We start from the raw sequence: 52,696 nt of genomic DNA on the forward strand, positions 1-52,696 counted from the left end.
GGATACGGGTGCGAGTTACAGTTACTCGCACTGGGCGCCGGAAGGGACAGATTTTGCGGGGGATGCGAAGAAGGTGGCGGCGTATTGGGAGTCGCTGGGGATGGTGGTGCGGGTAGAGGATTCGATTCCGCGGCCGATGGTGTTCGGCTCAGGTGGGCCGGTGCTGAGGGCCGTGTTCGTGACCGGAGGGGTAGAGGACTCTTATCACGTCGATGCCGTGGCTCGTTGTGCCCCTGGGTACGCGGCGGGCATTCTCCGTGAGGACAATGCACAGCGGGAAGCGGGCGTAGTGCTTCCAGGAGATGAGGGCGTCGTGGAGAAGCCGAGTTCGCGGAAAAAGCCCGCGACACCCGCTCCGACTCCGGCGGAGTGATCGCCGTTCTCGGTCGTCGCCGTTGCTGCTTCGCGTTCTGATGTTGAATTTGGGACGTTTGTTGCTCTCGGGTCGGCGGGGTTGCCGGATAGCGTTGATTCTGTGAGTGATCTGCATGTCGAGGGGATGTATGCGGGGCAGGCGCGGGACAGGTTTCCGGCCGAGGAGGAGAGTGGCGATGAGGCGGCCTGGATCGGGCGTGAAAACAGCTTCGATCATCACATGAATCCTGTTGATCCCGGCTTCGGTGCGCAGGCGTTCGGTGTGGAGACCGGCGGGGATGCAGGGCGTGTCGTCACGAACCATGACGCTCTGAGGAGTGATGACGGTGATTCGGCGGGATACTTTGACATCGGCACGGAGTCGCTTGCGAATATTGGTCAAGCTCTTCGAGGCGAGGATAATGCCGTGACAGAAAATAAGCCGCTCGGCCCTACCGAGGGTATGAAGTTGAAGAAGGCGGTGATCGGTGGTGCGAAAGGCGTTTGGCCGTAGGCGTCGAGCTGGCTTGCGCGTCGGCGCGCTGGTGATGGTGATGATGATGATGACAGGTTTGATGTCCGCGTGTGCGGAGAAAGGAGCGAATCCCGTGAATACGATGAGCCCGCGGGAGGGACGCGACAAGGTGGTCGAGTTGGTGGTCGAGACAACGAAGCAGCTCGATATTCAAGGCTGGTGGCCGCGGGCCGGTGCTGCGAGTCCCGATGTGTGTTCTCTCGCTGATGGGGCGGAGGGTGCGAGTTATAGCTACTCGCGTGAGGCGCCGGAGGGCACGGATTTCTTGGAAGATGCGCGAACGGTTGCGAAGTATTGGGAGTCGTTGGGGATGTCGGCGCGGGTCGTGGACTCGACTCCGCGACCGGCGGTCTACGGGGAGGGTGGTCCCGTGTTGCGCGCCAGTTTCGATACGGGTGCGGCTGCCGGTACGTATCGGGTTGACGCGGTCGCGAGGTGCGCTCCCGGGTATGCGGCGGGAATCCTTCGTGAGGACAACGCCCAGCGGGAAGCTGGTGCGGTGCTCCCGGGCGATGAGGGCGTCGTGCGGAAGCCGAGTTCGCGGCAAAAGTTCGCGACGCCTTCTCCGAGTCCGTCGGAGTGATCGCAGCGGATCTGCTGACCGAGAAGACGTACGCGGTTCCGGGGATGGGGCAGACGACGGCGCCCCATGACCTCGTGGGCGAAGGCGTCGAAGAATGTGCAGTTACTGTCGGGGCGCGCAAGGCGGGAGCGGCGGGCCGGGCCGGCGACTCGATTGGCACGCTGGTCTGCTCGGAGTTCGAGTGCTCGGTGAACGTGCGTCAGCGCCCGCCGGTCGCGTACATCGGCTTCGATGTCGACGCGGCGCGGGCGGAGCGGATCGCGACGCTGTGGGAGCGCACGATCGGCTTCGTGCGCGAGGTGCTGGGCGTGGCGTGAGGAGCGTCAGCGGCGGGTGGAAGCACGCACGTGCATCCGCTCGCCCTGCCTGCCGAAAAGGCTGAGGAATTCGACCGGCTGCTCATCGGCGCGGCCGAACCAGTGCGGGACGCGAGTGTCGAACTCGGCGGCCTCGCCCGCGGGCAGGACGAGGTCGTGCTCACCCAGGAGCAGACGCAATCGGCCACTGAGGATGTAGAGCCACTCGAAGCCCTCGTGGGTGCGTTGCTGGTCCGGCTCGGGCACCGGGCCGCCCGGGAAGGTGTGCTTGAAAGCTTGCAGTGCGCCCGCGTCGCGGCTGAGCGGCTGGATGATCATCCCGTCCCGCCGTATCGGGCGCCCGTGCACACGCGGGTCCTCGGGGGCGGCGCCGACGAGTTCATCGAGCGGCACTTTCAGGGCGCGAGCGATCGGGAGCAGCAGCTCGAGCGTCGCCCGTCGCCCGCCGCTCTCGAGCCGGGAGAGGGTGCTCGCGGAGATACCGGTCTCGGTGGAGAGGGAGGCGAGAGTGCGGTCGCGGCGGGCGCGGAGTCGGCGCAATCGGGGCCCGACGGCGGCCAGCACCTCGTCGTCGGCGGGGGCGGGAGTGTCATCGTGCATGCGGGAAGCCTGGCACGGGCGGTCCGCGATCGTGCTGGAACGGCACGAGTCCTGGCGGCCACCGGAGCATCGGCGCACGATCGTCAGCATGACCTCCACCGCAACCCACGTCCCCGCCGATGTCCTCATCCTTGGCGCCTCCTTCGCCGGCCTCGCCGCCGCCACCGCGCTCGGCCGCAGCCTCCGCGACGTGCTCGTGGTCGACGGCGGCCCGCCCCGCAACGTGTCCTCGCCCGGGGCGCACAACGTCCTCACCCGCGACGGAACGCCGCCGACCGAGCTGCTGCGCCTCGCACGGACGGAGGCGGAGGGCTACGGTGCGCGGGTGGTCGCAGGCGAGGCGGTGTCCGCCTCCGCGACCGCCGACGGTGTCAGTGCGACGCTCGCCGACGGCACAGTGCTGCGGGCCCGCCGCCTCTTGCTCGCCACCGGCGTCCGCGACCTGCTGCCGTCCATCCCCGGTCTCGCCGAGCGCTGGGGCCGGGACGCGCTGCACTGCCCGTACTGCCACGGCTACGAAGTGCGCGGACAGCGGATTGGCGTGCTCGGCAGCTCGTTCGCCCCGCACCAGGCGCAGATGTTCCGGCAGCTCAGCGAGCGGACCTCGATCCTCCTGAACGGGATAGCGGAGCCGACCGGGGACGAGGCGGTGGCCCTCGCCGCCCGCGGAATTGCGCTCGTGCCGGGTTTGGTCGAGGGGCTTCTCGTCGAGGACGACCGCGTGGTGGGCGTCACGATTGACGGCAGGCCGCATCCGCTCGACGCGGTGGTCGTCGGTCCGCGCATCGAGGGGCGGCTGCCGGCGGGGCTCGGGCTTGAGCTGGTCGAGCACGCGTCAGGAGTCGCACACCACCTCGCCGTGGATCCGATGGGGCGCGCCGGAGTGGCCGGGGTCTACGCCGCGGGCTCGCTGGTCGACCCGATGGCGCAGGTGCTGGCATCCGCCGCCGATGGGGTCCGCGTGGGAGCAGCGATCAATGCCGACCTGATCCAGGAGGAGATCGCGCGGGCTGTGGCCTCCTCCTGACGCTGGGTAGCGCCGCGCAGACCGTGCGCTCCACGAAAGTCCGACGGTCGTTTGGCGCTCAGCGGCGGCGGTACTCCAGCTCGGGGCGACCGGGGGAGCCGTAGCGGGGCGCCCGGTCGGCGACTCCGGAGTCAGCGAGATGCTCGAGGTAGCGCCGCGCCGTCACGCGTGAGATGTCCAGGCGAGTCGCGAGTTCGGCGGCCGAGACTCCGACCGGGCCGAGCAGGGCGGTCACGGCGTCGAGAGTCTCGGCCGAGAGCCCCTTCGCCAGGCCGGGGGCGTTCGAGGTGCGCAGAGCGGCAAACGCGCCGTCCACTTCGTGCTGGCTAGCGACGACGGCTCCGTGCATCCGCTCGCGGAACGCCCGATAGCTGGCGAGCTTGTCGGCGAAGACGCTGAAGACGAATGGCTTGATGAGGTACTGCACGATCCCGGCGGCGACGGAAGCGCGCACAACGGCGGCATCGCGCACCGCGGTGATTGCGATCACGTCGATCTCGAGACCGGCCGCGCGCACGGCCCGGCAAAGGTCGAGCCCGTCCATGTCCGGCAGGTTCATGTCGAGCAGGATGAGCGCGATGCCCGGGTCTGCACGCAGAGCCCGGAATGCCTCCGCTCCGCTGCCGGCGACCGCGGCGACCTCGAAGCCCTCGACGCGACGCACGTAGTCGGCGTGCGCGCTCGCGGTCAACGGCTCGTCCTCGACGACGAGGACGCGGATCACGACGCCACCGGCGCCGGAAGCGGCAGCTGCACGGTGAACACCGCCCCGACGTGGCGCGAGATGTCGACCGTGCCCCCGAGTCGTTCCGCCACCTGCTGCACGAGCGCCAGGCCGATGCCCCGACCGAATGCGTCCGACTCCTTCGTTGAATAGCCGCGGGCGAACACGTCTGCCGCCTCCTCCACTCCGGGGCCACTGTCGGAGACCTGGACCACCAGCTCACCGTCGGCCAGCCCGAGATAGACCTCAACCCACGGCTCCCTTTCGGGGGCGGAGGAGGCGGCCGCGTCGAGAGCGTTGTCGATGAGGTTGCCGAGGACGGTCACCACGTCGCCCGGCTCGAGTCCCTGCGTGCCCGGCTCGAGGTGCGTCTCGAAATGCAACTGCACGCCGCGCTCCCTGGCCTGCGCGGCCTTGCCCAGCAGGAGCGCGGCGATCACCGGCTCCTGCACCGAGCCGAGCACGCGGTCGGCGAGCCGTTGGCTGAGGTTGAGCTCGCCTGCCGCGAAGGTGAGAGCCTCGTCTGGGCGGCCGAGCTCGATCAGTGACGCGATCGTGTGCAGGCGGTTCGAGAACTCGTGGGTTTGCGAGCGCAGGGCGTCCGACAGGGTACGCATCGACTCCAGCTCGCCGCTCACCCGTTGCAGCTCGGTGCGGTCGCGCAGCGTCGTCACCGTGCCCAGCGGGCGGGCGCCGGGGGAGGCGGCGGGCCGCTCGTTCACCACGAGGATCCGCTCGCGCGCCACGACCAGGCGATCGGCGACCGGCCCGTCAGCCTGCAGCAGCTCACGCAGAGCGGGCGGAATGTCGAGTTCGGCGACGGGCACGGGCGTTTGCAGGCCCTCGAGCCCGAGCAGTTCGAGCGCGTGGTCATTGGCCAGCACCAGCCTGCCCCGCTCATCAACGAGCAGCAGGCCCTCGCGGACCGAGTGCAGAACCGACTCGTAGTACGCGAACACTTGGCCCATCTGCTCCGGCCCGCGCCCACCCGTGACCCGGCGGAGGTACCGGGCGAGGAGCCACGAACCGAGCGCGCCGAGGGCCACGGCCGCCGCGGCACCCCAGGCCACGGCCCGCACGCGGGCGGCGAACGAGGCGTCGACCGCCGAGAGCGTGACTCCGGCCGACACCAGCGCGACGACCGAGCCGTCGGCGCTCTGGATCGGAGCGACCGCGCGCACCGAGGGGCCGAGAGTGCCCGTGTAGGTCTCGGTGAACGTCCGGCCGTTCAGCGCGGGCGCGATGGTGCCGCGGAACGGCAGGCCGATCTGGTCACGGTCGCGGTGTGTGTAGCGGGTGCGGTCGGGGGCCATGATCGTGAGGAAGTCGACGCCAGTGTCGGCCATGACCTCCTCGGCGTAGGGCTGGAGGGATGCCGACGGGTCCGCTCCGGTCGCGGCCTCGAGCACGAACGGGTTGTCCGCGACGGTCCGCGTGACGACGAGGCTGCGCTGGGCCGCCTCCTCACTCGCCCGACCGCGAGCATCGATCGTGAGGGCAGCAACAGCCGTGGCGCCGAGCAGCAGGATGCAGAGCAGCTGCACGACGAACAGGCGGGCGGCGATGCTGCCGCGCGGGCCGCGAGCGGTCGGGGTCCTTCGCATCGGCACTCCCTCGGGGACGAGCGCTGGCGGGCGCCTGGCCGTGAACAGTATGTACGCAACGGCGTCGAGCGACGGCGGCGGGGTCACCATCGTTCTACCCCCTCACCTCGACGAAGAGAAGGACACGCTTATGCCCACGACACCCGGTAGACCGGCCGACCGGATGATCCCCGCGGTTACGCCTCCCAAGACCCGCAGGCGGATTGACCGCAACCACTGGCTCTACATCGCCGTGATTATCGCCGTGGTCGCAGGAGTGATCGTCGGCCTCATCGCCCCCGGGTTCGCGGCGACTCTGGAGCCGGTCGGCAAGGCCTTCGTCGGACTGATCAAGATGATGATCGCGCCGATCATCTTCTGCACCATCGTGATCGGCATCGGCTCGATCGCGAAGGCGGCCACGGTCGGTAAGGTCGGCGGCCTGGCCCTCGGCTACTTCATCGTGATGTCGACCTTTGCCCTGGCGATCGGCCTCGTCGTCGGCAACATCCTGCACCCGGGCGAGGGGCTGGACATCTCCAGCGCCACCTACGACACGACCGATCTCAAGGCCGAGAGCACCTCCGACTTCATCCTCGGCATCATCCCCGTCTCGCTGTTCTCGTCATTGGTGGACGGCAGCATCCTGCAGACGCTCTTCGTCGCCCTGCTGGTCGGCTTCGCTCTGCAAAAGATGGGGGCCAAGGGCCAGCCGATCCTCGGCGCGATCAAGCAGCTTCAGGTGCTGATCTTCCGCATCCTCTCGATGGTGCTCTGGGTCGCTCCGATCGGTGCGTTCGGCGCGATCGCGGCGGTCGTCGGCAAGACCGGTTGGGGCGCGGTCGTCGCACTCGCCACTCTGATGGTCGGTTTCTACCTGACCTGCGCGATCTTCGTGGTGGTGATCCTGGGCCTGCTGCTGCGTCTGGTGACCGGCGTGAGCATCTTCTCGCTGATGAAGTACCTGGCGCGCGAATACCTGCTGATCATTGGCACGTCGTCTTCGGAGGCGGCGCTGCCCCGCCTGATCGCGAAGATGGAGCACCTGGGTGTGTCCCAGCCCGTCGTCGGCATTACGGTGCCGACCGGCTACTCCTTCAACCTCGACGGCACCGCGATCTACCTCACGATGGCCTCGCTGTTCATCGCCTCCGCGACCGGTGCGCCCATGTCGGTCCCGGAGCAGATTGGCCTGCTGGTGTTCATGATGATCGCCTCGAAGGGGGCGGCGGGCGTCACCGGTGCGGGCCTAGCCACCCTGGCCGGCGGTTTGCAGTCGTTCCGCCCCGATCTGGTCAACGGCGTCGGCGTGATCGTCGGCATCGACCGGTTCATGTCCGAGGCGCGCGCCGTCACGAACTTCACCGGCAACGCGGTCGCGACGCTGCTGGTCGGCACATGGACGAAGCAGGTTGACGTCGTGCAGCTGCGGGAGGTGCTCGCTGGGCGTCTGCCGTTCGATGAGAGCACCCTCGGCGCGGACGAACACGAGGCGCCGACCGCGGGGACCGCGATCACCGAGCCGGTCACCCCGGACGAGCGTGTGGACCTCCCCAGCCGCCGGTAAAGCGCGCTAGCTGGGGATTCCATCGAGTCGTCGCGAATGGCTGCATTGCCAGAAGAAGGGCAGCCATTCGCGACGAGTCGGACCTCGTTTATGAGACAGGGCTCGGGGCTCAGGGCTCAGGAGCGACGGACTCCGAGCAGGGGGAGCGTGATCGAGCAGAGGGGGCCGATCAGCACTGCGAAGAGGAGGGTGCCGAGGCCCACGTCGCCGCCGAGCAGCCAGCCCAGGATGAGCACGGTCAGCTCGACGCCGGATCGGCCGACCCAGATCGGGAGGCCGGTGCGAGTGTGCAGGCCCAGCATCAGCCCGTCGCGCGGGCCAGGACCGAGGTGCGCGCCGATGTAAATGCCGCTCGCCACCGCGAGCAGCAGCAGCCCGCCGGCGAACAGGAGGCCGCGCGCCCACCACTCCTCAGGTGTCGCGAGCACGTGCAGGCCGACGTCGATCATCGTCCCCACGACCAGCACGTTCAGCACCGTGCCGAGCCCGGGACGCTGCCGGAGCGGGATCCACAGCAGCAGCACGAGCAGGCCGATCGCGTTGGTGAGCAGGCCGATCCCGAGTCCGGTCTGGTGAGCGAGCCCCTGCGCGAAGACCGTCCAGGGGTCCACTCCGATGGCCGCTCGGATCATCATCGCGTCCGCGAATCCATAGAGGACCAGTCCGATCAGTAGCCTCGGCACGGGTCGGAGGCGCCACTGGCTCGCCGGAGGGGCGGCAGCAGCACCAGGAGCGGTGATCGTCATGAGAGACATCCCACCGTGCCAGTGGCCTTCTTCGCGCGGTCCAATCCAGCTACCTTGGACGCATGGCTGATGTCCACTTCGGCGCTCGCGCCCTGCACACCCTCCTCGGCGACTGGCGTGAGCAGCGCGGCACCCGCCCCGCCTACCTCGCGTTAGCCGACCGGATCCGACTCCTGGGCATCGACGGCCGCATCCCCGCGGGTAGCCGCCTTCCCGCCGAGCGCGAGCTCTCGGCCCGCCTCGGGCTCAGCCGCACGACCGTCGCCGCCGCGTACCGCGAGCTGCGCGACAGCGGCTACCTCGTGAGCGTCCGCGGCTCCGGGAGCGTGACCCGTCTCCCCGGAGCGGCCGTGCACGCCGTGCCCACGCTCGCGCCGGACTTCCTCGACTTCACCAGGGCGGCGCTGCCCGCCGTGCCCGAGCTGGCTGAGGCGTACGCCCGTGCGGCCCACCTTGCTCCCGAGCACTTCGACTCGGGCTCCTACGACACGGTCGGCCTGCCCGAACTGCGGCGAGCGATCGCCGAGCGCTACACGGGTCGGGGACTGCGCACCGAACCGGGGCAGATCATGGTGACGATCGGCGCCCAGCACGCGATCGCCCTCGTCGCGCGGACCCTCCTCGCGCGCGGCGACCGTGCGCTGATCGAGGCGCCGACCTACCCGCACGCCTATGAGGCGCTGCGCCTAGCAGGCGCCCGGCTCGTGCCGGTCAACGTCGACGGCGCCGACGGCTGGGACGACGAGGGCCTGATCGCCGCGCTGCGGGGGACCAGCCCGAGCCTCGCCTACCTGATGCCCGACTTCCACAATCCGACCGGCCGCTCGATGGCGCCGGAGTTGCGCGAGCGTGCGATCGCGACGGCGGCCCGGCAGGGCACGCTGATCATCGCCGACGAGACGACGGCCGAGCTCGACATCGACCGGCGGATGACTCCGCTGCCTTTCGCCGCGTATGGGCCGGAAGGGACGGTGCTCTCGATCGGCTCGGTCGGTAAGACGCTGTGGGGAGGCATCCGGATCGGCTGGATCCGCGCCGAGCGGGCGGTGATCCGCAAGCTCGCGCTGGCCCGCTCGGCGACCGATCTCGGCACCCCGATCCTGGAGCAGCTGCTCGTCGCCGACATGCTCCGGCGGATGGACGAGGTGCTCGAGCTGCGCCGTCTCCAGTTGCGGGCTGGCCGTGACCACCTCGAGGCGGCGCTGGCGCGTGCGATCCCGGAGTGGAGTGTGCCGCGGGTCTCGGGCGGCTTGTCGACGTGGGTCGGGCTAGGGCGGCCGGCGAGCTCGCAAGTGGCCCTCGCCGCGCGGACAGCGGGTTTGCTGATCACCGCGGGTCCCCGTTTCGGGATCGATGGCGCCTTCGAGCGCTTCCTCCGCATCCCGATCGGCTACACGCCGGAGGCGACCAACCGGGCTGTGGAGGCGCTGGCATCGGCCTGGGCGCAGGTCGCTCGGCACCCGGCGGCCGACCCTGGGTACCTTGCCGACGTGGTCTGATTCTCGCGGGTCGTCGGGGCCGGGCTCACTTGGCGCAGAATGTCTGCCAGGCGGTCTCGACTGCGGATCGATGCAGAGCGTCGAGGCCCGCCTCATCGCGCTCGCGCTCGGCGGCGACGGTGCTCGGGCAATCGGGGCTCGCGGCGACGCTCTCGGCGTGTTGGAGGGCGGCCACGAGGGAGCCGCCAATGTCATCGAGTTCGGATCGGACGGCACCGAGGTCAGGGGCCGACGTGGGTGCGGCGTCGGGATGCTGCTTCCACTCGTCGAGCAGGCCGCGCTGCACCGTCTTACTCGCCTCGATCTGCGCGCGGAAGACGCGGTGGACGAGCGCAGTGTCGGCGCCCTGCTCCTCGGCACGGCGAACGGCGTCGTCGATCACGACTTCCTCGCGGTGCGGATCGTCAACGGGCGTGCCGCTGAGCCACTTCGAGCGGGCCACCGGATCGGCCAGGGCGATCCGTCGAACGATCAGCGCCCCCGTGTCGCTGAGCCCGCCCCCGTCGTCGGGCGCTCCCGTGGCGTTGGCGGACTGGGAGAGAGCGAAGCCTGCGCCCACCGAGGCTGCGATCAGGAGGGCGGCGACGGCGATGATGAGCCGGCGGTGGCGGGGGATGGCAGTATCGCTCACGGCGATCACTCCTCTCGAATGGCGACAAACCATCATTGCCAGACGGCCGCCCCGCGTCGAGTGCGCGCCATCGCCGCACCGCGACTCGCGCCCCCGCAGCTCTGGCCGCCTCGCTCACGAGGTGTGCCCCCCGCGCCAAGGCGTGAGAGGGTTTTCTCCCGCGGCGCCGCGATCGGGCGGCGCGTACCGCCCCCTCCGGAAGGCCGCCGCCATGACTCCCGACTCCCGCTTCGACTCCCGCCTGACCGACGCCGACGTCACCGTCCTCGCGCTCGACGGCAGCCCGCGTGCCGACGTCGAGGTGACAATAGCCCAGCGCCGCCACGCCTTCGCCTTCGGCTGCACGCCGCCCAGCATCGACCCCGCTCGGGCCGAGGAGCGCACGCTCTGGCTCGACCTCTTCGACACGGCGACCGTCCCCGTCTACTGGGGCCGCTTCGAGCCCGAGCGTGGGCACACCGAGAAGGAAGCGGTGCTCGCCGAGGCGCGCGCCCTCGCCGCCGAGGGCGTCCGACTCAAGGGCCACCCGCTGGTCTGGCACTTCGTGAAACCCGAGTGGCTCGACGCGTTGCCTCTGGAGGAGGCGGAGCGGCTTCTCCGCGCCCGCATCCGCCGCGAGGTCGGTGATTTCGCCGGGTTGATCGACACCTGGGACGCGATCAACGAGGTCGTGATCATGCCGCGCTTCGCGAACGAGCCGGACGGCGTGACCAACGCTGTGACGCGCCTCGCCCAGGAGAAGGGGCGCGTGGGGATGATCGAGCTCGCCCTGTCGGAGGCGCGCAGCCTCGGCACCGCGCCGCTGCTCGTGCTCAACGACTTCGATCTCGGGCCTGAGTACGAGCGGCTGATCGAGGACGTGCTGGAGGCCGGCATCCGCCCGGACGCCATTGGCCTGCAGTCCCACATGCACCAGGGGTTCCGCGGGGAAGAGCAGATCGCCGCGATCTGCGACCGGTTCGCGCGCTTCGGCCTGCCGCTGCACTGGACCGAGACAACTCTCGTCTCGGGCGAGCTGATGCCGCCCGACATCGAGGACCTCAACGACCACGTTGTCGAGGACTGGCCGAGCACCGCCGAGGGTGAGGCGCGGCAGGCGGACGAGATGGTGCGGCACTACGAGACGCTGGTCGCTCATCCGGCCGTCGAAGCGATCACCTACTGGGGGTTTGACGACGCGGGAGCCTGGCTCGGCGCGCCAGGCGGGTTCCTCCGTCGCGACGGTAGCCAGAAGCCCGCCTATGCGGCCCTGCGTTCGCGGATCCGTGGTGACTGGTGGCTCGAGCCGACCGCGCTGCGCACCGACGAGCAGGGGCGGATCGCAGTCCGGGCCTTCGCCGGCGACTTCACGCTGACGACCGGCGGAGCGAGCGCCGACGTGACGCTCCCGGCGGGACCGTCGACCGCAACTGTGCGCCTGGCCTGAGACGCGGTGCCCCGTCCAACACTCAGTCGGCTGATGGAAGACTCCTAGGGTGCATCTCCTCGCGGTCCTCAGCATGAAGAACCGGGCCCTCATCGCGCTCGTCACCGTCGTCATCGCCGTGTTCGGAGGCGTCGCCCTGACCGGGCTCAAGCAGGAGCTCGCTCCGTCGATCTCCTTTCCGCAGCTCGCCGTCGTCACCTCGTATCCGGGAGCCGCTCCGGAGGTGGTCAACGACGACGTCTCGACGCCGATCGAGACCGCGATTCAGGGCGTGCCGGGACTCGAGACCACGAGCGCGACCTCGTCAACGAACTCGTCGCTGATCTCGGCCTCGTTCACCTACGGCACTGACCTGGCGACCGCCGAGCAAAAGATCCTGCAGGCGATCAACCGAATCAGGACTGCGCTCCCGGACGGTGTGGATCCGCAGGTGGTTACCGGCTCCTTCGATGACCTGCCGGTGCTCCAGCTTGCCGTCTCGAGTGACGGGGACGCGGATGCGCTCGCCGAGCGGCTGCGCACGAGCGTCATCCCCGATCTCGAGAAGGTCGACGGAGTGCGCGAGGTGGCCCTCGTCGGCGAGAGCGCCCAGCGCGTGACGATCACCCCCGATGACGCGGCTCTCGCGGCGGCCGGAGTGTCGGTGAGCGACATCCGCACCGCTCTGCAACAGAACGGCGTGCTCGTCGCCGGCGGGCAGATCACGCAGGACGGCTCGACCTTCTCGGTGCAATCGGGTGTGAAGCTCGACTCGACCGACGCGATCGCGGCGCTGCCGCTGCTGCGCTCGGGCGGAGGATCGGCGTCGGCCGGTGCCGCCGCCGTCGTCCCCACCCTGACCACGCTCGGCTCGGTCGCGAGCGTCGCCGTCACGGACGCCCCGGTCACCTCGATCTCGCGCGTGAACGGCCAGCTGGCGCTCACCCTCTCGATCACCAAGCTTCCCGCCGCCAATACGGTTGACGTCTCCACCGGCGTGAGGGCGCTGCTGCCCGACCTCGAGGCCTCGATCGGCGACAACGCGACCTTCACCTCGGTCTTCGACCAGGCGCCCTACATTCAGGAGTCGATCGCCTCCCTCGCGCAAGAGGGCGCCCTGGGCCTCGTCTTCGCCGTGCTGGTGATCCTCCTGTTCCTGCTGTCGGTGCGCTCGACGCTGGTCACCGCGATCTCGATCCCCACCTCGGTGCTCATCACGTTCATTGGCTTGCAGACTGCTGGCTACACGCTCAACATCCTCACCCTCGGCGCGCTGACCATTGCGATCGGCCGCGTCGTGGACGACTCCATCGTCGTGATCGAGAACATCAAGCGGCACCTCGACGCGGGAGAGGAGCGGGCCGCCACCATCGTGACCGCCGTGCGCGAGGTCGCCGGAGCGATCACCGCCTCCACGATCACGACGGTCGCGGTGTTCCTGCCGATCTCATTCGTCGGCGGCACCACGGGCGAGCTGTTCCGGCCGTTCGCGCTGACCGTGTCGATCGCGCTCCTCGCCTCGCTGGTTGTGGCGCTGACGATCGTGCCTGTGCTCGCCTACTGGTTCCTGCGCCCCTCGAAGCGGCCGGCGGTTCGCCAGGCTGCGCAGGCGGCGCTCGCCGAGGAGCGTTCGGCCGCGGGCGAGAGTGTCGCCCCGGTCGCCGAGGCCCCGCACCACGGCGCCCACGCCGGACCGCGCCGGGCCCGCGGGCTCCAGTCCGTGTACGGACCGATCATCCACTGGACGCTGAAGCACTCGGTCGTGACCGTCCTGCTCGCGCTTCTCGTGCTCGTTGGGACCGGCGCGCTCTACCCGCTGATGAAGACCAACTTTCTCGGCTCCAGCGGCCAGAACACCTTCACCGTGACCCAGACCGTCCCGGTCGGCCAGAGCCTCGATGCGCAGGACGCGACCGCCCAGCAGGCCAGTTCAGCGATTCTCGATGTGAGCGGAGTCGAGACGGTGCAGCTCACCATCGGCTCCGCCGGCGGGTTGCAGAGCGCGTTCGGTGGCGGCGGGGGAGGCGCGACCTCGATCCGCTACTCCGTCACCACCGACGAGTCGGCGGACCAGGAGGCGGTTCAGGCCGACGTGCGCGAGGCCCTTGAGGGCGTCGCCTCGGCCGACGACATCAGTGTCGCCGCCTCCTCCGGCTTCGGCGCCTCCTCCAACATCGAGGTCGACCTCACCACGGCGTCACAGAGTGACTTGCAGAGCGGGAACGACCAGCTCCTCGCCGCGCTGCGCGGGACCGACGGGATCAGCCAGGCCGAAAGCAACCTCTCCTCCTCCCTGCCCTACATCGCGGTGCGCGTCGACCGCGACGCGGCCGCCCGCGCCGGGCTCAGCGAGGTCGCCCTCGGCACCCTGGTAAGCCAGGCTCTCCAGCCGACCGAGGTCGGCAGCGTCGTGATCGACGATCGGACGCTCTCGATTTACCTCGCCGACGCGCAGCCGCCCGCGACCGTCGACGAGCTTCGGGGCCTTGAGGTGCCGACCCTGGCCGGAACCGTGGCGCTCTCGAGTCTTGCCACCGTCGAGCAGACCGACGGGCCCGCGAGCATCACCACCGAGCGCGGCCAGCGTACGGCCACGATCACCGTCACTCCGGAGGGCGATGACCTGGCCTCGGCGAACGCAGCGGTGCAGAACGCGATCGACGCGACGTCGCTGCCGGCCGGCGTCGACGCCTCCCTCGGTGGAGTCACGGCGGACCAGGCCGACGCGTTCTCGCAGCTCGGCATCGCCCTGCTGGTGGCGATCCTGATTGTCTACGTCGTGATGGTCGCGACCTTCCGCTCGCTGCTGCAGCCGCTGCTCCTGCTCGTCTCGGTGCCGTTCGCGGCGACCGGGGCCATCCTTCTGCAGGTTGTTACCGGTGTGCCGCTGGGCGTGCCCTCGCTGATCGGCGTGCTGATGCTGATCGGCATTGTGGTGACGAATGCGATCGTGCTTGTCGACCTGGTGAACCAGTACCGCGACCGGGGGATGCCGGTGCGGGAGGCGTTGCTGCATGGCACCGAACGGCGGCTTCGCCCCATCCTGATGACCGCCCTCGCGACGATCTTCGCGCTGCTGCCGATGGCACTCGGGATCACCGGCCACGGCGGCTTCATCTCGCAGCCGCTGGCCATCGTCGTGATCGGCGGCCTGGTGTCCTCGACGGTGCTGACGCTGGTCGTCCTGCCCGTCGTCTACAACCTGGTTGAGGGGTATCGTGAGCGGCGGCGTGCCGTCCGCGCCGGGAAGGCGTCGGCATGACGGACATCAGGGACTCGGTCGAGACGGTCGGCTCGCGCTGGCACAGCGGACCGGAGCGCGCCGCCGCGGTGCTCGCCGAGGTCGGCCCGGAGCGCTTCGTCGCCCGGGATCACCGGCCGGGGACGCTCCGGCACATCGTCCTGATCCGCTTCCGCCCGACCGCGCTGGTGGCTGAGGCCGACGAGGTCGTCCGACGCTTCCTCGCGCTCGCCCACGAGTGTGTGCGCGACGGCCATCCCTACATCGTGTCGATCGAGACCGGTCCGCAGCTGAGCACCGAGGGCGCTGGCGAGGGCTTCGACCGCGCATTCCTGCTGACCTTCACGTCAGAGGGCGACCTGAACTACTACCTCGGGCGACCTGCCGTCGAGGCTCCCGAGCTCTACGATCCCGCGCACGACGCGTTCAAGGAGTTCGTCGGACCGTTCGTCGACACCGCGGGCATCGTGGCGTTCGACTTCCGGCCAGAACCGCACTGATGGCGACGCCCGACTTCATCCTGCGTCTGCGCGAGCTGATCGGGACCGAGATGCTCTGGCTCACCGGCGTGACTGCCGTGATCGTCCGTGAGGTGCCGTCGCGACAGGTCCTGCTCGTGCGGCGCGCAGACACCGGTGCCTGGACCGCGGTGACGGGGATCATCGATCCGGGGGAGACGGTCGCGGGCACCGCTCGCCGCGAGGCGCAGGAGGAGGCAGGTGTCGAGATCGAGGTCGAGCGGCTCGTGCAGGTGCACACTCTCCCGACGATGCAGTACCCGAACGGCGACCGCTGCCAGTTCCTCGACCATGTGGTCCTCTGTCGGTGGGTGTCGGGCGACGCTCACGTGGCCGACGACGAGTCGACCGAGGTTGGCTGGTTCACTCCGGGCGCGCTGCCGCCGATGTCGGACGATCATCGGGCGCCGATCGAGCTGGCCCTCTCGGACGAGCCGGGCTGCTCGCTCGACTAAGCACCGCGATCAGGGGGTGCGGGGCGCCTTCTGCAGCCGCACCAGGACCACGCCGGCGAGGATCAGCACACCGCCCGCGAACTGGATCGGCGCGGGCAGCTCTCCGAGGAGCAGCCACGCCGCGCACATCGAGAACAGCACCTCGGTCAGGCCGACGAAGGAGGCGATCCGGGTGCCCAGCCGAGTGCCGCCCGCGACTCCGAGCAAATAGGCCAGCACCGTCGACATGCCGAGGATGACCGCGGCGGGCAGCAGCCAGGGCACGTTGTTCCCCAGGAAGACGACCTGGTCGAACGTCGCGCGGAGCGGAGTGACTCCGACCGCGCCCAGGAGGGACAGGATCACGGCACCGACCGTCATCGCGCCCGCCGTCAACGCAATCGACGGCAACTCCGGATCGACGCGGCCCGCGACGACGTAGTAGACGCAGAGGCCGAGCGACGCGGTCAGCGCCCAGGCGATCCCGATGAGCTCGGGCGTCGACTCGCCGGCGAGATCCAGCACGAGCACCAGGCCGGCGAGTGCGAGCGCAGAGCCGGCGAGCGTGAAGCGGCCGGGGTGCCTCCGGGTACGCGCCCAGGAAAAGAGGACCAGGAAGACCGGCGCGAGATACTCGATCAGCAGCGCGATGCCCACAGACATGTGCTCGATCGCGCTGTAGAAGCAGAGCTGCACGGCAATCACGGCAAAGACTCCGTAGAGCCCGATCGTGCCGAGGTTGCGTCGCAGCACGTGCCAGCGTCCGCGGAGGGAGACGATGGCCGGGATCGCGAGGATGACGGCGGCCCCGCCCGTCCGCCAGAGCACCGCGGCCGCAGGAGTCCAGCCCGCCTCCAGCAGCGGCTTGACGAAGGGCCCGCCGAGGCCGAACGCGGCGGCGGCGGCCAGCGCGAGCAGCACGCCGGAGCCGAGTCGACGCGAGGGCTCGGGCGTGGTGGAAGGTAGCGTGACGGTGGCGGTGCTCTCGACGGTCATGACGGCTCCTTCAGGAGTCAAAACGATTACACTCGTGACGGCGAGCTGTTCGCACACTACCGAGCCGCACTGTCAGGAGTCAATATGGTGTTCGCCTATGACGTCGAGGCGTCGCTGACCTCGACCGCCATCCTCGTCAACACTCTGCCCGAGCTCTCCCCGTCCCGCGAGGACGAGATGGCCACCCTCGAACACCTCGACGATTTCCTGCTCGACAACCGCTACACCGGGAGCCGCGACGGGTCGCCCGCCGAACTGGAGGCGGTGCGGATGATTCGCTCCCCCCTCCGCGCCCTGTGGCTCACCCGGGCCGAGGAGGATCTGGTGCCGGTGGTCAACGGGATGCTGGAGACGGGTCGAGCGCTGCCGCAGCTTGTGCGACACGGCCCCTACGGCTGGCACCTGCATGCGACGCGCGACGAGAGCCCACTCGCGACGCGCATTCTGGTGGAGGCGGCGATGGCATTCGTCGACGTGATCCGTGGGGACGAACGCGAGCGGATCCGGATCTGTGCGGCGGACGACTGCGAGGCAGTCCTCGTCGACTTCTCTCGCAACCGGTCCAAGCGGTACTGCGACACGGGCAACTGCGGCAACAGGGCGAACGTCGCGGCGTATCGGGCGCGGCGGGCTTCGGCCTGACGCTGCCGCGGCCGGGAGCCGCGGCCCTAGCTATGGCCGATCGCCGCATGTAGACTCGCGCGGTCGGCTCTTGACACCGCACGTTCTCGTGTGGATGGGTTTGTTAGTCAAGTGGGCCGAGTCTCCGACAGTCGTCGTGAGACGAATCACATGTGTGAATCGGCCCCGGTCAATGACTCGCCCGGGTTCTCCCCCCTGCTGCCTCCGCAGCAGTACAGCGTTCGGACCCCTCACCACGGGGCTTCTCGGATGTCGCCTTCCTCGCGCACGACCTGAACCCAGGAAGAACTGCCATGCCCAAGAACAAGAAGCCCGCCGGCGGACGTCCGGCGAAGAACTTCGAGCCCAACCGCTTCGGCGCCTCAAGCGGCAAGTCCCAGCTCGGCGGCCGCTCACGCGTCCCCGCCGCTAAGCCCGGCTCTCGTAGCGAAAGCCACCGCGGCTTCCGCCCCGTCGACGAGAACGCGCCCAAGAAGGCGCGCTGGAACGCCGACGAGCGCGCCGCCCGTGCCGGTGAACGCAGCGAGCGCCCGGCCGGCGCATATGACCGGAACGAGCGGCCCTCCCGTGGGTACGACGGCAACGCACGTCCGGCACGGGGCTATGACCGGGATGCGCGGCCGGGTCGTTCGTACGATCGGGATGCGCGGCCTGCTCGCGGAGACGACCGAGACGCGCGTGCGGCCCGTTCCAGTGACCGCAACGACCGGCCTGCACGCTCGTACGATCGGAGCGAGCGCCCGGCCGATCGGCCGATGCGCTCCTACGACCGCAACGACCGGCCTGCGCGATCGTTCGATCGCAGCGACCGACCCGCCCGCACGTACGACCGCGGTGAGCGTCCTGCCCGCGGCTACGACCGTGACGCGCGTCCTGCTCGACAGGACGATCGCGGCGAGCGTCCCGCCCGTTCCTACGACCGTGACGCGCGTCCGGCTCGCTCTTCTGACCGCACCGTGCAGCCTGCTCGCTCGTACGACCGTGACTCCCGTCCCGCCCGCAGCCATGACCGCGGCGAGCGCCCCGCTCGCTCCTTCGATCGCGACTCGCGGCCCTCACGTCGCGACTCCGGTTCCGACTTCTTCCCGAGCCGCAACGCTCGCGCGCAGCACCAGGCCGACGACGTCGTGCTCGAGCGCCTGGAGGCGACGGCCACCCTCGCGGTCGACGTCGAGGGCGTCACCTTCGGCGATCTCGGACTGGGTGGAAACATCGTCCGCCAGCTGGCCGAGCTCGGAGCGGCGGCGCCCTTCCCGATCCAGGCCGCGACCATCCCCGAGGTGCTCGCAGGCAAGGATGTCCTCGGCCGCGGCAAGACCGGCTCCGGCAAGACGATCGCCTTCGGCGCTCCCGTTGTCGAGCGCCTGATGGAGAACAACGGAGCCAAGGGCCGCAAGCCCGGACGTGCACCGCGTGCGCTCATCCTGGCTCCGACGCGCGAGCTCGCCATGCAGATCGACCGGACGATCCAGCCGATCGCCCGCTCTGTGGGTCTGTTCACGACGACCATTTACGGCGGCGTTCCCCAGTACAAGCAGGTGGGTGCGCTCCAGCGTGGCGTCGACATCGTGATCGCCACGCCGGGCCGCCTCGAGGACCTCGTCGAGCAGGGCCGCCTCGATCTCTCGAACATCACCATCACGGTGCTGGATGAAGCCGACCACATGTGCGACCTGGGTTTCCTCGAGCCGGTGCAGCGGATCCTCCGCCAAACCGCCGACGGTGGCCAGCGCCTGCTGTTCTCGGCCACGCTCGATAAGGGCGTCGCGACGCTCGTCGACGAGTTCCTGGTCGACCCGAGCGTGCATGAGGTCGCTGGCGAAGACCAGGCGTCCTCGACCATCGACCACCGCGTGCTCCTGATTGAGCACCGCGACAAGGCCGAGATCATCGAGCAGCTGGCTTCGCGTCGGGGCAAGACGCTGATCTTCGCCCGCACCCGCGCCTTCGCGGAGCAGCTCGCCGAGCAACTCGACCACGCGGACATCCCCGCGACGAGCCTGCACGGCGACCTCAACCAGTCGCGCCGTACGCGGAACCTCGCTCTGCTGACCAGCGGACGGGTCGACGTGCTGGTGGCGACCGATGTCGCCGCGCGCGGCATCCATGTTGACGACATCGACCTGGTGATCCAGGCCGACGCGCCCGACGAATACAAGACGTACCTGCACCGCTCCGGCCGCACCGGTCGCGCCGGTAAGAAGGGCACGGTCGTCACGCTCATCACCCGCAACCGCCGCCGCCGGATGGAGGAGCTGCTCGACCGGGCCGAGATCGAGGCTGACATGGTCGAGGCGCGACCGGGCGACCGACTCCTGGATGACATCAGCGCTCCGGCCGAGTAGCCGACTCCCACACGACGAGAGGCGCGAATCCCTTCCTGGGGTTCGCGCCTCTCGTCGGCCCCGGCGTCGCCCGCAGAGAAACGCCACAGGGCGGACACCTCACGGTGCCCGCCCTGTGGCGAGATCAGCAGCCGGTTTTAGCTGGCCGGGGGAGTCAGAACGGTGTCGATGAGGTACACGGTTGCGTTGGCGGTCTGAACGCCGCCACAGATGACGGACGCATCGTTGACCTTGAGGTCGTTGCCGGAACCGGTGACGGTCAGGTTGCCGCCCTGGACTGTGGCGTGGTCGCCAGCGATCGCGTCAGGGGCGATCTGGCCGGGTACGACGTGGTAGGTCAGGATCGTGGACAGCGTGGCCGCGCCCTCGGGCGTCTTCAGAGTCGCGACGGTTGCCGGGTCCAGCTTGGCGAATGCTTCGTCGACCGGCGCGAAGACCGTGAACTCGCCGCTGTTCAGAGTGTCGACAAGGTTGACGTCAGGGTTGAGGCCACCGGAGACGGCAGCGGTCAGGGTCTTGAGCAGTGGGTTGTTCGAGGCGGCCGTGGCAACCGGGTCGAGGGCCATGCCGGCGACTGATCCGGAGCCCTCAGGAACCTGCTGGGCGTAGGTGGCGCAGCCGGGGCCCACGAGGTTCGCGGCGGGGTCCATGGTCGACATGGGGGTCGAGGAGGCGGAAGACGACGAGGTGGCCATCGGCGTCGACATGCCAGTCGCTGCATCGCTAGGGGCAGTGGTCGAGCCACTGCCGCTAGAACAAGCAGTAAGGCCGAGGGCGGCGGTGCCCAGCAGGGCGAATGCGGCGAGAGCGGAGCGCTTGGTGGATCGCATGGGATATCTCCTTCATGAGACGGCCCCCACGTGACGCGGAGGACCTGTTCTGTGTGGACCGTTTCGCGGCCGTTGGTATGTGTTCGGAGCCCTCCCTGAGAAGGTTTGGAAAACGTTCGGCAATCTCGGTAACAGCTTTGTAACGGGGAGGAGCGGGGAGCTCTCGCCGCGCGGGGGCAGCTCGGCTGCGTCGATTACCCTGGGACGAGTCGCGCGCGCGAAGGCGAGCCAGACGCCCACAGGACGCCGAGTCGCCCGGATGCGTGATCAGGACGAGAGGATGAGCGAGTGCAGACGCGAGGCGCACGGGTGGCACGCGGAAGCGTCGCTGCACTTGCCGCGACGGCCACTGCCGCCGCCTCGCACACCCTCGCCGGCGCCGATGTGCCCGCACCCGCGATCCTCGCCCTGGCTGCGGCTTTCGCCGTCGTCGTCTGTGTCTTCCTCTCAGGGCGTCGACTGGCGTTGCCGCGCCTGACCGCATCCGTACTGCTCAGCCAGCTGGCCTACCACGCTCTCTTTCTGGTCGCGGGCAGCGGAGGAGGGGTGAGCGTCGTCGACACGTCCGGCGGCGGAGCGCACGTCCACGATGACTCTCCGGTCGGCTTGATGACGATGGGAGGCGCGCATGCCGCGCATGGACCAGCCATGCTCGTCGCTCACCTCGCCGCAGCGGTACTCACGATCGCGATGCTCCGACACGGCGAACAGGTTTTCTGGACGCTCGGCGCGACGCTCGAGCGGGTCGTGGTGCAGATCGTCGCAGGGGACTCGTCGCTGATCACGCCGAGGAGCCCAAGCGTCGCCGTCGTCGGAGCCCCGGCGCCCCGCACGCCGCGCACTCTCGACACTGTCCTCTCGGTCCTCCGGCACCGCGGGCCACCCGCACGCGCCACCCGCGCCCTCTGACGTCGCTCCCGTGCGGGAACGGCGTTCGGCGCTCTCGCACGCACCGCAATCCCGCGCTGCGTTCTCATCATCGGCGCTCTGCCGACATCTCTGAGGACTCCATTCTCATGACCACCTCCGCTTCTCCTTCCTCCTCGCGCCGCAGACTCGCCGGGAGCGGTGCCCTCGTTGCCGCTGCGTCCATCGCCCTGGCACTCGCCGCCCCGTCCCCCGCAAGCGCCCACGTGACCGCAGCCGCGAGCAGTACAGCAGCCGGTTCCTACACTGTGGTGACTTTCTCTCTGGCACACGGCTGCAAGGGATCACCGACGACCGGACTCACCATCACGATCCCGGAGGGCATCAACTCCGTCAGCCCGACCATCAATCCGAACTGGGAAGTCATGAAAAACGAGGTTGCGATCTCCGCGCCGGTGACTGATGCGCACGGGAACACGGCGACCAAGCGCGTCTCAGACGTCGTCTACACCGCCAAGACGCCGCTCGCCGATGGCTACCGCGACACCGTCGCACTACAGCTCCAGCTCCCGGAGGACGCGGCGGGCTCGACTCTCGCCTTCCCTGTGCTGCAGACGTGTGAAGTCGGCTCGACGTCGTGGGACCAGCCGACCGTCGAAGGGCAGGACGAGCCGGAACTCCCCGCTCCGACCGTCGCGGTGACCGCGGCGGAAGAGGGAAAGGGCCACCACGGCGGACACGACGACAGCGACGGAGCGGTGACAACCGCTGCCTCAGCCGGCACTCCCGCTGCGGGCGACGACGACGTCTTGGCGCGCGTGCTCGGCGTCGGCGGGCTCGTCGTCGGAGCAGTGGGAGTGGCCATCGGGCTCGCATCCCGTCGGCGCGCGCCCCGGGCGTCCGCGTGACTCGTCGCAGTCTCCTGATGGCCGCCGCCGCGGTCGGCCTGCTCGGCTCAGCCGCGGTGGCGACGCCCGCTAGCGCACACAACTACCTTGTGTCGACGTCTCCCGCCGCTGACTCGACGGTGTCGGAGCAGCCCGGGACGCTCGTGCTGACCACGAACGACGACCTCCTGGTACTCGGGAACGACGGAGCCGCTGCGGCTCTGCGTGTCGTAGGACCCGACGGGCTCTACTACGGGGACGGCTGCGTGAGCGTCGTCGGTCCGGAGGCGACCATGCCGCTCGAACTGGGCCCGGCAGGCGCCTACGAAGTGACGTGGCAAGTGGTTTCGACGGACGGCCACCCAGTATCAGGGCAGTACGCGTTCGACTGGGCGCCGGCCGAGGGCGTGGCTCTCGCGAAAGGCTCGACCTCGAGACCGGATTGCAATGGGACCGTCGCTGTGTCGGATGCTCCGGGTGAGACCGCAGCGAGCGTCGAGAGCGAATCGGGAGCCGATTCCGCTCTGCTCGGCGATGTCATCTGGATCGGCGGGGCTCTCGCCGCAGTTGCTGCCGCGATAGGGGTAACGCTCGTCGTGTTGCGGAGGCGGCCGACAAGCTGACGCTCGTTGGCCTCCTGAGCTCAGCGTGGCTCAGCTCAGGAGGCCCGCCAGCGGACCCTCGTGGAGACTCGTGAGGACGGCGGCGGCGTCCTCGTACACGGCTACTGCACCCGCCTCCAGGAGTTCGTGCTCGGAGGTGCCGCCCGAAAGTACTCCCACGGTCGCGAGCCCAGCTCGCTTGGCGGCCAGGACGTCCCAGGTCGCATCCCCCACCATGATCGCGTAATCAGCCGAGGTACCCGCGCGCTCCAGGGCGATGGAGATCAGATCAGGGGCAGGCTTCGCCGTTGAGACGTCCGCGCCGCTCGTCACTGCGTGGACTGAACCGCCGAAGTCGAGCACGTTGAGCAGGATGTCGAGTTCGTTCTGGGGCGCCGATGTCGCCAGCACGACACGAACTCCGTGACCTACGAGAGTCGCAACCAATTCGTTAGCTCCGGGAAGGGACGTAATGCGAGCGGTGGTCTCGGCGTAGTTCTTGGAGTGCAGCGTCTTCACTTGCGTTCGCAACCCGTCCGACGCCTCATTCTCAAGAAGCAAATCGAGCAATTCAGATGAGTCTGCTCCAATGGCGCGCTGAATCCGCCATGCCGGGACGTCGAGGTCGCACTGCCAGAATGCGCGCGACCACGCCTCGACGTGGAGAAAGTTCGTATCGGCGAGCGTCCCGTCAATGTCGAAGAGGACCGCCGTTGTTTCCCCCGTCGCCTTAGGCCGGTTCTTCCCTGCCGCCATCCCGCCGCTCCTCCTGCTCGTTCCGTGCCCGCCCGCGTGACCCTTCCACGCTACGCGGGCGCGTTGAAGCGGACGCGCCCCTTGACGTCAGCCACTTCCGCAGAACCCGTCCGGTCACCTGTCACGGCTCGGCGTCAGCGTCTTGCCTGTCGTCCCGTTCTGTGCGCGCCGCGAGCTCTGGCGCCGCCGGAGTCGTCGTGTGCCGTCGTCCCGTGGGGCTGATCCAGTGCAGCGTCCCGTCTGCGTCTTGTCGGCTCGTCCAGCTAGTTGTGTGGCGGAGGCGGTGGTGGTGGCGGCAGAGGTGCGCGAGGTTGTCCGCTGAGGTGGTGCCTCCGTGCTGCCAGTCGGTCGTGTGGTCGAGGTCCGCGTGCCGAGTGCTGCGCGTGCAGCCGGGGAAACGGCAGGTTGCGTCTCGGTGCTGCAGGTGGCGTTTCAGGTCTGAGGGCACTCGATAGGAGTCGCGGCCGACGGACAGGACGGCGCCGTTCTCGGGGTGAGTCAGCAACCGGGTGAAGGACGGCGCTTCTGCCGCGAGTCGTCGCGCAGTCTCGGGGTCGAGCGGCCCGTAGCCGTCAAGTACTGCTGGCTGGTCTGAGCGTCCGAGGAGTGTCAGCGCCGGGACCGTGACGGCGATCTCTGGTCGGAGTCCGGCGGATACCTTCGTCGTGCCTTTGTGGTCGGTCGTCTCGCCGTCGAGCAGTAGTGCGGCTGCGACGTCGGCGCGCAGCTGTCCGAGGGTCCGTTCCTCCTCGGGAAGATCGGCGAGTGATCGCGCCGCCCGGTCGATCCGGTCGAGGGCGCCGACTACGTCGGGCGCAGCGGCGTAGAGGTGGAGGATCGCCATGCCGTCGTCGAGTCCTTCTATCCACAGGGAGCGGCGGCGGGCGCAGTCCCGGTGCCGCTCCGTCAGTGTTTGCGGGTGGAGCTGTTCGCGCAGCGAGCGCAGCTGTCGGCGCAGTTGAGGAGGTGTGCAGGCGGCGGCCATGGTCGCCGCGTCCTCGTCGAACCGTTTGCGAACTTCGGGTGGCACGTCTAGCACTGCTCGCACGATTATTCGCGTGTGCTCGGGAGAGAGCTGCCCGTCCGCTAGCGCCCGCAGAGTTGTGGGTAGCTCGTTGACCAGGAGGCGTGCTTCGTCGACGAGCGCGGTCGCGTGCGTCTCAGATACCCGCAGTCCGGTGGCGAGTTCGGCGATCAGCGCTCGGTGCGCCGCCTGCGCCCGATTCGCGTGCATCTGCGTGTGGGCGCCGACGAGTGCTTCCGGCGTCGCGATCGCCGAGCGGCGTGCTTCCTCGATGCTCACGTACCGGGCTGCTTCCACCCGTGATCGTTCGGCGTGCAGCGTGCATACCCTGGTCACCGCCGCCGCAAGCGTGTCGTTGGATCCGCCGGGCCAGGTTGGCATCGTCGTTGTAGTCATAGACACAGCGAACCGCTGCTTGACCCCGGCTGCGCACGTTTCGTTCATGCCCGTCAGACAACTCCAGAATGTCAACCCTGTGGAGGAGTCTTTCCCGTCGCCTGGGCGTCAGGCGTACGCGCGTACGGTCTCCCTGATGGTCTCGGCGTACGTGTAGATCTCGTCGAGCGCTGAAAGGGGGTGGCGCGTCTCGTTCTTCTCCGCGTCGAAGGTTCCGAGGTACTTCTGCTTCCGATTGAAGTGCAAGCGCGCGACGGGCTTTCGGTTGTTGTCGTCCAGAATCACGGCGAAATACGACTTGGCGTCCCGCTGTGCGATTCTGTTCACTTTCACTTCGCTGCAGGCGATCGCCTTGATAATTTGGTAGCCCTCCAGCTCTTCGAGCGTCGTTTCGAGATCGCTCTGCTCCTCAAGTTCTTCCTCGACCACTGCCTGGCTAGTCAGGGTCTGCTCGGCTGCGAGAGCTTCCGTTCGCGGGAAGTTCGGCGCTCCGAGAGCGGTCTTCAAGCGTTCGTTCACCTGTTCGTTGAGGAACTGCTTGGACGCCTTTGAGACCAGTGCCGAAAACTGCTCGCGCACCTTCTGTGTGTAGGCCCCTTCGTACACGCGGGTGGTGAAGAACTTGATCCACTCGTCGCTTGGGCTGGCGAATTGGGCGCCGAGTTCGCGTTTCAGCTGCCCAATGTACTTCAGTTCACCGGCAGCATTGATAATCGAGTCGAGGTCGAATATCTCTTTCGTCAGCTTCATCAGCTCGGGGATCAGCGTCTCATCAATGTCCGTCACGTCCAAGACGAGGAATGGCTTCGCATCCATGCGATTTGGGGCGTCGAGGTCAGTGTAGAAGTGGTACTGCTCGCCGTTGGTGAGGATCGCTATGCGCGCATTCGTGACTGCAAAGTACCGGAAGAGTTGCGAAGCGTGTTCGATCCGGAGGGGCTCTGAGGATTTCTTGCATTCGATCAGCATCTGTACGTCGCCGTGGTGGACGATCGCGTAGTCGATCTTCTCGCCCTTCTTCACGCCGACATCAGCGACGAATTCCGGAACCACCTCGAGCGGATTAAAGACGTCGTACCCGAGGATCGTCGAGATGAAGGGCATCACGAAGGCGTTCTTCGTCGCCTCCTCGGTCTGGATGATCTCGCGCTGCTGGTGGACCTTGGTCGCAAGAGCGATCAGCCGTTCAGTGAATTCCACGGTTCTCCCCGATGATGCTGCGGTGTATACGAATCATCGAATAGTCTCCGATGCCCGTCGGACAGCGCCACCCCCCACCCGGGTCGCGCTCACACTCTTCGCGGCACCGTGAACACCGTTTCGACTCCCGGCGAGTACAGCACCGAGTCCGGAGCCCGCCCGGTCAGGCCAGGGAACCCCGCCAGGGTGAGGAGCCCGTCGTCCAGCGCCAACAGTTCCGCGCTCTGCAGTGGCCAGGGCCGATGCAGATTGCGCCCATACCAGGTGGATCCGAGGTGTCGCTGGTGATACGCCCACCGCGATGTCAGGAACGAGGCGAGCGGATCGTCGACTGCCCCGGGTGTCGGCCGCACCACGATCCGCGAATGTGCCGCTGCGTCGACGTGCCGGGCGGTCTCGTAGATCACCGCACCGTGGCGCTGCTCGATACTCATCTGGCCCCAGCGGTAGGGAAGGCCGAACACTAACCGCGCCGTCAGCACCGCAACGAGGTGCGAGGCCTCGAGCGAGACGAAGACGACTCCGCGGCACCCCTGCCGGTCGACCGAGTAGAGCCGCACGTTGACCTCGGGGAAGGTACCGAGCCAGGGCACTCGCGGGCCCCCGAGGAACGCTGTGCGCGAGAGTCTGAAGGGGATAAGGCCCACCCAGGACGACCCGTCATGCTCGTCGGGCCTGACTCCCGGCGGCAGGTGCGGCGCGACCAGAGCAGGGTCAACGCGCCAGTGCAAGAAGGTCGCCTCGGTCCAGCGCTGCTGAAGGATGCGCGGGCCGCCCAGCGGCGGCGCGGTACGGGTGACGGGTTCGACAGGGCTCACCCGTCCATCGTGCTCCCGTGCGCTGCGAGCTCGCCCGCTCGGGCCTACCTCGCGTGTCGGCGGCGCGTCGCGAGCGCCCGCAGCGGCCCGAGCATCAGCCGCGGAACCTGGTGCTGAACGGTCCGCGACCGCCACGATGGCCTGATGACCAGTACCACCGCCTCCGCCCCACCCCGCAGGAAGGACGTCCTCCTGCTGTGGGGGGCCGTCGCGGTAACGGTCCTCCTGTGGGCCTCCGCGTTCGTCGGCATCCGCGCGACGACCGAGGATTTCGGCCCCGGCGCCCTGACGCTTGGCCGCATCGTCGTCGGTTCGCTGGCGCTCACGGTCGTCCGTCTCGTCCTCTCCGCACGGAGGCGCCGCTCGGCTGCCGCTTCGGACCCGCGCACCGCGGTCCCACGCGGCCGGCTCCTCTTCCTTGTCCTCGGTTGGGGTGTGGCGTGGTTCGGCGTCTATAACCTGGCGCTCAATGCGGCCGAGCGGCATGTCGACGCCGGCACCGCCGCCCTGCTCGTCAACATCGCGCCGATGATCACGGCGGTTCTGGCCGGGCTTTTGCTTGGTGAGGGTTTCCCGCGGCGGCTGATCGCCGGCATGCTCGTCGCTCTGACGGGTGTTGCGGTGATCGCGTTCTCGACGTCCACGGGGCAGTTCGACGTCATCGGAGTCGTGCTCGGCCTGGTCGCGGCCGTCGTCTACGGCAGCGCGGCGACTCTGCAGAAGCGCCTTCTCGGGCGGATCGACGCGCCAACGATGACCTGGCTCGGCTGCCTCGCTGGCACCGTCGCCTGCCTGCCGTTCGCGCCCGAGCTGGTGGGATCGCTCCAGACCGCGCCTGCCTCCTCGGTGCTCGCCGTCGTGTACCTTGGCGTGTTCCCGACGGCGGTGGCGTTCACTACCTGGGGGTACGTCCTGGCCCGCTCCAGCGCAGGCCGCACCGCCGCCTCCACCTATGCGGTCCCCGCGGTCGTGGTCCTGTTGTCGTGGCTCGTGCTCGGTGAGACGCCTCCGCTAGCCGCTCTGCTCGGAGGAGCTCTCGCGCTCGCCGGAGTGGCCGTGGCGACGCTGCGGAGGAGCCCCCGCGCGGCCTGAGGGGCGCAGGCTCCTCCACAGGGGCGCAATCCTGGCGAACTGTCCGTGTGCTCTCCTCCCAGGGCCTGCGCGGAAGGCCCCGGGATATGCTGGGCGGACGTTCATCCCAGTCGGCGCCGCGCGCCAGGAACGGTAAGGATCCCGATGACCGAGGCCCTCCAGCAGCCCGTCCAGAACGCTCTCTCGCTGACGCCGCCGGAGCCGGTGGCAGCAGTGCCGACGACCTCGGCGCCGTCGATCGCGCCGAAGGTGCCGGAGCAGGCGCTGCCCGGACTCGAGGCGAAGGTTGACGACTACCTCGAGACGCTCCTGGCCGCCGAGGCGCGCAGTCCCGAGTTCGCGACGAAGGCCAACGACATCCGCACGATGGGCGACGCCGACATCCGCTCGGCTGCCGACTCGTCGAACCGGTTGCTGAGCACGCCGGTACGGGCACTGAAGGAGGGTGGCCTCTCCGAAGGCTCGACGATCGGCAAGACGCTGCTCGAGCTGCGCCGCACAGTGGAGGACCTCGATCCCTCCGAGGACAACGTCCAGAAGAAGATCCTCGGATTCATCCCCTTCGGCAACAAAATCACCGACTACTTCCGCAGGTACGAGAGTGCGCAGTCGCATCTCAATGCGATCATCCAGGCGCTCTACGACGGCCAGGACGAGCTACGGAAGGACAACGCGGCGCTGAACCTCGAGAAGCAGAACCTCTGGGGGACGATGACGCGTCTCAACGAGTACATCTACGTCGCCGAACGGCTCGATGTGAAGCTTTCGGCGAAGATTGCCGAACTCGACAGCACCGATCCCGAACGGGCGCGGGCCCTCCGTGAAGACGTCCTCTTTTATGCGCGGCAGAAGCACCAGGACCTCCTGACCCAGCTCGCCGTCTCCATCCAGGGCTACCTGGCGATCGACGTTGTGATCAAGAACAACGTCGAGTTGATCAAGGGCGTTGACCGTGCAACGACCACGACGGTCTCCGCGCTGCGGACGGCGGTTATCGTCGCGCAGGCCCTCGCCAATCAGCGGCTCGTGCTCGATCAGATCACAGCGCTGAACACCACGACGTCGAACATGATCGAGTCCACCTCGCGGATGCTCGCCGAGCAGTCCGCATCGATCCAGTCGCAGGCCGCCTCCGCCACGGTGGGGCTGCCGCAGCTGCAAGCCGCGTTCGCGAACATCTACCAGACGATGGATTCAATCTCGGACTTCAAGATCAAGGCGCTCGACAGCATGGCCCAGACCGTCGGCGTCCTCCAGTCCGAGACCGCCAAGGCTGGCGAATACGTGGAGCGCGCCCGCCGCAGCAACGCCGACATCGACGCGACCTCTTCGTTGGATCTCGGCCGCTAGATGGGCTGGTTCTCCCGCCTGTTCGGCGGCGCCCCGGCAGCGCCGGAGGAGACTGCGCCAGCACTGCCGCGTGTGCCGACGAGCGACGACATCCTCACCGCGCTCGATCGGGTGGCGAATTCCACGAAGGGGCGCGTCGACCGCAATGTGGCGTCTCGTATCCAGCGGATCGACGAGACCGTCCGGGAGATGGTGCCCCGGCTCGATCGTCTCGGCGGGATGAGTCGGCAGGGACACACTGTCGTCGCCACCGCGACCAGTTACCTGCCCGAGGCGGTCGAGGGGTACCTCCGCCTGCCCCGCGACTTCGCTGATCGTCGCGCTGTCTATAAGGGGAAGACCTCGCTGATGATCCTCTGCGACCAGCTCGACCTGCTCGGGGGCACGCTCGACCGGATCTCCGACGCCGTCTCGCGGCAGGACGCCACAGCGCTCGTCGCGCACGGGCAGTTCCTGGCCGAGAAGTTCACCGAGTCCTCGCTCTCGCCGAGCGGACTCGACGCTCCGCCTGCGCCGGGCGCCACCGGCACTGCCCCGGGCTCGCTGACCCCGCCGAGTGCCTCGTGACGTCCCTTGCCCCGGCGCTCGACGCTCTCGTGCTCACGGGCACCGCCGCCGGACTCGACGCCGTCGCAGTCCGAGACGAGGGCGCGCGCCTGGCGGCTGCCGTCGCGGAGTCGATCAGAGGAGCGGGCGCCGAGTGGCTCGCCGCCACTGGCGCTTCCGGCGGGCTCGAGACCTTCTTCACCGCCGCCGCGAGCGGTCGCCGCTGGCGCTCCGGGCCCACCGATCAGCTCGCGGCGCTCGCCTCGGCCTCGTCGCCGCACGCCTGCGCCTACGCCCGCGGCCTCACCGAGGTCATCTCGGCGGCGAGTGCGCTCGGCGACCCGGGCATCGGAGGCATCGCCTCTGCCTCCGCGGCCGCTGCGGCCCAGCTCGCCGCGGTCCCCGGAGCGAGGGGAGCGGCGCCGTCTCCCGACCCCGGTTCGAGTGCCGCTCGCTCGGCCGGCCTACCGGAGGGCGTTCCCGGCGTCGATGAGATCCTCGCGCGCCTGCGCCGCACGGAGCACGCGGGTCCGCAGGACGAGACGCAGCCGGCAGCGCCGATCGAGGCCGCCGCCGAGCAGGAGCCCCCTGAGCCGCCGGAGTCGATCGACGACCTGCTCGCCGAGCTCGATGCGCTCATCGGGCTCGAGCGGGTGAAGAGCGAGATCAAGCGACAAACCCAACTGCTCCGGATCGACACCCTCCGCCAGGCTGCCGGTCTCAGCACCCCCACCCTCACCCGGCACCTGGTCTTCACGGGCAATCCGGGCACGGGGAAGACGACGGTCGCCCGCCTCGTCTCCCGCATCTACCGCTCGCTCGGCATCCTCTCGAAGGGCGTGCTCGTCGAGGTCGACCGGTCGGAGCTGGTAGCCGGCTACCTGGGCCAGACGGCGACGAAGACCGCCGAGGTGATCGCGTCGGCCCGCGGCGGAGTCCTCTTCATCGATGAGGCTTACGCGCTCGCGCTCGATCAGTACGGGGCGGAGGCGGTGACCACTCTGGTCAAGGACATGGAGGACCACCGCGGCGACCTCGTGGTGATCGTCGCCGGTTACTCCGGTCCGATGCAGGGCTTCCTCGACACGAACCCCGGCCTCGCCAGCCGCTTCTCGACCACGATCGACTTCGCCGACTACAGCGACGACGAACTCTCGGCGATCTTCGGACGCCTCGCCGCTTCCGCCGATTTCGAGCCGACGGACGGGGCGCTCGCCGCGTTCGCAGAACTCGCCTCGGCGCAGCAGCGCACGGAGGCGTTCGGTAACGGCCGCTGGGTCCGCAACGTCCTCGATGCGGCGATCGCGCGCCATGCGTGGCGCTTGCGCGACGTGGAGGAGCCGACTCTGGATGAGCTGCGCATCCTTGTGCCCGAGGACATCACGGAGAGCGAGGACATCACGGAGAGCGCCGACGGCGAGCAGAGCGCGGAGGACACCGCGGAGGACACCGCCGATGACGACGCAGGTCGGTTCGAGGAGGAGGCCCGATGAGCACCGCGCCCGCACCGCCCGCACAGACGGCCCCCGCCCCGCCGCAGGTCGAGATCGCCAACCGGCCCGCTGCCCGCACGCCCTCGCTGCTTGCGCGGGCGACCGCGACCACTCCGGGTACGCTGCGGCTCCTGCTCGCCCTCACGGCCCTGGCCGCCGTGCTGTTCGGCGTCTTCGCGCAGCAGGCCGGCGCACTCCAGGCCCGAGCAGCGACGATGGCGCGGGAACAGTCGGCCCAGCTCCTCGGCGTACAGAATGTGCGCACTCTGCTCGTCGATGCCAATGCGATCGCGGCGAACACTTTCCTGGTCGGTGGGCTCGAGCCAGCCGAACTGCGCGCCTCCTACGTCACGAGCCTCAGCGCCGCCGCGTCGGGAATCGCCGAACTCTCGGCATCCGACTCCGTCGACACCGGGGCTCTTGCCTCGGTGGCCAGCAGGATCACGACCTACAGCGGCCTGATCGAGCAGGCCCGTGCCAACAACCGGCAGGGCTTTCCCGTCGCCTCCGCCTACCTCGACCAGGCGTCCGCCGTCCTCTCTGGCAGCGACGGCATCCTCCGCGAACTCGACGGGCTGGTCACATCCGGAGCGGATCGGGTGGCCGCCGCCTACGACGCCGTGCGCTGGAGCATCCTGCTGCTGATCGGCTCGCTGGTGATGCTGCTGGTCCTGCTCGCGGCCCAGCTCTGGCTGGCTCGGCGCACCCACCGCTACCTCAACCGCCCGCTCGCGACGGGTACCGCGCTGCTGCTCGTGCTCGGCGTCGGCGGCGCGCTCGCCTACGGGTCCACTGCCGCGAATGCGGGGACGGCGCGAGTCGACTCCTATCGGGAGGCCCTCACTGTCTCGAACGCCCTGATCGCGGCCAATGACGCTAAGTCCCTCGAGAGCTTCACGCTGATCAAGCGCGGATCGGGTGCGGCACTGGAGGAGCGCTACCAGGAGGCGGTGGCCTCGGCCAGGCAGAAGCTCACCGACGAACTGCAGGACGCCCGCGCTCGGGATCGTCTCGTCACTGAGTTCGAGCAGTGGCACACGTTCCACCAGCAGATCCGTGATGAGGACAACGCGGGAAACTGGAACAAGGCGGTGAGCACCGCGACGGCGACAGGCGCAGACACGCCGAACGACTTCTTCACCACCTTCTCGGACGATGCTCGCAGTGTGGTGCAGGAGAAGGCCGACGGGGCCTCCTCGACCCTCGACTCCGGAGCGCAGTTTTCCTCCGTCGTCTCGTGGGTACTGCTCGTCGCGGGCCTCGCCGCGGCCGTGCTCGCCTGGCGCGGCGTCTCGCAGCGACTGGAGGAGTATCGATGAATCGTCTGCGCACGGCCGCACTCGCCCTGGTCACCGCGGCGGCGCTCGCTGTTGCGGGCTGCACGACCGGCGCCGACGACCTCGGTGCGCCCCTGGCCGCCGCGACACCGACCGCGAGTACGGCGCCGGGAGCGAGTGCGGCGCCTCCCGCCACGGACTGCTCGCCCGCTGCCGTCGCCTCCTACGCACCGACCGGCGTGACGGACAGCACCCGCCTGAAGACGATCCGCGACCGCGGGAACCTCCGCGTCGGCGTCTCAGCCGACACCCTGCTGATGAGCGCACGCAATCCGATCACCGGCACGATCGAGGGCTTCGACGTTGACATCGCCCGCGAGATCGCGCGCGCGATCCTGGGCAGCCCGGACGCAATCGACTACGTCGTCATCACCTCGGCGCAGCGCCTCCCCGCACTTACCGGTGGTGACGGTGCACCGCAGGTCGACATGGTCGCGCGCACTCTCACCATGACCTGCGACCGCTGGAACACGATCGCGTTCTCGTCTGAGTACTACGACGCCGGTCTGAAAGTCCTCGTCTCAGACGACCCGAACGCCGTGCCGATCGCGAGCATCAACGACCTCGATGGCAAGCGGGTGTGCGCGCCGAGCGGCACCACCACGCTCAGTCGCCTGCAAAACGACTTCCCGGAGGTGACGGCGGTCGAGGCCGACACCCACTCTCAGTGCCTCGCGCGGTTCCAGGCGGGCGACGTCGACGCGATCGCGGGAGACGACACGATCCTCGCCGGCTTCGTCGCTCAGGACCCCTACGCAAAGGTCATCGGTGACGCGCTGAGTTCGGAGCCCTATGGCCTGGGCCTGCCCGCGGACGACCCCGACTTCGTGCGCTTCGTGAATGCGGCGCTCGAGGCGATGCGCAGCGACGGCCGCTGGCAGAGCATCCACGGGCGCTGGCTTGGGGTCCTCGGCGAAGCCTCGCCGCCGGCTCCGGTGTACGGACGATGAGCACCGGTCTCGCGGAGGGGACGCCCGTCGCGCCGGGCCGGCTGGGCGAGGCGGCCCCGCAGCGTGAACTCTTCGACTACTTGGCGGCGCTGACTCGGTGGCTCGACCGGACGACACGCGAGCTCTCCCGACTCGACGCCGCCGCGCTGGCCTCGCCCCAGTCCGAGACCTACACCGCCGACGTGGTGCTCGCCCAGTCGCTACGCGAGTCCGTCACCCGCCGCCTGGCCGAACTCGAGACCGTGTGGGACTCCGGTCGGGTCGACGTCGTCGCGCGCGAGCGGATGTCGCAGCTGATCTGGGGGCGCCTGGACGCCTCCGGGAGCGGTGCGGTCTCGCTCGTCGAGGCCGTGCGGCTCTGCGACGCGGTCGTCGGGCAGCTCCGGTCGCGGCTCGAGCTCGATCCCAGCGGCACCGATGTTGCGGGGCGAATCGTCGGCGTGCGCGCCGAGATCGAGCGCTGCCGTGATCTCACCCGCGACGGCGGCAGCACGGTCGACCGCGAGCGGGCCGAGCGCGTCGCCGTGCTGCGCTCGCGCCTTGACGCCCTGGCCGAGAAGGCGGGCCGAGGAGCCGACGTGTCGGGGCCGCTCGGGCAGCTCGAAAGCGACTCCGCCCGGCTGGAGCGGGACCTCATCATCGCCGCCTCGGAGCGCCGCGGCCTGGAGCGCGATCGCCGACGCGCGCGCGAGCTCGCCGAGACCGCGGAGCGTCGGGAGGCGCCGCTGCGCGAACTGGTGGCCCGCTGCCGTCGCGAGATCGCCGACCCGCCGCGACTCGCCGTGCCCGACGTGTCGCGCCTGGGCGAGCCTCCGCTCGAGCGGGGAGCGCTCGACACGCACCTCGCCCGCCTCACCGCTGTGAGCCGCGCCTTCGACGCGGTCGAGGCCGCCTACACCTCGCCTCTGCGTGAGCGCGCGGCGCTCGGCTTCCGGCTTCGTGCCCTGCGCGAGCGCGCCGAGGCGAATGGTCGGGCCGCTACTGCGGTCGGCACCGCCGCCGACGAGGAGGTACGCGCCGCGCTCGACGCGGTGCCCTGCTCGGTCACGCTGGCACGGCACCTGGTCGAGCAGTACGACGTCGTCACTCGGGATCTCCCGTCCCCTGACCCTCAGCACCACCGGAAGGCCACTCGATGAACGGCGACCCCTGCACCTCGACTCCGGGCTGCACCGGGACGATCGAGGACGGCTACTGCAACGTCTGCGGTCTCCCGCCTGCCGAGGGCGCAGCGGCATCGACGCCGACCGCGCGCCGCCCAGCGCCCGCTTCCGCCGCGCCGGCCACCGCCTCCGCCGCCTTCGGCACCGGCTTCGTCGAGGGCGCGCCCCGTGCTCCCGCCTCCGCGAGCGCCGAGGAGGCCGCGACCGCGCGCAGCGGCCGAACGTCCTCTGCACGCCTGGCCACCGCCGCCCTCGGCTCGGCGCGCACGGCGCAGACCGGCTCGAAGGTCACCCGACGCGTCGGAACCACGTCGACCCGCCTGCGCGGTCCACGCCTGGGCGCCGGGCTCACCACGGTGCCCTCGCGTCCCGCCGCCGATCCGCTGGCCGCACTGATGACGGAGGCTGTGCTCCCCGAGCGCAAGCGCTACTGCTCGCACTGCGGCACCGCGGTCGGCCGCGGCCGCGATGGGCGTCCCGGCCGCACCGAGGGCTTCTGCCCCAACTGCCGCACGCCCTTCTCCTTCACGCCGCAGCTCACGCAGGGCGACGTCGTCGGCGGGCAGTACGAGGTGGTCGGCTGTCTCGCCTACGGTGGCCTCGGCTGGATCTACCTCGCTCGCGACCGCAACGTCTCGGGCCGCTGGGTGGTGCTCAAGGGCCTGCTCAACTCGGGGGATCCCGACGCGTACGCCGCCGCGGTCACCGAGCGCCGGTTCCTCGCCGAGGTCGAGCATCCGCTCATCGTCGAGATCTACAACTTCGTCCTCCATGACGGCGCCGGTTACATTGTGATGGAGTACGTCGGCGGGCCGAGCCTGAAGCAGATCCTCAAGGAGCGATTGGATGCCAACGGCGGCTCGGCCGATCCGTTGCCCGTTGACCAGGCCCTAGCCTTCGTACTCGAGGTCATGCCCGCGTTCGCCTACCTGCACGACCACGGCCTGCTGTACTGCGACTTCAAGCCAGACAACATGATTCAGGTGGGCGACCAGGTCAAGCTGATCGATCTCGGTGGGGTGCGCCGGATCGACGACGAGGACTCGGCGATCTACGGCACGGTCGGGTACCAGGCGCCGGAGGTCCCCGAGGTGGGCCCCTCGATCGCCTCGGACGTCTACACCATCGGCCGCACCCTCGCTTCGCTGGTCCTCGACTTCCGCGGTAACCAGACCACCTACGTCGCCTCCCTGCCGCCCGTGTCCGAGACGCCGCTATTCCAGCGTTACGACTCCTTCTACCGACTGGTCGCAAAGGCCTGCGCCCCCGACCCGCAGGACCGCTTCGCGACCGTCGACGAGATGCGCGGCCAGTTGCTGGGTGTCCTCCGCGAAGTGGTCGCGACGGATCGCGGTCCCGGTCATCCGGCGTTGCACTCGACCGAGTCGGCCCTGTTCGAGGCGCCCGTCGCCGATGTGGTCGACCGCGTGCCGCCGTGGGACGCGCTCCCGACGCTTCGACGAGACGACTCCGACCCCGCAAAGGCCTGGCTCGCCGGGGTCAACGTCGCGGACCCGATCGTACGGCTGCGCGCGCTCGCGCTCGCTCCGACGCTGACCGTCGAGGTCCGGCTGGCCCGTGCCCGGGCGGCCATCGAAGCCCAGCGCTGGGAGGAGGTGTCCCGCGCGACCGGCGAGATCCTCACCGAGGACCCGTGGGAGTGGCGGGCGGTGTGGATGAGCGGCCTCGCGCAGCTCGCGCGCGGCGATGCCAGCGGTGCCCGTGCCTCGTTCAACACCGTCTACGGGCAGGTCCCCGGCGAGCTCGCCCCGAAGCTGGCGCTCGCCGCCGCCTGCGAGGCCAGCGGGGAGCCCGAGGTCGCGGAATCGCTCTACGTGATCTGCGCTCGAGCCGACGCGAATTACACGGCACCCGCCGCGTTCGGCCTCGCCCGCGTGCGCCAGCTGCGCTCCGACCTCGACGGCGCCCTCGACGCGCTCGACATCGTGACCCCCACCCGCTCCTCCTACGTCGATGCCCGCCGCCGACGGGCCGAACTGCTCGCGGAGTCGGGGCGCGGCCTGCCCTCGCTCTCGGCCGCGCTCGCGAGCGTCGACTCCGTCGCGATCGACCAGCGCACCCGGCTGGAGTTGACGACGCAGGTGCTCACGTCGGCCCTGGAGCTGGTGCGCCGCGACGGTCCGGCCGAGGGTGCGTCGCTCGGTGGAGTCGAGGCCAACGAGGCCGCGATCCGCGACGGCCTCGAGGCGTCCTACCGGGCTCTCGCAGCGTCCACCCGGGAGCGCGACCAGCGGCTGCACCTCGTCGACCGGGCCAACGAGGTCCGACGCTGGACGCTGACGTGAGCGCCGAGCTCTCGACGCCGTGCCCGGTCTGCGGCGAGCCGGTGACCACGGGCGACGCGTTCTGCGAGGCCTGCGGCACTCCGCTGATCGTGGCGGCGGCTGCCTCCGCTCCGCCCGTCGCCGTCGAGGGGGCTGGCTCCTGCGTCTACTGCGGAGGCATCGTCGCCGACGACGGCTACTGCGAGCAGTGCGGCCGGCCCGCGCCGACCGAGCGCGAGCACTGGGCGGAGGCACCGCATCCGCTCGTCGGCGGAGTCTGCGATCGCGGACTCCGGCACGCCGCCAATGAGGACGCGATGGCAATCGGGGCGAGCGCCTGCGAGGACGGCTCGCTGCGCGCGGCGCTCCTCGTGGTCTGCGACGGCGTCTCGTCGACTCCCGACTCCGATAAAGCGTCGCTCGCCGCCGCCCGCGCCGCGCTCAGCGCCCTGCAGGCCGATGTGGGCGACGAGGCCCTCGGAGCGGACCGCTGGGGCGCCCTGCTGCAGATGGCCACCGCGCGCGCCTCCGGAGCGATCGACGCCGCGGTGCCCGAGAAGCGTTCGAACCCGCCCTCGTGCACGTTCACGGCCGCAGTACTCGACGGCGCGCTGCTAGTCACCGGCAACGTGGGTGACAGCCGCAGCTACTGGATGCCGGACGCCGGGACACCGCGGCAGTTGACGGTCGACGACTCGTGGGCGCACGAGCAGATCGCGGCGGGAGTCCCGCGGCAGACGGCCGAAACGGCGCCCGACGCGCATGCCATCACGCGCTGGCTGGGCGCTGACGCGTACGACGAGGAGCCGCGGGTGACCTCCGAGATTCTCGAGGAACCGGGCTGGGTGCTCGTGTGCTCGGACGGGCTTTGGAACTACGCATCGGCTGCCGAGGACCTTGCAACGGTGCTGCACGAGGCGCAGGAGCGGGTCGGGTCCGATCCCGTCACGCTGGCAGAGGCGCTGGTCGCCTGGGCGACCGAGCGCGGCGGCCACGACAACATCACGGCGGCGCTCGTCCGCTTCGAGCCGTAGAAGCCACGGGCGCGCGACAACCTCACCGATTCGTCCACCCGTCCACCTCCACGCTGGACGGATCCGCGGGCCGCCCTGCGACGACGCCCCTTACAGTCGTCGCTATGAGCATCGCCGAGCCCGCCACCTCCCTGTCCGTCGTCGGCCACTGGATCGACGGCGCGCCCTCTGCCTCCGCCTCCGGACGCACCGCCCCGGTCTACGACCCGGCGCTCGGGATCGTGAGTAAAGAGGTCGCGCTCGCCGACACCGCTGAGGTCGACGCGGCCGTCGCCTCCGCCAAGGCCGCTTTCCCGGCCTGGCGCGACACGTCGCTGGCGAAGCGGCAGCAGATCGTCTTCCGCTTCCGCGAGCTGCTCGAAGCGAAGAAGCAGGAGTTGGCCGAACTCATCACCTCCGAGCACGGCAAGGTCGTCTCCGACGCCCTCGGCGAGATTACGCGCGGCCAGGAGGTCGTGGAGTTTGCGACCGGCCTCGCGCACCACCTCAAAGGCGAGTATTCGGAGCAGGTCTCGACCGGCGTCGACGTCTATTCAACCAAGCAGCCGCTCGGCGTCGTCGGGATTATCAGCCCGTTCAATTTCCCGGCGATGGTGCCGATGTGGTTCTTCCCGATCGCCATTGCCGCAGGAAACACCGTGGTCGTGAAGCCGTCCGAGAAGGACCCGTCGCCCGCGATCTGGCTCGGCGCCCTGTGGAAGGAGGCCGGCCTCCCCGACGGCGTCTACACCGTGCTGAACGGCGACAAGGTCGCGGTCGACGGCTTGCTCGAGCACCCTGACGTTCGCTCCATCTCGTTCGTGGGCTCCACGCCGATCGCGCAGTACGTCTACGAGACCGGCACCCGCAACGGTAAGCGTGTGCAAGCGCTCGGCGGAGCGAAGAATCACATGCTCGTGCTGCCCGACGCCGACCTTGACCTCGTCGCCGACTCGGCCATCAACGCCGGCTTCGGCTCGGCGGGGGAGCGCTGCATGGCGATCAGCGTCGTCGTCGCCGTCGAGCCGGTCGCTGACGAGTTGATCTCCCGAATTCAGGATCGCGCGGCGAGGCTCCGCACGGGCGACGGCCGCCGCGGCTGCGACATGGGCCCGCTGATCACGAGGCAGCACCGCGATAAGGTCGCGTCCTACATCGAAATCGCCGAGCAGGATGGCGCGAGTGTCGTCGTCGACGGGCGTGACGTCGAGGCCGACGGCGCTCCCGAGGGCTTCTGGCTCGGTCCGACCCTGCTCGACCGCGTGCCGACGACCTCGCGCGCCTACACCGACGAAATCTTCGGCCCGGTCCTCTCGATCGTCCGCGTCGCCTCCTACGAGGAGGGCGTCGCGCTGATCAACGCCGGCGCCTTCGGCAACGGCACGGCGATCTTCACCAACGACGGAGGCGCGGCCCGCCGCTTCCAGAACGAGGTCGAGGTCGGGATGATCGGCATCAACGTGCCCATTCCGGTCCCTGTCGCAACGTTCTCGTTCGGCGGCTGGAAGGCGTCCCTCTTCGGCGATACGAAGGCGCACGGCGCCGAGGGCGTCCGCTTCTTCACCCAGCAGAAAGCGATCACCAGCCGCTGGCTCGACCCCTCCCACGGCGGCATCAACCTCGGCTTCCCACTCCACTCCTAGCGTCGGGCGCCTGGGCTCCTCTCGCGGAAGGGCGGAGGGGCGGGAGGCGTCAAGGGTTCACCGGCGAGCATCCAGAGGCCGAAGTTCGACTTGGCCAGCAGATCGTGGACGGTCGCGGGTATGCGGCTCCTTTCAACGGTCCGTCGATCGTAGGGCCACCGGGTCCGTGGGCCGGATCAGCCGGGAGGCGCGAGCACGTAGCCGGGCTGCTCCTCGAAGAGGCGGGAGATCGGGACGTACGTCATCAGATCTGGTCTCGTGCTGGTCGTCCGTGCGCCGTCGCTGATGATCCCGTACAGCCGTCCGCCCCGGCTCGCCACCGGTCCGCCCGAGTCGCCGCGGGTGGTGGACGCCAGCCAGGTCGTCGCGCCTAACAGGTAGGGCGGGGCGTCTGGCGGAAGCGAGGCGATGCCCCAGGCGCAGTTCACCCCGGACACCGCTCCGCTGGTGCAGAAAACCTCGTTCTCGCCCGGGACTCCGGTGCCGTCGATGGGCATGCTCACGATCCGGCCCGTGTGGTCAGGGAGGAAAATGCTGCCGTGCGCCCGGGGCGTGTAGCTGGTGAATGGGGTGCAGTGGCGGATCATCGAGCCTGTTCCGCAGTTAAAGTTGGCCCGGGCGAGCGGGTCGATCCTGGCGATCTCGAGATCGGAGAGCCCCGATTTCCAGATCACTCTGCCGACGATGCCGCGGTCGGCCACGCTCACGGATTCGCCCTCGTCGCCGCAGTGCCCCGCCAGCACGGCATACCGGGTGGCGCTCATCTGGGGTGATAGCGGGGCGTACCAGCTGGTCGAGCTGAGGACGGCGCCGACCGTGCAGTAGCCGTGCGGTAGCTCCACCCGAGTTCCGGCCCGGATGGGGGTCTGCTGGCGGAACTCCGAGATGGGGTAAGCGGGCGCTGCGCCGGTGAGGAGCAGCGCGACGCAGGCGGAGAGCGCCGCAAGTGCGCCGAGGATCCGCCTGCTAACTCCGGGCGCTCGGCGTTCGGGCCGGGTGTGATGGGGGAAATCTGCGGTCATGCGTGTGTCCTTTCTGAGGAGTGGGCAGGTAATGAGAGTATGTCAGGTCATCGGCATGTCGTGTACTCCGGAGGCATCTCGCCCCGTCCCCGCAGACGCACACCCGCGCACGAAAGGTCAGAGCGTCACCGGCGATCCGCGTGCGAGCGGATCGCCGTGCGCGGACGTTAGACGCTCTCTGAAACGCGCCCATCCCTGTGTGCCAACCGCGGCCGATCGACGACGAAGGAGGAGAGAGGCGAACAAGCACCGCCTCACAGCAGCCGCAGTGCCGTCCACAGCTCCGTTCGGGCGTCCACGTCCTCGAGGTCGATGTCGAGCGCGCGTTCGACGGCCGTGATCCTGTTGCGCAGGGTGTGTCGGTGCACGCCGAGCTCTCGCGCTGCCGGTTCCCAGGCGCCGTTGCGGCGCAGCCACACCCGGGTGCTCTCCAGCAGTACCGCGCCCTCGGGTGTCAGGAGCGGCGCCAGGATCCGCCGCGCGAGCGGCCCTGCGCCCGAGGCGGCCAGAGCCCCGAGCAGCCCTTCGGCGGCGACATCCTCAAAGCGAGGCAGCGGGTGGGCGGCGCTCGCCCGGTCACCCGCCCGCCGCGCCTCCTGCACGCCGCGCTCCAGTTCACCCCAGCCGAGCGGAGCGGATACTCCGGCCCGCAGGCTGTGCCTCGTGAGCACTGCGGCGAGCGGATTCACGCCGTCGGCCTCGGTGATCATGACCAGCACTGAGTCCCGTTCGGCGAAGAACAGTCGCGCGTCGTCCTCCTCCGCCACGACTTCGAGCTCGTCGAGCAGGGAGTCGCCCCGCACCGGCTCGCTCAGCACGATCACCCGTACGGGCTCGGGCGGAAGGGGACTGCCGAGGCGCCGCGCGGTGCTCTCGGCGACGTCGAAGGCTCCTGCGGCGAGCAGTTCAAGCAGCCCTGAGCGCAACTGACGGCGCGAGGCGTCGAGCGCGCGCCGCTGCTCGAGCGCGATGCTCGCCAGCGCGATGACGCTCGCGACGAGGTCGCTGCCCGCCGGGTCCAGCGGAGTGCCCGTCCCGACCGCGAGCACTCCACGCAGGTGGTCTCGCCGCCCGATCGTCTGCAGCGTCACGCCGCCGTCCAAGCGCAGCCCTGCGCGACGACCGCGAGAGAGGGCCTGCCGCACGGCCGCAGAGACGGACGTCTCCGCCGGCACATCGAGCCGGGTGGGCAGGTGCACGCGCTGCCCGGCCGCGTCGAAGAGCGCGACCCAGCAGTTCAGCTGCCGCTCCAGTTCGATGAGGATCGCCGCGAGCCCGTCCGGGCGCAGCGCCGCCCGCGCGACCCGCCGCTGCGCCTCCAGCGACCACTCCAGCCGCTCGCGCTGCTCCCGCGAGATGACATCGGCGACGAAGCGGATGATCCCCATGAACGGGGTGCGATCGGCCACCTCCAGCAGCGGAAGCCCCTGCCGCTCACAGGCGGCGACGAGCGCCTCCGGAACCCTGTCGTGCACGATCCGGGTCGCGAAGCCGAGCGCGCGGATGCCGCGATCGCGGAGCCTGGCCACGTACTCCTCGGAGAACTCGGCGCTGTCGCGTCCTGTGAAGTGCACGCCGTCGGTCAGCAGCAGTTGCCCCGGTTCAAGCCAGGGCGTCGGATCGACGAGATCGGACGAGTGTGCCCACACCAGTGGAGCATCCAGGGCCGCCTCGTCGTGCACCCCGGCGAGCACTCGGAGGCGGAAGGCCGGCTCGGCGAGCAGATCGCGGACGGTCGCGGGCATCTTCGGCTCCCTTCGACGTATGGTCCATCGTAGAGTCGGCGGTTGGACGGATCCGCCCTCGGGGCGGCGCTGTGGGCCGGGTCGCCCCGGAGATTCAGCCGGGAGGCGCGAGCTGGTAGCCCGGCTGCTCCTCGAAGAGGCGGGCGATAGGGACGAAGCTCATGAAGTCAGGAATATTGCCCCACGCGTCTCCGCCCTGGCTAATGGTTCCGTACAGTTGTCCGCTGCGGCTCACGACGGGGCCGCCTGAATCCCCTGGTGAACCGACGTTTCGCCAGGTCGTCGCTCCCAGGATGAAGGGCGGAGCGCCATGCGGGAGCGCCTGGAGGCCCCAGGAGCAGTTCACGCCGGATATCGCGCCGCTCGTGCAGAAAATTTCATTGACTCCGGGAGTTCCCGAGCCTGTGACGGGCACGCTCGCGTAGCGGCCCGCCTGATCGAAGAGGAAGACGTTGCCGACGGCACGTGGTGTGTAGGTCGTGATCGGCATGCAACGGTGTAGCGACGTGCTGCCATCGCAGCCCCAGTTAGTCCTGGCGAGCGGATCGATCCTCGCGATCATGATGTCCGCGGCCCTGGCTTTCCAAATCACCTTGCCGACGTTGGCCTGAGAGCCCACGCTGATGGAATCTCCGACCTCGCCGCAATGTCCTGCCAGGACGATATACCGGACCGCCTTCAATCGGGCCGACAGTTGGAGATACCAACTCCTGGAACTCAGAACGGCGCCCGTCGTACATCCCCACTCGCCCAGTCGGACAAAGGTCCCTGCATTGATGGGAAGCTGAAGCCGGAAACCTGAGACGGCACTCGCGGGCGGTGCACTCGCGCTGAGCATTCCGAGCGAGACGGCTAGTGCAGTGAGGGACAGAGCCACTCGTCTACGACGAGCGGCTTTCCGTCGGTCGCGCTTGTGCTGCTTCGCCACATCTGCTTGCATCTCTGGTCTTCTTTCAGTGGAGATCGGGTAAGAGGTAACACGGCTGCGCTAGTTGCTACTGTGCGAAAAGGAGGATGCTCTCCATTCGACTTCGGCGATCGCGGCCTGTCCGGCGATGTTCGGATGGAAGTGGTCGACGGTACTGATGAGGTCCGGGGTGAAGTCGAGCCGGGTGAGTGCGCCGCCGTCCCAGTGGCAGAGCGGACCTGCCGCCGAGCACGTCCGTTCCAGCGCGGCGTTGAAGTCCTGAACCCGCTTTTTCGCGGCGGCGACGGAGGCGGTTGCGGCCGATGGACTGAGGGGTGCCCCGCTCGTGCTGACGCCGCGGGTGGCGCGGCAGAGGCCGCCCGAACTCCACAGGCGAGCGCCGGCGAAGCGTTCCGACCTCCACTGCGAAGCATTGTCTGGCACCGATGAGAGTTCGATCTGTGCCGAGGGCCACGTGCTCCGGATTGTGCTGATCGCCGCCTCTACGCCGGAGCGGAAAGTGCTCACCGGAGTCATGGTGTAACCATCGCTTGCCACCACATTCCTCGGGCTGCAAAGGTCGTTTCCGCCGATGAGAAGGGTGATGACATCAGGATGCACGCCCGCGGCGACGGCGGCCCGAATGCGCGCCGGGACCTGAGCGACGGTGTTGCCACTCTGCGCGAAGTTGTCGGTGGTGACCGTTGTGCCGGGCCGCGACTTCTGCAAACGCTGGGCGAAGGAGTTCACGGCGGGTGCGCCGCCGGTTGACCAACTGAAGTCAGGGCAGTCGGTGAACGAGCCGCACGCGGCGAAAGCTCGGGTGGTCGAGTCGCCGAGGCTGAGAAGGGAGAGGTGCGAGGGAGTTGCCGCCGAGGCGATTCCGGCAGGCGCGAGCGCGCTGACCGCGGCGAGGGCGACTCCGATCGCGAGGGTGCGGGCGCGGGTGAGGGGAGACAGAGTCATAACATTCCGATCCTCGAAGGGGGTGTGGCGGAGTGAGAGTCGCAGCGGTTGCCGTGAGCGCGGCGACGTCCTGATGAGGAAGCTCCCACTCGGGTGCCCGCCGAGGAGGGTGCACGGCGCAGGGCGCGGTGGTGTCCCGCTTCGACGTTCCGTCCCTCCGAGACGCGACGGTTCGACAGATCCGCCCGCGCGAGTCGCTCGCGGGCGGGGCACGATGGACGCCACGACGTCCTCGGCTGCTCCCACTGCCCGCGACAACGCCTCGGTCACCGCCGCCGACCGCTCCCAGGTTTTTCACTCCTGGTCGGCCCAGGGTGCGCTCACCGCGCCCGCCGTGCAGTACCCACGGTCAGTCGGAGGCGAGTACCGGCGGGTTGAAAGCCGACTCGGCGAGCAGATGTGCGGACCGTCGACTCAGCCGGGAGGCGCGAGTTCGTAGCCGCGCTGCTCTTCGAAAAGACGGGAGATGGGGACGAAGGTCATGAAGCCGATGAGCTGGCTGCCCGGCTTGCCGCCCTTACTGATGAATCCGTAAAGCTGTCCGCCTTGACTCAGGACAGGCCCACCCGAATCGCCGTCCAGGATCCCCTTGCGCTTCGTACTCGCACCGAGGACGAGGGGCTGGTAAAACGGTACATCCGGATCCAGGAACCACGTACAGTTCACGCCGCTCACGGCGCCGCTCGTGCAGAACTTCTCGTTGGGTTCGGGCGCTCCGGAGCCGGCGACGGGCACGCTCGCGTATTCTCCAGTGTGATCGTAGAGAAAGACGTTGCCAATTGCTCGCGGTGTGAAAGTCGTTATCGGCGAGCAGTTGTGTAGCCTCGAGTCGCCGGTGCAGTGGTAGGTGGTTCTGGGGTGCGGATCGATCCTCGCGATCATAAGGTCCGCGACCCGGGCTTTCCAAATTACCTTGCCGACGGTGCCGACCTGCCTCACGGAGATGTCGTCTCCGACGCTTCCGCAGTGTCCTGCGGTGGCGACGTATCGGGTCGCCTTTAGGCGGGCCGATAATTGCATATACCAACTCTTCGAAGACAAGACCGCGCCCACCGTACAGTTCCCACGGGGTGTTTCGATGCGAGTGCCGGCGTTGATGGGAACCTCCATGCGGAACTCGGACACGGCATTGGCGGGAACCGCGCCCGAACTGATAACACCGCCGGCGACGCTGACGGCAGCGATGGCGAGAAAGAGTCGCCTGAAGCGTCCGCGTCTGTTTCGGCCGTGCGTGCGCCTCCGCAGGGAATCTGTGTTCATCGAAGGTCTTCTCTGACGAGAGAGTGGTCGCTGAAGAGTGGGGTGCTGCGCAGACAACGCGTTACTTCCAGCCCGCGGCGAAGGACGAAGCGTTCCACTCGACTTCGGCAATCTTCGCCTGGCCGGCGGCACTGGGGTGGAAGTGGTCGACTGAACTGATCAGGTCCGGAGTGAACCGCATGCGGGTCAGCGCGCCACCGTCCCAATTGCACAGTGGGCCATCCGCCGAGCAGGCCTGCTCGAGCACGGCGTTGAAGTCGACGACCCGCTTCGCCGCCGCTGCGACGGAAGCAGACGCGGCTGCCGGGCTCAGCGGCACCTCGGTCATGCTGACGCCGCGGGTAGCACGGCAGAAGCCGGCCGAACTCCAGCGGAACTGGCCTTCTGGTCCGCGTGACGCCTCCCACTGGGTGGCGTTGTCCGGCACTGACGAGAGCTCGAGCTTCGCGGACGGCCAGGCGCTTCTGATCATTCTGATCGCCGTCTCCACGCCGGTGCGGAAGGTGCTCACCGGAGTCATGTTGTAGCCGTCGCTCGCCACTGGGATGCCTGGGCCGCACAGGTCATTGCCGCCGATGAGCAGGGTGATGACGTCGGGTTTTTCCCCCGCGTCGACCGCGTCCTGGACGCGCGCCGGAACCCCGTCGACGGTGCTGCCGCTCTTGGAGAAGTTCGCGGTGCTGACCCTCGTATCGGGCAGCAACTTCTGCAGACGCTGGGCGATGGAGTTGACGACCGGAGCGCTCCCGGTCGACCAGCTGAAGTCGGGGCAGTCCGTCCAGGTGTCGCAGGCGGAGTTTGCCTGGGTGGTCGAGTCGCCGAGGCTGAGAAGCGAGAGGTGCGAGGGAGTATTCGCGGAGGGGGTCGCCACGGAAGGGGTCGCCACGGAGGGGGTCGCGGTAGAGGAGGTCGCCGCTGAGGCGATCCCGGCGGGCGCGAGTGCGCTCACGGTGGCGAGGACGGCTCCGATTGTGAGGGTCCGGGCGATGAAGTGTGCCCGGGTCGAGGGGTGTGCTGGGGTGTGGGTAAAGGGTTTCATGACATTCCGATCATCGATAATTCGCGGATGATTGGCGGGTGCCTGACAGTTGCAGCTGACTCCGAGAGGGCGGCGCTGCCCTCATGAGCAAACTCGAATTGTGGCGAGAAACTCGCGACTGCGTGGCGCGCGGTCGCCCTCGAGTGCGCGCCGCACTCGACGTTCCGTCCCGCCCAGACGCGACGGCTCGACGGATCCGCGCGCGCTCATCCCCCCGGACGGAGGATCCTGGATCTCATGACGTCCTCGACCGCCTCCACTGTCCGCGACAACGCCTCTGTCACCGCCGCCGACCGCTCTCGGGTGTTCCACTCCTGGTCGGCTCAGGGTGCGCTCACTCCCTTGCCGATCGCCGGCGGCCTCGGCGCAGAGGTCTGGGATGTCGACGGCACCCGCTACCTCGACTTCTCGAGCCAGCTTGTCAACGTCACCATCGGCTACCAGCATCCGAAGGTCGTCGCCGCGATCCAGAAGCAGGCCGGCATCCTCGCCACCATCGGCCCGGCCGCCGCGAACGAGACGCGGGCGGAGGCGGCGCGCCTGATCACCGACCGGGCGCCGGAGGGCTTCGAGAAGGTCTTCTTCACCAACGGCGGAGCGGATGCGAACGAGAACGCGATCCGGATGGCGCGCCTGTTCACCGGCCGCGACAAGGTCGTCTCGCTCTACCGCTCGTACCACGGCAACACCGGCGCGGCCATCGTCTCCACCGGTGACTGGCGCCGCATCCCCAACGAGTACGCCCGCGGCCACGTGCACGCCTTCGGCCCGTACCTCTACCGCAGTGAGTTCTGGGCCGAGACGCTCGAGCAGGAGTGCGAGCGCGCGCTGCACCACCTCGAGCGCGTCGTCCAGGCGGAGGGGCCGGAGTCGATCGCCGCGTTCCTCCTCGAGACCATCCCTGGAACCGCCGGCGTCCTCACTCCACCGCCCGGCTATCTCGCCGGCGTGCGCGAGATCGCCGACCGCTACGGGATCCAACTGATCCTCGACGAGGTTATGGCCGGCTTCGGCCGCACGGGGGAGTGGTTCGCCTTCGACGCGTTCAACGTGCGTCCCGATCTGATCACCTTCGCGAAGGGCGTCAACTCGGGCTACGTGCCGATCGGTGGCGTCGTCATCTCGGATCCGATCGCGCATCACTTCGACGAGCGTGTCTTCCCTGGCGGTCTGACCTACTCCGGGCACCCCCTCGCCGCGGCCAGTGTCGTGGCGGCACTCGAGGCGATGGCGGAGGAGGGCATCGTCGAGAACGCGCGGACCATCGGCTCCGAGCACCTCGCTCCGGGCCTCGCGGCTCTCGAGGCCAAGCACGAGCTGATCGGTGAGGTCCGCGGCTCCGGCGTGTTCTGGGCGCTCGAACTCGTCTCGGACCGTGCGGCGCGTACCCCGCTGCCGGCCGCCTCCGTCGCCCGGCTCAAGGCCGACCTGCTCGCCCGGGGCCTCCTGCCCTTCACCGCCGACAACCGGATCCACGTGGTCCCGCCCGCCGTGATCACCCCCGCCGAGGTCGCCCGCGGCCTCGCCATCCTCGACGCCGCCCTCACCGCTTGTGGCGGCTGACCTCGCCACGCCCGTTCCAGGAGGGGACACGTGCGATTTGCAGGGGATTCGCGCGGGAGAGCGCTCTCCCGCGCGTCCCCGGTCCGCGAATCGGCGGATCCCCTGCAAATCGAACTAGCCGCCGACCACAGGACGCACTGCACCGCAGGGAGCGGCGTCCTAGGAAACGGAGTGCAGCGCGAAGGCGGTGACGAAGCCCAGCACCGCATACAGTCCCGTCAGCACGTTGTCGCGGTCGAACGCTTCAGGGATCATCGTGTTCGAGATCATCGCGAGGATCGCGCCCGCCGCGACGGTCGTCACGAAGGCGACCAGCGCTCCCGGGGCGGACGCGAATACCAGGAAGCCGACGAGTGCGGCGATCGCCGAGATTCCCGCGATTGCGCCCCAGACGGTGAACACGTAGCGGGCCGTGCGTCCGTCGGCCTTCATTCCCACGGTCGAGGACAGCCCTTCTGGCAAATTCGAGATCGCCACGGCCGCGACAATGGGCACGCTGATCGCGGCTCCCGCGCCGCCCTGGGCAACCGACAGGCCGAGCACGATCGACTCCGGGATGCCGTCGATGAGCGCGCCGGCCGCGATGACCGCGCCTCCGCCTCCGCCCGAGCCTTTCGCGCTCTTGCGGTTGCCTGCTCCGGCGCGGGTGAGGAGGGCGTCGGCGCCGACGAAGACGACGGCGCCCGCGAGCGTCCCGAGCACGGTCGGCACGAGTCCGCCGTCGTCGGCCGCCTCCTGCACCAGCTCATAGGCGAGCGCCGAGATCAGCACACCCGCGCCAAACGCCGAGATCGCGGCGGTCAACTTCGCGGGCACGTGCAGGAACCAGGCGAGCGCTGCGCCGATCAGGAGGGTTGCGCCGCCGATGGCGCCGCTGACGAGGGCGAGGGTCCAGGAGGGCACGGCGTCCAGCCTGTCAGCCCGGGGCGCTGTTCGCGGCGGGCTTGACGAGAGGCGACCCGTCGGGTGTTCGCGGTGGGTACACAAGGGTCACCAGCACCACCGACACGATCATCAGGAGGAGCCACGAGACGAGCTTCGAGACGGAGACAAGGTGCCAGCCGTGGAGCTGATCGGGGTATAGCCAGGCGCCGGCCGATGTCGCAATGTTCTCGGCCAGCCAGATGAAGAACGCAACGAGCGCGAACGCCACCGGTACGGGCATCCGATGGACACCGCGGTGCACGCGGTAGGCCATCGTGCTTCGCAGCCAGAGGGCGGCGACCGCGGCGACGAGCAGCCAGCGCGCGTCGGGCAGGTAGTGGTGGCTGAAGAAGTTGATGTAGATCAGCACGGCGACCACGGCGGTCGCCCAGCGCGGCGGCCACCGTTCGAAGCGCACGTCGAAGAGGCGGTGGATCCGCACCATGTAGGAGCCGACGGAGGCGTAGAGGAACCCGCTGAACAGCGGCACCGCGCCGATCCGCAGGATGCCGTCGGCCGCGTAGCTCCAGGAGCCGACGTCGGTCTTGAACAGCTCCATCCCCGTGCCGACGACGTGGAACAGCACGACCACCCACAGTTCGCGCCCGGTCTCGAGGCGCGAGGTGATCATCACGACCTGGAGGGTGACGGCGGCGAGTGTCAGGAGGTCGTTCCGAGCGAGGACCGCCTCGTCCGGGTACCAGAGCCGGGCGGCGACGATCAGTGCGAGCAGCGCGGCGCCGAAAACGCACGCCCACGCCTGCTTGGCCCCGAAGACCAGGAACTCGATCACTGCCCGCGCACTCCGGAGGAGGGACCGCGGGCGAGCAGCCGGTGCGCCGCGTCGTCGATCCGCTGCTCGACCGGGGTGAAGGATCGCATCCGTGCCCCTTCTACTGCAGCGGTCGATGCTACCGGGTCGGCGCTCCCCATAAACTGGCGCAATGGCGGAGTTCAGCGCGAGTGTTTTCCAGAACGAGTTCCTCTCGGATGGCGCCACCGACGTGCATGCGATCGTCACCGTCACCGCGTCGGGCACCGGAGCCGCCGGCTCTGACGGCGCCGCGGCCGAAATTATCATTGTCGACTGCTCCGGATCGATGACCGGCGAGAACATGACCGCCGCCAAGCGCGCCGCCGCCGTCGCCGTCGACCAGATCCTCGACGGCACGTTTTTTGCCGTGGTGGCGGGCTCGGAGCGCGCCGACCGCGCCTTCCCCTACCCCAACGCCTCCGTCTCGATGGTGCGCATGGAGCCGGGAGCGCGTACCGCGGCGAAGGAGGCGATCGGGTTCCTCCAGGCCGACGGCGGCACGGCGATGGGCAGCTGGCTGACCCTCGCGCGGCAGCTCTTCGCGACCGTCCCCGAGGCGACGCAGCGGCACGCGATCCTCCTCACCGACGGGAAGAACGAGCACGAGTCGCGGATGCAGCTCGACGCCGCCATCCGGGCGGCGGGCGGCGTGTTCCAGTGCGACGTGCGCGGCGTCGGCTCCCGCTGGATCGTTGAGGAGGCACGCACCATCGCGAGTGCGCTGCTGGGCACCGTCGGCCTCATCGCGAAGCCGGCCGACCTGGCCGCCGACTTCGAGTCGCTGATGCAGGCGTCGATGGGGCGTGGAGTCGCCAACGGCGACCTGCGCGTGTGGACGCCGCAGGGGGCCCAGCTGCTCTTCGTGCGCCAGGTCGCGCCGACGCTCGAGGACCTCAGCTCGCGGCGCACCACCGTGAATTCGCTCACCGGCTCATACCCCACCGGTGCCTGGGGGGACGAGTCCCGCGAGTACCACGTGGCAGTGCGGGTCGCGTCGAAGCCGGTGGGCTCGGAGCAGCTCGCCGCGCGGGTCCAACTCAGCGTGCGCGACGAGGTGGTCGCCTCCGCCCTGGTGAAGGCCCGCTGGACCGACGACTCCGCCCTGACCGCTCGCATTGACCCCGCCGTCGCGCACTACACGGGGCAGACCGAGTTGGCGTCGGCGATCCAGGATGGTCTGGCAGCGAAGGCCGTCGGCGACGATGCGACTGCCACCGTCAAGCTCGGCCGGGCGGTACAACTCGCCGCCGTCACCGGCAACGATGAGGCGACGGCGAAGCTGCGCAAGGTTGTCGAGATCGACGATCCTGACGAGGGGACGGTCCGACTCAAGCGCGGCGTCGACCGCCTCGATGAGATGGCTCTCGACACCGCCTCGACCAAGACCACGCGGGTGCGCAAGTGAGCTTCCGCTGCCCCGAGGGGCATACGTCAGCGTCCGGCGACTACTGCGACGTCTGCGGAACTCCGATCGCGGCGGCCCCGGCGCCCGCGCCGTCCGCTGCCGCGCCGACCACGGCGATCCCCACCGGGCCGTCGGTCTGCCCGCACTGCTCGTTCCCGAACGAGGCCGCTGCGCTGTTCTGCGAGAACTGCGGCTACGACTTCACCACCGGCTCGCTGCCCGAGGCTGACCCCTTCACGGAGTCGGGCGCCGTGCGCGCTCCGGCGGAGGTTGGCGGCTCGGCCTCGCCCGCGGGAGACCCGGCCGCGCACCTCGGCGAGGCGCCGGACCCGAGGGCCGATCCCGCCGCTCCGACCGCGTTCGTGCCAGAGCAGGAGGCGGGCTTCGACGCGCCCGTCGCCACAGCGCCCCCGACGGAGGTGATCCCGGTGGCGCCGGTTGCGTCCTCTGGTGCTGCGTCCTCTGGTGCCGTGTCATCGCTCGCCGCTGAGCCCGACTCCGACCGCCCGTGGATCGCCGAGCTCTGGGTCGACCCCGAGTGGTATGCCGAGCAGCGGGCGGACGATCCGATGCCGTCGCCTGGTCCGCCCGCGACCGTCGTGCTGCGCGAGCGCTCGCTGCTTGTCGGACGCCCTTCCGTCTCGCGCGGCATCTCGCCGCAGATCGACTGCGGCTCCGACTCCGGAGTCTCGCGCCGCCACTGCGAGCTGAGCACCGATGGTTACCGCTGGTGGGTCGAGGATCTTCAGTCGGCGAACGGCACCTACGTCGCGCCGGCGGGTGCTCCGCTCCCGCAGAAGCCGATCGCCGGGGGACAGCGCCGAGAGATCGAGGAGGGTGACCGGATTTATGTGGGCGCCTGGACGCGTCTGGTGCTGCGTCCGGCTTTGCCGGGGGAGGCGTAGAGTTCGGGTCCCTTTGGGGTCGGGCCGTACGATCTGCAGGCGATTCCGACACGCGACGACGCGTCAAGCGTGGGGTGACCCAGGGATTCCGGACGGTCCTCCTGAACTGATTGGATGACGTATGCAACAACGCAGTCATCGGGGTGT

General features: G+C 69.2%; 47 protein-coding genes (1 of these 47 running past the window's edge). 28 read left to right on the forward strand and 19 right to left on the reverse strand.

The window, feature by feature from the left end; translation table 11 throughout:
- The 3 genes from HRF29_RS12490 to HRF29_RS12500 form a co-directional block, all read left to right on the forward strand.
- On the forward strand, positions 1 to 373 hold the 3' portion of the coding sequence (locus tag HRF29_RS12490; protein WP_173249158.1) for a hypothetical protein. It extends 137 nt beyond the left edge of the window; the window shows 373 of its 510 coding nt (coding positions 138–510); the start codon falls outside the window, past its left edge; the stop codon is at positions 371 to 373.
- Between the two features lie 102 nt (positions 374 to 475).
- Positions 476 to 868, forward strand: coding sequence for a hypothetical protein (locus HRF29_RS12495; RefSeq protein ID WP_173249159.1), 393 nt, complete (start codon positions 476 to 478; stop codon positions 866 to 868).
- 600 nt (positions 869 to 1,468) lie between these two features.
- Positions 1,469 to 1,789 carry an FBP domain-containing protein gene (locus HRF29_RS12500; protein WP_343043739.1) on the forward strand — a complete coding sequence of 107 codons (321 nt, stop codon included), beginning with the start codon at positions 1,469 to 1,471 and terminating at the stop codon, positions 1,787 to 1,789.
- A gap of 6 nt (positions 1,790 to 1,795) precedes the next feature.
- On the opposite strand, the gene HRF29_RS12505 is transcribed toward HRF29_RS12500, so the two are convergent.
- Positions 1,796 to 2,389, reverse strand: coding sequence for a helix-turn-helix domain-containing protein (locus HRF29_RS12505; protein WP_173249160.1), 594 nt, complete (start codon positions 2,387 to 2,389; stop codon positions 1,796 to 1,798).
- Positions 2,390 to 2,477: 88 nt separating this feature from the next.
- On the opposite strand from HRF29_RS12505, the gene HRF29_RS12510 reads away from it, so the two are divergent.
- Complete coding sequence (locus tag HRF29_RS12510) at positions 2,478 to 3,416, forward strand: NAD(P)/FAD-dependent oxidoreductase (RefSeq protein WP_173249161.1); 939 nt, start codon at positions 2,478 to 2,480, stop codon at positions 3,414 to 3,416.
- A 58-nt stretch (positions 3,417 to 3,474) separates the two neighbouring features.
- On the opposite strand, the gene HRF29_RS12515 is transcribed toward HRF29_RS12510, so the two are convergent.
- Positions 3,475 to 4,140, reverse strand: a complete 666-nt coding sequence (locus HRF29_RS12515) for a response regulator (RefSeq protein ID WP_173249162.1) — start codon at positions 4,138 to 4,140, stop codon at positions 3,475 to 3,477.
- On the reverse strand, positions 4,137 to 5,744 hold the full coding sequence (locus HRF29_RS12520) for a sensor histidine kinase (protein WP_173249163.1): 1,608 nt from the start codon (positions 5,742 to 5,744) through the stop codon (positions 4,137 to 4,139). Before HRF29_RS12520 ends, HRF29_RS12515 begins: the two co-directional genes overlap by 4 nt.
- Before the next feature lie 163 nt (positions 5,745 to 5,907).
- Here HRF29_RS12520 and HRF29_RS12525 point away from each other — a divergent pair, with 163 nt between their 5' ends.
- Complete coding sequence (locus HRF29_RS12525) at positions 5,908 to 7,290, forward strand: cation:dicarboxylate symporter family transporter (protein ID WP_173249216.1); 1,383 nt, start codon at positions 5,908 to 5,910, stop codon at positions 7,288 to 7,290.
- Positions 7,291 to 7,406: 116 nt separating this feature from the next.
- Here HRF29_RS12525 and yczE read toward each other — a convergent pair whose 3' ends face one another.
- Positions 7,407 to 8,036 carry a membrane protein YczE gene (yczE, locus tag HRF29_RS12530; RefSeq protein WP_425503133.1) on the reverse strand — a complete coding sequence of 210 codons (630 nt, stop codon included), beginning with the start codon at positions 8,034 to 8,036 and terminating at the stop codon, positions 7,407 to 7,409.
- Between the two features lie 62 nt (positions 8,037 to 8,098).
- Here yczE and yczR point away from each other — a divergent pair, with 62 nt between their 5' ends.
- The gene (yczR, locus tag HRF29_RS12535) at positions 8,099 to 9,535 is read left to right on the forward strand and encodes a MocR-like transcription factor YczR (RefSeq protein ID WP_173249164.1); all 1,437 of its coding nucleotides are present in this window, start codon (positions 8,099 to 8,101) and stop codon (positions 9,533 to 9,535) included.
- Between the two features lie 25 nt (positions 9,536 to 9,560).
- On the opposite strand, the gene aroQ is transcribed toward yczR, so the two are convergent.
- The gene (aroQ, locus tag HRF29_RS12540) at positions 9,561 to 10,166 is read right to left on the reverse strand and encodes a gamma subclass chorismate mutase AroQ (RefSeq protein ID WP_173249165.1); all 606 of its coding nucleotides are present in this window, start codon (positions 10,164 to 10,166) and stop codon (positions 9,561 to 9,563) included.
- Positions 10,167 to 10,377: 211 nt separating this feature from the next.
- Between aroQ and HRF29_RS12545 the strand changes: the two genes are divergently transcribed.
- From HRF29_RS12545 to HRF29_RS12560, 4 genes are read left to right on the forward strand one after another with little or no spacing between them, the layout of a single operon-like run.
- Positions 10,378 to 11,592, forward strand: a complete 1,215-nt coding sequence (locus HRF29_RS12545) for an endo-1,4-beta-xylanase (RefSeq protein WP_173249166.1) — start codon at positions 10,378 to 10,380, stop codon at positions 11,590 to 11,592.
- A gap of 49 nt (positions 11,593 to 11,641) precedes the next feature.
- Positions 11,642 to 14,833: an efflux RND transporter permease subunit gene (locus HRF29_RS12550; RefSeq protein WP_173249167.1), complete on the forward strand. Its 3,192-nt coding sequence runs from the start codon at positions 11,642 to 11,644 to the stop codon at positions 14,831 to 14,833.
- Positions 14,830 to 15,312: a Dabb family protein gene (locus tag HRF29_RS12555; protein ID WP_173249168.1), complete on the forward strand. Its 483-nt coding sequence runs from the start codon at positions 14,830 to 14,832 to the stop codon at positions 15,310 to 15,312. The genes HRF29_RS12550 and HRF29_RS12555 overlap by 4 nt, the downstream gene beginning before the upstream one ends.
- Entirely contained in the window at positions 15,312 to 15,785 is a 474-nt protein-coding gene (locus tag HRF29_RS12560; protein ID WP_173249169.1) for an NUDIX hydrolase, read from the forward strand. The genes HRF29_RS12555 and HRF29_RS12560 overlap by 1 nt, the downstream gene beginning before the upstream one ends.
- A gap of 9 nt (positions 15,786 to 15,794) precedes the next feature.
- On the opposite strand, the gene HRF29_RS12565 is transcribed toward HRF29_RS12560, so the two are convergent.
- Entirely contained in the window at positions 15,795 to 16,760 is a 966-nt protein-coding gene (locus tag HRF29_RS12565; protein ID WP_173249170.1) for an EamA family transporter, read from the reverse strand.
- Between the two features lie 84 nt (positions 16,761 to 16,844).
- On the opposite strand from HRF29_RS12565, the gene HRF29_RS12570 reads away from it, so the two are divergent.
- The gene (locus tag HRF29_RS12570) at positions 16,845 to 17,402 is read left to right on the forward strand and encodes a CGNR zinc finger domain-containing protein (RefSeq protein ID WP_173249171.1); all 558 of its coding nucleotides are present in this window, start codon (positions 16,845 to 16,847) and stop codon (positions 17,400 to 17,402) included.
- 293 nt (positions 17,403 to 17,695) lie between these two features.
- The gene (locus HRF29_RS12575) at positions 17,696 to 19,747 is read left to right on the forward strand and encodes a DEAD/DEAH box helicase (RefSeq protein WP_173249172.1); all 2,052 of its coding nucleotides are present in this window, start codon (positions 17,696 to 17,698) and stop codon (positions 19,745 to 19,747) included.
- 137 nt (positions 19,748 to 19,884) lie between these two features.
- Here the strand turns inward: HRF29_RS12575 and HRF29_RS12580 are convergent, their stop codons facing one another.
- On the reverse strand, positions 19,885 to 20,577 hold the full coding sequence (locus tag HRF29_RS12580) for a fasciclin domain-containing protein (protein ID WP_173249173.1): 693 nt from the start codon (positions 20,575 to 20,577) through the stop codon (positions 19,885 to 19,887).
- 309 nt (positions 20,578 to 20,886) lie between these two features.
- Here HRF29_RS12580 and HRF29_RS12585 point away from each other — a divergent pair, with 309 nt between their 5' ends.
- From HRF29_RS12585 to HRF29_RS12595, 3 genes are all read left to right on the forward strand, one after another.
- Complete coding sequence (locus tag HRF29_RS12585) at positions 20,887 to 21,486, forward strand: hypothetical protein (RefSeq protein WP_173249174.1); 600 nt, start codon at positions 20,887 to 20,889, stop codon at positions 21,484 to 21,486.
- Between the two features lie 107 nt (positions 21,487 to 21,593).
- A complete protein-coding gene (locus tag HRF29_RS12590) occupies positions 21,594 to 22,352 on the forward strand; it encodes a YcnI family copper-binding membrane protein (RefSeq protein ID WP_173249175.1) in 759 nt (252 codons plus the stop codon).
- Positions 22,349 to 22,954 (forward strand): copper resistance protein CopC, encoded by a 606-nt coding sequence (locus HRF29_RS12595; RefSeq protein WP_173249176.1) that lies wholly within the window; start codon positions 22,349 to 22,351, stop codon positions 22,952 to 22,954. Before HRF29_RS12590 ends, HRF29_RS12595 begins: the two co-directional genes overlap by 4 nt.
- Before the next feature lie 30 nt (positions 22,955 to 22,984).
- Here the strand turns inward: HRF29_RS12595 and HRF29_RS12600 are convergent, their stop codons facing one another.
- From HRF29_RS12600 to HRF29_RS12615, 4 genes are all read right to left on the reverse strand, one after another.
- Positions 22,985 to 23,689, reverse strand: coding sequence for an HAD family hydrolase (locus HRF29_RS12600; protein WP_173249177.1), 705 nt, complete (start codon positions 23,687 to 23,689; stop codon positions 22,985 to 22,987).
- Positions 23,690 to 23,810: 121 nt separating this feature from the next.
- Positions 23,811 to 24,992, reverse strand: a complete 1,182-nt coding sequence (locus tag HRF29_RS12605; RefSeq protein ID WP_173249178.1) for a DUF222 domain-containing protein — start codon at positions 24,990 to 24,992, stop codon at positions 23,811 to 23,813.
- A gap of 225 nt (positions 24,993 to 25,217) precedes the next feature.
- Entirely contained in the window at positions 25,218 to 26,309 is a 1,092-nt protein-coding gene (locus HRF29_RS12610; protein ID WP_173249179.1) for a type I restriction endonuclease, read from the reverse strand.
- Positions 26,310 to 26,398: 89 nt separating this feature from the next.
- A complete protein-coding gene (locus HRF29_RS12615; protein WP_173249180.1) occupies positions 26,399 to 27,127 on the reverse strand; it encodes a DUF2071 domain-containing protein in 729 nt (242 codons plus the stop codon).
- A 144-nt stretch (positions 27,128 to 27,271) separates the two neighbouring features.
- On the opposite strand from HRF29_RS12615, the gene HRF29_RS12620 reads away from it, so the two are divergent.
- The 10 genes from HRF29_RS12620 (at position 27,272) to HRF29_RS12665 (ending at position 39,999) form a co-directional block, all read left to right on the forward strand.
- Positions 27,272 to 28,219, forward strand: coding sequence for a DMT family transporter (locus HRF29_RS12620; RefSeq protein WP_173249181.1), 948 nt, complete (start codon positions 27,272 to 27,274; stop codon positions 28,217 to 28,219).
- Positions 28,220 to 28,363: 144 nt separating this feature from the next.
- A complete protein-coding gene (locus tag HRF29_RS12625; RefSeq protein ID WP_173249182.1) occupies positions 28,364 to 29,569 on the forward strand; it encodes a toxic anion resistance protein in 1,206 nt (401 codons plus the stop codon).
- The gene (locus HRF29_RS12630; protein ID WP_173249183.1) at positions 29,570 to 30,136 is read left to right on the forward strand and encodes a hypothetical protein; all 567 of its coding nucleotides are present in this window, start codon (positions 29,570 to 29,572) and stop codon (positions 30,134 to 30,136) included. It abuts the gene before it with no gap.
- The gene (locus HRF29_RS15385) at positions 30,133 to 31,608 is read left to right on the forward strand and encodes an AAA family ATPase (protein ID WP_173249184.1); all 1,476 of its coding nucleotides are present in this window, start codon (positions 30,133 to 30,135) and stop codon (positions 31,606 to 31,608) included. The genes HRF29_RS12630 and HRF29_RS15385 overlap by 4 nt, the downstream gene beginning before the upstream one ends.
- Positions 31,605 to 32,927, forward strand: a complete 1,323-nt coding sequence (locus HRF29_RS12640; protein WP_173249185.1) for a hypothetical protein — start codon at positions 31,605 to 31,607, stop codon at positions 32,925 to 32,927. Before HRF29_RS15385 ends, HRF29_RS12640 begins: the two co-directional genes overlap by 4 nt.
- On the forward strand, positions 32,924 to 33,895 hold the full coding sequence (locus tag HRF29_RS12645; RefSeq protein WP_173249186.1) for a glutamate ABC transporter substrate-binding protein: 972 nt from the start codon (positions 32,924 to 32,926) through the stop codon (positions 33,893 to 33,895). The genes HRF29_RS12640 and HRF29_RS12645 overlap by 4 nt, the downstream gene beginning before the upstream one ends.
- Complete coding sequence (locus HRF29_RS12650; protein ID WP_173249187.1) at positions 33,892 to 35,034, forward strand: hypothetical protein; 1,143 nt, start codon at positions 33,892 to 33,894, stop codon at positions 35,032 to 35,034. The genes HRF29_RS12645 and HRF29_RS12650 overlap by 4 nt, the downstream gene beginning before the upstream one ends.
- Complete coding sequence (locus tag HRF29_RS12655) at positions 35,031 to 37,364, forward strand: serine/threonine-protein kinase (RefSeq protein ID WP_173249188.1); 2,334 nt, start codon at positions 35,031 to 35,033, stop codon at positions 37,362 to 37,364. Before HRF29_RS12650 ends, HRF29_RS12655 begins: the two co-directional genes overlap by 4 nt.
- The gene (locus tag HRF29_RS12660; RefSeq protein ID WP_343043740.1) at positions 37,361 to 38,377 is read left to right on the forward strand and encodes a PP2C family protein-serine/threonine phosphatase; all 1,017 of its coding nucleotides are present in this window, start codon (positions 37,361 to 37,363) and stop codon (positions 38,375 to 38,377) included. Before HRF29_RS12655 ends, HRF29_RS12660 begins: the two co-directional genes overlap by 4 nt.
- A 104-nt stretch (positions 38,378 to 38,481) precedes the next feature.
- Positions 38,482 to 39,999, forward strand: a complete 1,518-nt coding sequence (locus HRF29_RS12665) for a CoA-acylating methylmalonate-semialdehyde dehydrogenase (protein WP_281357335.1) — start codon at positions 38,482 to 38,484, stop codon at positions 39,997 to 39,999.
- 176 nt (positions 40,000 to 40,175) lie between these two features.
- Here the strand turns inward: HRF29_RS12665 and HRF29_RS12670 are convergent, their stop codons facing one another.
- The 6 genes from HRF29_RS12670 to HRF29_RS12695 form a co-directional block, all read right to left on the reverse strand.
- Positions 40,176 to 41,021: a trypsin-like serine protease gene (locus tag HRF29_RS12670; RefSeq protein ID WP_173249189.1), complete on the reverse strand. Its 846-nt coding sequence runs from the start codon at positions 41,019 to 41,021 to the stop codon at positions 40,176 to 40,178.
- A 254-nt stretch (positions 41,022 to 41,275) separates the two neighbouring features.
- The gene (locus HRF29_RS12675) at positions 41,276 to 42,766 is read right to left on the reverse strand and encodes a PucR family transcriptional regulator (protein WP_173249190.1); all 1,491 of its coding nucleotides are present in this window, start codon (positions 42,764 to 42,766) and stop codon (positions 41,276 to 41,278) included.
- A 94-nt stretch (positions 42,767 to 42,860) separates the two neighbouring features.
- Positions 42,861 to 43,256 carry a chymotrypsin family serine protease gene (locus HRF29_RS12680; RefSeq protein WP_173249191.1) on the reverse strand — a complete coding sequence of 132 codons (396 nt, stop codon included), beginning with the start codon at positions 43,254 to 43,256 and terminating at the stop codon, positions 42,861 to 42,863.
- Positions 43,257 to 43,754: 498 nt separating this feature from the next.
- A complete protein-coding gene (locus tag HRF29_RS12685; RefSeq protein ID WP_173249192.1) occupies positions 43,755 to 44,639 on the reverse strand; it encodes an SGNH/GDSL hydrolase family protein in 885 nt (294 codons plus the stop codon).
- A 414-nt stretch (positions 44,640 to 45,053) separates the two neighbouring features.
- Positions 45,054 to 45,899, reverse strand: coding sequence for a trypsin-like serine protease (locus tag HRF29_RS12690; protein WP_173249193.1), 846 nt, complete (start codon positions 45,897 to 45,899; stop codon positions 45,054 to 45,056).
- Positions 45,900 to 45,960: 61 nt separating this feature from the next.
- On the reverse strand, positions 45,961 to 46,938 hold the full coding sequence (locus tag HRF29_RS12695) for an SGNH/GDSL hydrolase family protein (protein WP_173249194.1): 978 nt from the start codon (positions 46,936 to 46,938) through the stop codon (positions 45,961 to 45,963).
- 237 nt (positions 46,939 to 47,175) lie between these two features.
- Between HRF29_RS12695 and HRF29_RS12700 the strand changes: the two genes are divergently transcribed.
- Entirely contained in the window at positions 47,176 to 48,501 is a 1,326-nt protein-coding gene (locus HRF29_RS12700; RefSeq protein WP_173249195.1) for an aspartate aminotransferase family protein, read from the forward strand.
- A gap of 159 nt (positions 48,502 to 48,660) precedes the next feature.
- On the opposite strand, the gene HRF29_RS12705 is transcribed toward HRF29_RS12700, so the two are convergent.
- Together HRF29_RS12705 and HRF29_RS12710 are read right to left on the reverse strand one after the other, a co-directional pair.
- Positions 48,661 to 49,404, reverse strand: a complete 744-nt coding sequence (locus HRF29_RS12705) for a ZIP family metal transporter (protein ID WP_173249196.1) — start codon at positions 49,402 to 49,404, stop codon at positions 48,661 to 48,663.
- 13 nt (positions 49,405 to 49,417) lie between these two features.
- A complete protein-coding gene (locus HRF29_RS12710; RefSeq protein WP_425503134.1) occupies positions 49,418 to 50,218 on the reverse strand; it encodes a DUF817 domain-containing protein in 801 nt (266 codons plus the stop codon).
- Between the two features lie 151 nt (positions 50,219 to 50,369).
- Here HRF29_RS12710 and HRF29_RS12715 point away from each other — a divergent pair, with 151 nt between their 5' ends.
- Positions 50,370 to 51,644 (forward strand): VWA domain-containing protein, encoded by a 1,275-nt coding sequence (locus tag HRF29_RS12715; RefSeq protein ID WP_173249197.1) that lies wholly within the window; start codon positions 50,370 to 50,372, stop codon positions 51,642 to 51,644.
- Positions 51,641 to 52,549 carry an FHA domain-containing protein gene (locus tag HRF29_RS12720; RefSeq protein ID WP_173249198.1) on the forward strand — a complete coding sequence of 303 codons (909 nt, stop codon included), beginning with the start codon at positions 51,641 to 51,643 and terminating at the stop codon, positions 52,547 to 52,549. Before HRF29_RS12715 ends, HRF29_RS12720 begins: the two co-directional genes overlap by 4 nt.
- Positions 52,550 to 52,696: the final 147 nt, after the last annotated feature.

The organism is Rathayibacter agropyri, from assembly GCF_013249015.1.
In the GTDB taxonomy this organism is placed as follows: domain Bacteria; phylum Actinomycetota; class Actinomycetes; order Actinomycetales; family Microbacteriaceae; genus Rathayibacter; species Rathayibacter agropyri.

Bases quoted from the DNA above. Each gene is read 5' to 3' on its own strand.
- HRF29_RS12505 (WP_173249160.1), bottom strand. From the start codon at position 2,389: ATGCACGATGACACTCCCGCCCCCGCCGACGACGAGGTGCTGGCCGCC.
- HRF29_RS12510 (WP_173249161.1), top strand. From the start codon at position 2,478: ATGACCTCCACCGCAACCCACGTCCCCGCCGATGTCCTCATCCTTGGC.
- HRF29_RS12520 (WP_173249163.1), bottom strand. From the start codon at position 5,744: ATGCGAAGGACCCCGACCGCTCGCGGCCCGCGCGGCAGCATCGCCGCC.
- HRF29_RS12525 (WP_173249216.1), top strand. From the start codon at position 5,908: ATGATCCCCGCGGTTACGCCTCCCAAGACCCGCAGGCGGATTGACCGC.
- yczE (WP_425503133.1), bottom strand. From the start codon at position 8,036: ATGACGATCACCGCTCCTGGTGCTGCTGCCGCCCCTCCGGCGAGCCAG.
- yczR (WP_173249164.1), top strand. From the start codon at position 8,099: ATGGCTGATGTCCACTTCGGCGCTCGCGCCCTGCACACCCTCCTCGGC.
- HRF29_RS12545 (WP_173249166.1), top strand. From the start codon at position 10,378: ATGACTCCCGACTCCCGCTTCGACTCCCGCCTGACCGACGCCGACGTC.
- HRF29_RS12555 (WP_173249168.1), top strand. From the start codon at position 14,830: ATGACGGACATCAGGGACTCGGTCGAGACGGTCGGCTCGCGCTGGCAC.
- HRF29_RS12560 (WP_173249169.1), top strand. From the start codon at position 15,312: ATGGCGACGCCCGACTTCATCCTGCGTCTGCGCGAGCTGATCGGGACC.
- HRF29_RS12565 (WP_173249170.1), bottom strand. From the start codon at position 16,760: ATGACCGTCGAGAGCACCGCCACCGTCACGCTACCTTCCACCACGCCC.
- HRF29_RS12570 (WP_173249171.1), top strand. From the start codon at position 16,845: ATGGTGTTCGCCTATGACGTCGAGGCGTCGCTGACCTCGACCGCCATC.
- HRF29_RS12575 (WP_173249172.1), top strand. From the start codon at position 17,696: ATGCCCAAGAACAAGAAGCCCGCCGGCGGACGTCCGGCGAAGAACTTC.
- HRF29_RS12580 (WP_173249173.1), bottom strand. From the start codon at position 20,577: ATGCGATCCACCAAGCGCTCCGCTCTCGCCGCATTCGCCCTGCTGGGC.
- HRF29_RS12590 (WP_173249175.1), top strand. From the start codon at position 21,594: ATGACCACCTCCGCTTCTCCTTCCTCCTCGCGCCGCAGACTCGCCGGG.
- HRF29_RS12600 (WP_173249177.1), bottom strand. From the start codon at position 23,689: ATGGCGGCAGGGAAGAACCGGCCTAAGGCGACGGGGGAAACAACGGCG.
- HRF29_RS12620 (WP_173249181.1), top strand. From the start codon at position 27,272: ATGACCAGTACCACCGCCTCCGCCCCACCCCGCAGGAAGGACGTCCTC.
- HRF29_RS12625 (WP_173249182.1), top strand. From the start codon at position 28,364: ATGACCGAGGCCCTCCAGCAGCCCGTCCAGAACGCTCTCTCGCTGACG.
- HRF29_RS12630 (WP_173249183.1), top strand. From the start codon at position 29,570: ATGGGCTGGTTCTCCCGCCTGTTCGGCGGCGCCCCGGCAGCGCCGGAG.
- HRF29_RS12640 (WP_173249185.1), top strand. From the start codon at position 31,605: ATGAGCACCGCGCCCGCACCGCCCGCACAGACGGCCCCCGCCCCGCCG.
- HRF29_RS12645 (WP_173249186.1), top strand. From the start codon at position 32,924: ATGAATCGTCTGCGCACGGCCGCACTCGCCCTGGTCACCGCGGCGGCG.
- HRF29_RS12650 (WP_173249187.1), top strand. From the start codon at position 33,892: ATGAGCACCGGTCTCGCGGAGGGGACGCCCGTCGCGCCGGGCCGGCTG.
- HRF29_RS12655 (WP_173249188.1), top strand. From the start codon at position 35,031: ATGAACGGCGACCCCTGCACCTCGACTCCGGGCTGCACCGGGACGATC.
- HRF29_RS12665 (WP_281357335.1), top strand. From the start codon at position 38,482: ATGAGCATCGCCGAGCCCGCCACCTCCCTGTCCGTCGTCGGCCACTGG.
- HRF29_RS12670 (WP_173249189.1), bottom strand. From the start codon at position 41,021: ATGACCGCAGATTTCCCCCATCACACCCGGCCCGAACGCCGAGCGCCC.
- HRF29_RS12675 (WP_173249190.1), bottom strand. From the start codon at position 42,766: ATGCCCGCGACCGTCCGCGATCTGCTCGCCGAGCCGGCCTTCCGCCTC.
- HRF29_RS12680 (WP_173249191.1), bottom strand. From the start codon at position 43,256: ATGCCGATCACGACCTACACACCACGTGCCGTCGGCAACGTCTTCCTC.
- HRF29_RS12685 (WP_173249192.1), bottom strand. From the start codon at position 44,639: ATGACTCTGTCTCCCCTCACCCGCGCCCGCACCCTCGCGATCGGAGTC.
- HRF29_RS12690 (WP_173249193.1), bottom strand. From the start codon at position 45,899: ATGAACACAGATTCCCTGCGGAGGCGCACGCACGGCCGAAACAGACGC.
- HRF29_RS12695 (WP_173249194.1), bottom strand. From the start codon at position 46,938: ATGAAACCCTTTACCCACACCCCAGCACACCCCTCGACCCGGGCACAC.
- HRF29_RS12700 (WP_173249195.1), top strand. From the start codon at position 47,176: ATGACGTCCTCGACCGCCTCCACTGTCCGCGACAACGCCTCTGTCACC.
- HRF29_RS12715 (WP_173249197.1), top strand. From the start codon at position 50,370: ATGGCGGAGTTCAGCGCGAGTGTTTTCCAGAACGAGTTCCTCTCGGAT.